A 53366-nucleotide genomic window follows, 5' to 3' on the forward strand; every position below is an offset into this window, starting at 1 on the left:
TGGCCGACCCCCTGATCTACATGCTGGGCCTGGGCTACGGCCTGGGCAGCATGCTGCCGGAGGTGGCCGGCACCTCCTACGTGGCCTTCCTGGCCGCCGGCACGGTGTGCGCCAGCACCATGAACGCCGCCACCTTCGAAGCCCTCTATTCGGCCTTCTCCCGCATGCACGTGCAGAAGACCTGGGAGGCCATGCTCAACGCCCCCCTGGAGCTGGAGGACGTGATGCTGGGCGAGCTGATCTGGGCCGCCACCAAGAGCCTCCTTTCCGGCTGCGCCATCCTCACGGTGATCTTCGTCCTCGGTCTCTCCCATTCGCCCCTGGCCCTGGGAGTGCTGCCGGTGATCCTGCTCACCGGCCTGGCCTTTGCCGCCCTGGGCCTGATCGTCAATGCCCTGGCACCCTCCTACGATTTCTTCATGTACTACTTCACCCTCTTCATCACCCCCACCATGCTGCTTTCCGGCGTCTTCTTCCCCCGGGAACAGCTGCCGGTCCTGGTCCAGGGGCTGACCGAGGCACTGCCCCTGACCCACGCCGTGCAACTGGTGCGGCCCCTGCTGCAGGGCCAGGTGCCGGCCAATGCCCTGCTGCACGTGGCGGTGCTGCTGGCCATCACCGCCGTCGCCTTCCTCGTCGCCCTGGTGCTGACCCGGCGCCGCCTGCTGCGCTGAGATGGCGGCAGGCGCAGGCAGATCAAAACGCGAAACGCCGCTCTCGGCTAAGATGGCCCCATGACCACCTCCAAAAAAGCCAACCCGGTACTGCTGGTGCAGACCAATTGCCCGGACGGCGAAACCGCCGCCCGCCTCGCCGCCGCCCTGGTGGATGCCCGTCTGGCGGCCTGCGCCAACGTGCTGGCGCCCTGCGCCTCCATCTACCACTGGCAGGGCAAGGTGGAGATGGCCACCGAGACGCCCCTGCAGCTGAAGACCGCCGCCGACCGCTTCCCCGAACTGCGGGCCCGCCTGCTGGAACTGCATCCCTACGACGTGCCGGAGATCGTTGCCTGGCCCGTGGCCGAAGGGCTGCCCGATTACCTCAACTGGGTCGTGACCGAGACCCGCCCCGAGTGACGCCGTGATTGCTTCCCTGATTTCCCCGTTGTGGCGCCGGCTGCTGCCGTGCCTGATCCTGCTGGGCCTGGCCCTGCCCGTGGCCGCCCAGGAATTCCTCGATCCCCTGGTGGCCTTCAAGCCCGAAGCCCGGGCCCTGGACGACAAGACCGTGGAGGTGCGCTACAGCATCGCCAAGGGCTATTACCTGTACCGGGACAAGTTCAGGTTCGCCGCCGAGGGCGCCACCCTGGGCACCCCCGTGTTCCCCGCCGGCAAGCAGAAGCACGATGACAACTTCGGCGACGTGGAGGTCTATTACAAGAGCGTGGCCATCCGCCTGCCGCTGAGCGCCAACCAGTCCGGCCCCATCACCCTCAAGGTGACGGCCCAGGGCTGCGCCGATGCCGGGGTCTGCTACCCGCCCCAGGAACAAAAGCTCAGCGTCACCCTGCCGGCCCCGGGCAGCGCCCCGGCCGCAGTGCCCGACGCCGCCGGCGACGAGAGCGGCCATATCGCCGGCCTGCTGCAGAACGCCGGCTTCTGGCTGGCCGTCTCCACCTTCTTCGGCTTCGGCCTGCTGCTGGCCCTGACGCCCTGCGTCTTCCCCATGATCCCCATCCTCTCCGGCATCATCGTCGGCCAGGGGCATCACGTTTCCCGCAGCAAGAGTTTCCTTCTCTCCCTGGCCTACGTGCTGGGCATGGCGGTGACCTATGCCGCCCTGGGGGTGGCCGCCGGCCTCACCGGCACCCTGCTCTCCGCCGCCCTGCAGAATCCCTGGGTGCTGGGCGCCTTCGCCGCCGTCTTCGTGGTGCTGTCCTTCTCCATGTTCGGCTTCTACGAGCTGCAGTTGCCCAGCTTCCTGCAGAGCAAGCTGTCGGAAGAGGCCAGCCACCTGCACGGCGGCCACCTGGCGGCGGTGTTCGCCATGGGGGCCCTGTCGGCGGTGATCGTCGGCCCCTGCGTCGCCGCCCCCCTGGCCGGAGCCCTGCTTTACATCGGCCAGAGCGGCGATGCGGTGCTGGGCGGCGCCGCCCTTTTCGCCATGGCCCTGGGCATGGGCGTGCCCCTGCTGCTGGTGGGCCTCTCCGCCACCACCCTGCTGCCCCGGTCCGGCCCCTGGATGGAAGCGGTGAAGAAGGCCTTCGGCGTCATCCTCCTCGGCACCGCCCTGTGGCTGGTGTCGCCGGTGCTGCCGGCGGCCCTGGTGATGGCCGGCTGGGCCCTGCTGCTGATCGTGCCGGCCGTCTTCATGCACGCCCTGGACCCCCTGCCGGCCACGGCCAAGGGCTGGCAGCGCTTCTGGAAGGGCATCGGCATCGTCATGCTGCTGGCCGGCGCCGCCCTGGTGGTGGGCCTGGCGGCCGGCTCCCGGGACCCCCTGCAGCCCCTCAAGGGCGTGGTGGCGGCCAATGCGGCGGCGGGCGGCGGGGCCGAGGCTCCCGCCCTGCCCTTCGTCCGGGTAAAATCCGTGGCCGACCTGGAAGCCCGGGTCAAGGCGGCGGGCAAGCCGGTGATGCTGGATTTCTATGCGGACTGGTGCGTCTCCTGCAAGGAAATGGAGCGCTTCACCTTCGCCGACCCCAAGGTCCGGGCCAAGCTGGCCGGCTTCACCCTGCTGCAGGCCGACGTCACCGCCAACAGCGAGGACGACAAGGCCCTGCTGCAGCGCTTCAAGCTGTTCGGCCCGCCCGGCATCATCTTCTTCGATGCCGCCGGCCAGGAAATCGCCGGCCTGCGGGTGGTGGGCTTCCAGGAGGCCACCCCGTTCCTCCAGGTCCTGCAGCGGGTGGCCCCGGGCGCCTGATTGGTGAACCGGGTTGATCTTTTCGCCCGATATTTTTCGCTTTTGGCCCGGCCCCGTCTGGCCTAATATGGCATGACCCCATGGGGAGTTGCCTACCGCCGCGGTGGGCCTGCCCAGAGAACAGCTCAATAAAATTCAACTTATAACAACATGACTTCCACCCCTTCCCTGCCGGCCGTGGCCCTGGTGGCCAGCTGCGAACTGCCCACGCCCTGGGCCGTCTTCCGCCTGCACGGCTTCCAGGAAACCGCTTCCAGCAAGGAACATCTGGCCCTGACCCTGGGCCAGGTGGGCGACGGCGTGCCGGCCCTGACCCGGCTCCATTCCGAATGCCTCACCGGCGACGGCCTCTTTTCCCTGCGCTGCGACTGCGGCCCCCAACTGGAGGCGGCCCTGGCGGCCATCGCCAAGGAAGGCCGGGGCGTGCTGCTGTACCTGCGCCAGGAAGGCCGGGGCATCGGCCTGCTGGACAAGCTGCGGGCCTACGCCCTGCAGGACCAGGGCCTGGACACGGTGGACGCCAACCGGGCCCTGGGCCTGCCCGACGACGCCCGGGACTACGGCGTCGCCGCCGCCATGCTCAACACCCTGGGGGTGCCGGCGGTGCGCCTGATGACCAACAATCCGGCCAAGGTATCGGCCCTCACCGCCCGGGGCGTCAATGTGACCGAGCGGGTGCCCCATGTGGCCGGCCGCGGCCCGCGCAACCAGGACTACCTGGAAACGAAGGCGGCCCGCATGGGCCACCTGCTGCCCTGGCTGGAACAGGACTAGGTTCCACTTGCCGGCGGCCGTGGCCGCCGTCCCCCCCAGGGGCGGTCCCCATCCGGAGCCCCCCGGTGCGGCGTGATAAAATCCCCTTCCCCAACCCCAAAATTCCGAGATAAATCCATGTTTTCCGGTATCGTCGCGGCCGTCGGTCGCATCACCCATCTGACCGCCCGTGAGGCCGGCTTCCGGCTGACCGTGGAGCCCGGCGGCCTGGACATGACGGACGTGGCCCTGGGCGATTCCATCGCCCACAACGGCGTCTGCCTCACCGTGGTGGAAAAGACCCCCAGCCACTACTGCGTGGACGTTTCCCCCGAGACCCTCTCCTGCACCGTGGGCCTGGCCGAGCCCGGCCCGGTGAACCTGGAGAAGGCCCTCTGCCTGGCGGACCGCCTCGGCGGCCACCTGGTCTCCGGCCATGTGGACGGGGTCGGCACCGTGACCCGCTTCGACCTCATCGGCGAAGGCAAGGAAGCCAACCGCCTGCTGCAGATCGAGGCGCCGGCCGAGCTGGCCAAGTACATCGCGCGCAAGGGCTCCATGACCGTGGACGGCGTCAGCCTCACCACCAACACGGTCAGCGGCAGCACCTTCAGCATCAACCTCATCGCCCACACCCTGGAAGTCACCACCCTGAACCGCCTGCACGTGGGCGCCAAGGTGAACCTGGAAGTGGACCTCATCGCCCGCTACGTCGAGCGCATGCTCAATCCGGAAGCCTGAACGCCATGAATGCCGCTACTGCCAGTGCCATCTCCCCGATCCAGGACATCATCGCCGACATCCGCGCCGGCAAGATGGTCATCCTGGTGGACGAGGAGGACCGGGAAAACGAAGGCGACGTCATCATCGCCTCCGACTTCATCACCCCCGAAGCCATCAACTTCATGGTCACCCACTGCCGTGGCCTGGTCTGCCTCACCATCACCGAGGAACGCTCCCGCCAGCTGGGCCTGACCCAGATGGCCCGGGACAACAAGACCCCCTACGGCACCGCCTTCACCGTTTCCATCGAAGCCGCCGAAGGCGTCACCACCGGCATTTCGGCCCACGACCGGGCCCGCACCGTGCAGGCCGCCGTGGCCAAGAACGCCGGTCCCGACGACATCGTCCAGCCCGGCCACATCTTCCCCATCACCGCCAAGCCCGGCGGCGTGCTGGTGCGCGCCGGCCACACCGAGGCCGGCTGCGACCTGGGCGCCCTGGCCGGCCTGGAGCCGTCCTCCGTCATCTGCGAGATCCTCAAGGAAGACGGCACCATGGCCCGCCTGCCGGACCTGATCGAATTTGCCAAGCTGCACGGCCTCAAGATCGGCACCATCGCCGACCTGATCCACTACCGCAGCGAACACGAAACCCTGGTGGAGCCCCTGCGCGTCAAGACCGTGCAGACCCCCCACGGCGAGTTCCAGCTGCACGCCTTCCACGACCGGGTAGCCGACGAGGTGCACCTGGCCCTGGTCAAGGGCGAGATCAAGGCCGATCAGGAAACCCTGGTGCGGGTCCATGAGCCCGTCTCCGTGCTCGACTTCCTCGACCCTGCCGGCGGCGTGCATACCGTCTCCATCGACCAGGCCCAGCAGGCCCTGGCCAAGCACGGCAGCGGCGTCATCGTGCTGCTGCACCGGCCCCAGAGCGGCAGCGACCTGCGCGCCGCCCTGTGCCCGGAAAAGGCCGCCGCCCCGGCGCCGAAGAAGTGGGATCCGCGCATCTACGGCATCGGCGCCCAGATCCTGCGCCAGCTGGGCGTGCGCAAGATGAAGCTGCTCTCCAGCCCGCGCCGCATGCCTTCCATGACCGGCTTCGGCCTCGAAGTCACCGGTTTCGTCACCGACATTGAAAAGCCCTGAGACCATGGCCCGCTACGACAACATCCCCGAACACGACATCAACCTCAACGGCGCCGGCCTCAAGGTCGGCATCGTCATGGCCCGCTTCACCCTGGACGTCTGCGAAGGCCTGCTCTCCGCCTGCACCGCCGAGCTGCAGCGCCTGGGCGTGGCTGCCGGCGACATCACCATCGCCACCGTGCCCGGCGCCCTGGAGATTCCCCTGGTGCTGCAGACCATGGCCCAGACCGGCAAGTACGACGCCCTGGTGGCCCTGGGGGCGGTGATCCGCGGCGAGACCTACCACTTCGAGGTGGTCTCCAACGATTCCTGCCGCGGCGTCCTGGAAGTGCAGCTGAAGACCGGGGTGCCCATCGCCAACGGCATCCTCACCACCGAAAATGACGATCAGGCCCTGGTCCGCATGCAGGTCAAGGGCGCCGACTGCGCCCAGGCCGCCGTGGAAATGGCGAACCTGCTCAAAGCCGTCGGCAAGTAATTTATCCGCCGGGAGCGCCCCACCGGGGCCGCCCGGCCAACCTGAAGTGAAGGCAACACCATGACCGAAGCCAAGAAACCCGCCGGCAAGCCCGCCGCCGCCAAATCCCCCCGCCGCCGTTCCCGGGAATTCGCCCTGCAGGGCCTGTACCAGTGGCGCATCGGCGGTCAGGACGAGGCGGCGATCGAGGCCCACATGGCCGACGTCTCCGGCTTCGACAAGGCCGACCGGGAATTTTTCGTCGGCCTGGTGCGCGGCGCCCTGGCCCAGCGGGAAGCCCTGGTGGCCGAACTGACGCCCTTCCTCGACCGGGGCTTCGACGAGATGTCCCCCATCGAGGCCTGCATCCTGCTGCTGGGCGCCCTGGAGCTGACCCATCATCCGGAAACGCCCTACAAGGTCATCATCAACGAGTGCATCGAGCTGGCCAAGGGCTACGGTGGCACCGACGGCCACAAGTACGTGAACGGCGTCCTCGACAAGCTGGCCGGCAAGCTGCGGGCGGCCGAGGTCGAAGCCAAGCGCAGGCAGCAGCGCGGCTGATCCGGCACTCCCGGCGGGGCACAGCGGCCACGGAGACTTCTCTGTGATCCCTGTGCCCTTTCTCTTGCCTCCGTTTTTCCCCGACTGTCCGCCCCCGAGCAAAGCCGCCCATGCCTTCCGAGTTTGAACTGATCGCCCGCCACTTCGCCGGCCCGACCCCGGGGGCCGTGCTCGGTCCCGGCGACGACTGCGCCCTGCTGCAGCCCTCCCCCGGCATGGAGCTGGCGGTGACCACCGACATGCTGGTGGCCGGCGTGCACTTCCTGCCCGACACCGATCCCGAAGGCCTGGGCTGGAAGACCCTGGCCGTCAATCTTTCCGACCTCGCCGCCATGGGCGCCAAGCCCCGCTGGGTGCTGCTGGCCGGCAGCCTGCCCGAGGCCGACGAGGCCTGGCTGGCCGCCTTCGCCAAGGGCTTCTTCACCCTGGCCAGGGCCAGCCAGGTGGACGTGGTGGGCGGCGATACCACCCGGGGCCCGCTCAACCTGTGCGTCACCGCCCTGGGCGAAGTGGCACCGGGCCAGGCCCTGCGCCGGGACGGCGCCAAGGCCGGCGACGACCTGTGGGTTTCCGGCCAGCCCGGCCTGGCGGCCCTGGGCCTGGCCCAGCTGCAGGGCAAGATTGAACTGCCCGAGGCCCTGGTGCAGCGCTGCCTCACCGCCCTGCAGCGGCCCCGGCCCCGCATTGCCCTGGGCCTGGCCCTGGTGCAGCGGCAGCTGGCCACGGCGGCCATCGACATTTCCGACGGTCTGCTGGCCGACGTGGGCCACATCGCCGAACGCTCCGGGGTGGAGCTGCGCCTCAATGTGGGCCAGCTGCCCCTGCTGCCCAGGGGCGTGGACCCGCTGCTGGCCCAGCGCTGCCAGCTGGCCGGCGGCGACGACTACGAACTGGCCTTCACCGCGCCGGCGGAAAAACGCATGGCCCTGGCGGCCCTGGCCGCCGACCTGGAACTGCCCCTGTGGCGCATCGGCTACGCGGCCGAAGGTGCCGGGGTGAGCCTGTATGATGGCGACGGGGCGCCGTTGCCCCCCGAATTCATGGATCAATTCAAGGGATATGACCACTTCCGTGCGACCTGACCTGCGCTTCCTCTTCTCCCATCCGGCCCACTTCGTCGCCTGCGGCCTGGGCAGCGGCCTCTCCCGCTTCGCCCCGGGCACGGCCGGCACCCTTTTCTCCTGGGCCGTCTATTCCCTGATCCGGCCCAATTTCGACGAAATCGGCTTCCTCGTCTTCCTCCTGGTGTGCTTCGTCGGCGGCGTGCTGGCCTGCCACCGCACCGGCCGGGACCTGGGGGTGGTGGACCACGGCTCCATCGTCTGGGACGAGATCGTGCCCTTCTGGCTGGTGCTGTTCTTCTGCCCGGTGGGCCAGTTCTGGTGGCAGACGGCCCTGTGGCAGACCGCCGCCTTCCTGCTGTTCCGCATCTACGACATCTTCAAGCCCTATCCGGCCAACTATTTCGACGAGCAGGTGAAGAACGGCTTCGGCGTCATGATGGACGACGTCTTTGCCGGCCTCTACACCATCCTCTCCCTGGCCGTGCTGCACTTCGTCCTGGGGCGCCTGCTGTGAGCGGTGGACCCGCCCAGGCCGAACTGGAGGCCCTGGCCGCCGCCGTCGGCGAAGCCCTGCTGCAGCGGGGCGAGCGCCTGGCCACCGCCGAGTCCTGCACCGGCGGCTGGATCGGCCAGTGCTGCACCGCCATCGCCGGCAGCTCCAACTGGTTCGACCGGGGCTTCATCACCTACAGCAACGAGGCCAAGCAGGACATGCTCGGTGTGCCGCGCCAGACCTTGCGCAGCGAAGGGGCTGTGTCGGAAGCCACAGCAGGCGCCATGGTCCAGGGTGCCATTGCCAGGAGCCGCGCCCAGTGGGCGTTGGCGGTCAGCGGTATCGCCGGCCCCAGCGGCGGCACTCTGGCCAAGCCGGTGGGCACGGTGTGCTTCGCCTGGGCCGGCCCCGAGGACTGGGTGGCGCTGGAAACCTGCCATTTCGCCGGCGACCGGGAGGCGGTGCGGGCCCAGACCGTGGCCCATGCCCTGGCCGTGCTGCGGCAGCGGCTGCAGGCGCCGGTGCTGGCCTAAGCCCCAGGCCTGGATTACCATCAGCCCATTCCCCCTTTTTCCGCGGAGCGCGCCATGAAAGGCAACACTGAAGTCATCAAGCTGCTGAACGAACTCCTGGCCGGCGAACTGATGGCCCGGGACCAGTACTTCATCCACGCCCGCATGTACGAGAACTGGGGCCTGAAGAAGCTCAACGAGCGCATCTGGCACGAGATGCAGGACGAAACCGAGCATGCCGACTGGCTCATCAAGCGCATCCTGTTCCTGGAAGGCACTCCGGGCATGACCCCGGCCAAGTCCATGAAGATCGGCAAGACCGTGCCGGAGATGCTGAAGAGCGACCTGGCCGTGGAAATCTCCGTGGTCAAGGAACTGCGTGCCGCCATGGCCCGCTGCGAGGCCCACAAGGACTACGTGACCCGGGACATGCTGCTGAAGATGCTGGACGACACGGAAGAGGACCACACCCACTGGCTGGAACAGCAGCTGAAACTGATCGAACTGGTGGGCCTGGAAAACTACCTGCAGTCCCAGATGGGCGACGCCGCCTGAGCCGCTGCAGCCCTGCCAGTCAAAAGGCCGCCCGTGGGCGGCCTTTTGCGTTGGCCGGCGCCCTTCAGCTGCGCCGCCGGGGCGGCCACAGGTCCGGCGATTCCTGCAGTTCGGAGAGGTCCTGGCTGATGCTGACGAAGTGGGTGATGCGGCCGTTGGCGTCGCGGATGGGGGCGATGGCCTGCAGGCAGACGTAGATGCTGCCGTCCCGCCGCCTGTTGAGCAGGCGTCCGCGCCAGGTCTTGCCGGCGTTGATGGTGCGCCACAGGTCGGCATAGGTGCCGACCTCGTTGAGCCCGGACTTGAGCAGCCGCGGCGTCTGTTCCAGGATGTCTTCCAGGGCGTAGCCGGTGACTTCCGAGAAGGCCTGGTTGCAGTATTCGAAGCGGCCCTGGGCGTCGGTGATGAAGACCACCGAGGGATTCTGTTCCACCGCCATGGAGAGCTTCTCCAGTTCCGCCTCCACCTGCTTGCGCTCGTGGATATCGCGGAAGGTGCCGGCCAGGTGCCGGGCCTGGCCGTCGGCGCTGTCCACCACCTGGCCCTCGCCGCGGAACCAGCGCCAGTGGCCGTGCCGGGTGTGGGTGCGGTACTCGCAGCGGAAGCGGGGGCTGCGTCCATCGCGGCAGTCCAGCAGGGCCTGCATGGCCCGGGCCCGGTCCTCCGGGTGCAGGCTGGCCTCCCATTCGGCCAGGCCGACGCTGCGCTCGGCCAGACGGTAGCCGTTGCCATCGGCCACGGCCAGGACGAACTGCAGGTTGCCGCTGTCCACCGCCCAGTCCCACACCCCCACCTCCGAGGCACCCAGGGCGCGGCGCAGGCGCTCCTCGCTGGCGGCAAGGCGGTCCATGGCCCGGTGCAGGGAGGTGACGTCCTGGGTGATGCCGTGGATGCGCACCACCCGCTCCGCCACCACCACCGGATGGCTGCGGACCCGCAGCCAGCGCACCTCGCCGTCGCGGATGATGCGGAATTCCTGGTCGGCGGCTTCCCCCGCGAACTGCCGTTCGAAGGCGGCCAGGGTGGCTTCCCGGTCCGCCGGATGCAGGTCGTCGGCCCAGCGCATGGCGTTCGCATACAGCTCGGCGGCGGAATGACCGCTGAGGCGCTGGGTGGCGCCGCTGACGAAGGAGAAACGCCGTTCCTCCGCCTCCAGGGTCCAGATGACGTCGTCGAGGGAGTCCAGCACCTGTTCCAGGCGCTCCTCCGCCCGGTTGCGGTCCTCCTCGGCGCTGCGGCGCTGCCGGTTGGCGGCGGCCAGGGCCAGGGTCACGGCGGTGAGGGAGGCGATCAGCACCTGCAGCTTCACCTGCACCAGCTGGGGCTCGATATTGGCGAAGGGGCCGGTGCCCAGGGCGGCGAAGACGGCGGTCGTCAGGGCCGTGGTGGCCAGGGCCAGGGTCACCAGGCGCAACTCGCAGCTGAAGGCGATCCAGATCAGGGTCAGCAGGAGCAGCAGGCCGGCGTAGGCGAAGGATTCGGGGGGCCGTTCGGAGAAGAACCACAGGCTGCTGAGGGCGGCGGCGACCACCGCCGCCACCGCCAGATGGCGCCAGCGGCCCTGGTCCAGGCCTTCCCGGGGCTGCAGCCAGGCCAGTAGCAGGGGGGCCAGCAGCTGGGTGCCGGCCAGGTCGCCCACCCACCAGCCGCGCCAGGCGGGCAGCAGCTGGGCCGGCTCCAGGCTGCCGCCCAGGCTCAGGGCACCGACGCCCAGGCTGGCGCTGATGGCGCCGCCCAGCACGGGGGCGCTGAAACACAGGTGCAGCACGTCCTGGGGGCGGCCCAAGCGTGGATCGAACTGCAGGGGACCCCGCAGCAGACGGTAGCCGGCCCAGGCGCCAAGGGCGTTGCCGGCGCCCATGAGCAGGCCGGTGAGGGGAGCAAAGCCGCTGATGAGGGCGCTGCCCAGGGTGGCCAGCAGCACTGCCGGCCACAGCCGGCCGCCGCCTAGGACGAGGGCGGCCAGGGCAATGCCGGCGGGGGGCCAGAAGGGTACGAAGAGGCCGTGGCCGGCAGTGCCGATGGCCATGGTCAGCTGGGCCACCGCCAGATAGGCGGCAAACACCAGCAGCAGCCCCGGGAGTAGGGGCAGGCGGGCAGCGGGGAGAGGAGCGGCGGCCGGGGGCGCCAATAATCGCTTTAGCATAATTTGCGCCATTTTCCCTGCTTTGCCGCGGTGTTCCAAGGCCTTTGATGCTGGGGATAACACGTAGTCCGGGTAACTTGGCGTAGGCCGGAGGGTTTGTGCCATAATCAGCCGCTTGATTTTGGGGAATTCAGTCATGGACGACAACAAGGCCAAAGCACTAACCGCCGCACTGGCGCAGATCGAAAAGCAGTTCGGCAAGGGCGCCATCATGAAGATGGGCGAGACCGAAGTGGACAAGGGCGTGGACGTGGTGTCCACCGGCTCCCTGGGCCTGGACGTGGCCCTCGGCGTGGGCGGCCTGCCCCGGGGCCGGGTGGTGGAAATATACGGTCCGGAATCTTCCGGCAAGACCACCCTGACCCTGCAGGTCGTCGCCGAGATGCAGAAGCTGGGCGGCACCGCCGCCTTCATCGACGCGGAACACGCCCTCGATCCCCAGTACGCCCAGAAGCTGGGCGTGAACATCGGCGAGCTGCTCATCTCCCAGCCGGACAACGGCGAACAGGCCCTGGAAATCGCCGACATGCTGGTGCGTTCCGGCGGTGTGGACGTGATCGTGGTGGACTCTGTCGCCGCCCTCACCCCCAAGGCCGAAATCGAAGGCGAGATGGGCGATTCCATGATGGGCCTGCACGCCCGCCTGATGAGCCAGGCCCTGCGCAAGCTCACCGCCAACATCAAGAAGACCAACACCCTGGTCATCTTCATCAACCAGATCCGCATGAAGATCGGGGTGATGTTCGGTTCCCCGGAAACCACCACCGGCGGCAACGCGCTCAAGTTCTACGCCTCCGTGCGCCTGGATATCCGCCGTATCGGCGGCATCAAGAAGGGTGACGAGGTGATCGGCAACGAAACCCGCGTCAAGGTGGTGAAGAACAAGGTCTCCCCGCCCTTCCGCGAAGCCCTGTTCGACATCCTCTACGGCGAAGGCATCTCCCGCGAGGGCGAGATCATCGAACTGGGGGTGGCCAACAAGCTGATCGAGAAGTCCGGCGCCTGGTACTCCTACAAGGGCGAGAAAATCGGCCAGGGCAAGGACAACTCCCGGGAATTCCTCAAGGCCAACCCGGCCATTGCCCAGGAAATCGAAGGCAAGATCCGGGAAGCCCTGGGCGTGGCCAACCCCGCCCCGGCGGCCGCTGCCGGGGAATGACCCCGAGCCTGCGCCAGCGGGCCCTGGGGCTGCTGGCGCGGCGGGAGTACAGCCGGGCCGAACTGGCCCGCAAGCTGGCGCCCCACGCAGAATCCGAGGCTGAGCTGCAGACCCTGCTGGACGACCTGGCGGCCCGCCGCCAGCTTTCCGATGCCCGCTATGCCAGTGAAAGGGTCGCCATCCGCGCCCGCCGCTACGGCGATGCCCGGCTGGCTCAGGAACTGCGGCAGAAGGGCGTGGCCGAGGAAACCGTCGCCGCGGCCCTGGCCCAGGGCGGCAGCGAGCTGGAACGGGCGCGCCAGGTGTGGCAGAAGAAATTCGCCGCCCTGCCCGCCGATCTGGCCGAGCGGGCCAAACAGACCCGCTTTCTCCTCAGCCGCGGCTTTGCCGCCGCCACCGTCCGCCAGGTGCTGCAGGGCGGCTGGGACGACGAGTCCGGCAGCGACTGGTAGAACCCCCGGGCGACACCTCTGGCACAATGCCTTTACGCCCCCGCATTCATAGAATCCGATAGCCCATGTCCGAGCAGAACCCCGACCTCATCGCCAAGCTTTCCGCCAACAACCTGAAAAAGCGCTACAAGTCCCGCACCGTGGTGCATGACGTGTCCTTCGAGGTGGGCAGCGGTGAGGTGGTGGGCCTGCTGGGCCCCAACGGTGCCGGCAAGACCACCTGTTTCTACATGATCGTCGGGCTGGTGCCCTCCGACGGCGGCTCCATCCAGCTGCAGAATCAGGAAGTGACCCACTTTCCCATCCACAAGCGGGCCCATCTGGGCATTTCCTACCTGCCCCAGGAGGCCTCCGTCTTCCGCAAGCTCAACGTGGAGGAGAACATCCGTGCCGTGCTGGAACTGCAGAAGCTGCCCAAGCACGAGATCGACCTGCGCCTGGAGGAACTGCTGGAAGAGCTGCACATCGGCCACATCCGCGCTTCCAATGCCGCCGCCCTGTCCGGTGGCGAGCGCCGCCGGGTGGAAATCGCCCGGGCCCTGGCTACCTCTCCCCGTTTCATCCTGCTGGATGAGCCCTTCGCCGGCGTGGACCCCATCGCCGTGCTGGAAATCCAGAAGATCATCCGTTTCCTCAAGGACCGCAGCATCGGCGTGCTCATCACCGACCACAACGTGCGTGAGACCCTGGGCATCTGCGACCGGGCCTACATCATCAATGAGGGCCGGGTGCTGGCGTCTGGCCGCCCGGATGAGATCGTTTATAATGAAGACGTCCGAAAAGTATATCTGGGCGAGAGCTTCCGTCTCTGACGAGCCCAGTCTCCGAGTCTTTCCCTCAACCCGCTCATTGCCGCCGGCCCCTTCGGCCCCGGGTCCATGAAACCAACCCTCCAACTCAAACTCTCGCAGCACCTGGCCCTGACGCCACAGCTGCAGCAGTCCATCCGGCTGCTGCAACTGTCGACGCTCGAGCTGGAGCAGGAGTTGGAGAAGTATCTGCTGGAAAACCCCCTGCTGGAGCGCGAGGACGAGAACTACGAGCCCTCCTACAGCGGGAGCGAAGGCGAATACGCCGGCAGCACGGCCGAGGCCGCTGCTGAGAGCCCGGGGGATGGCGGCGAGTCCAGCGAGGGGGCCGACAGCCACGGTCCCGAGGAAGTGCGGGAAGAGCCCCGGGACAGCCTGGGCGAAGGCGAGGACTGGTTTGCCGAAGGCAGCTACCCTTCCGCCTCCCGCGACGAGGACGAGGATTCCGACTTCCAGGAAGTGCAGGCCGCCAACACCTCCCTGCGCGACCACCTCAACTGGCAGCTGGGCCTGATGCAGCTCTCCGAGCGGGACCGGCAGCTGGTCAGCTTCCTGATCGAGGCGCTGGACGAGGACGGCTACCTGACCCAGCCCCTGGAGGAGCTGCAGGAAGCCCTGCCGGAAGAGCTGGAAATCGACCTGGACGACCTGCAGATCGCCCTGCGCCACCTGCAGCACCTGGACCCGACCGGTGTCGGCGCCCGCACTCCGGGCGAATGCCTGGCCCTGCAGCTGGAAGCCCTGCCGGCCGACGAGGTGCGGGACCAGGCCCTGAAGCTGGTGCGCCATCACCTGGAACTGCTGGCCGGCCGGGACTTCACCAAGCTGAAGAAGCTGCTGGGCTGCGACGACGAGCGCCTGCGCGCCGTCACCAACCTGGTAAAGAGCCTCAACCCCCGGCCCGGCGCCCAGTACGCGCCCCTGGATGCCCGCTACATCACCCCGGACGTGGTGGTGAAGAAGGTGCGCAACCAGTGGACCGCCAGCATCAATCCGGACGCCTACCCGCGCCTGCGCATCAACCGGCTCTACGCCGAGATCCTCTCCAAGCAGCGCGGCTCCAGCCTCTCCGGCCAGCTGCAGGAGGCCCGCTGGCTGATCAAGAACGTGCAGCAGCGTTTCGACACCATCCTGCGCGTGTCCCAGGCCATCCTGGACCGCCAGCGCCAGTTCTTCGAACACGGCGAGGTGGCCATGCGTCCCCTGGTACTGCGGGAAATCGCCGAAACCCTGGGCCTGCACGAATCCACCGTCTCCCGGGTGACCACCCAGAAATACATGGCCACCCCCCGGGGCATTTTCGAACTCAAGTATTTCTTCGGCAGCCACGTGGCCACGGATACGGGGGGCGCCTGTTCGGCCACCGCCATCCGGGCCCTGATCAAGCAGCTGGTGGCGGCCGAAGACCCCAAAAAACCCCTTTCGGACAGTCAAATATCCGAAATTCTTGGCCAACAAGGCATTGTTGTGGCGCGTCGAACCATTGCAAAATACAGAGAAGCGCTCAACATTTCGCCGGCCAACCTACGCAAGTCCATCTAAAAAAGGAGCGAGCCATGAACCTGCACATCACCGGACATCACCTGGAAGTCACCCCGGCGATCCGCGACTACGTCACTGCCAAGCTGGAGCGGGTTACGCGTCACTTCGACAGCGTCATCGACGTCAACGTCATCCTCACCGTGGAAAAGCTGAAGCAGAAGGCTGAAGTCACCGTGCGCGTGCCCGGCAAGGACATCCACGTGGATGCCGAGGATGCCGACCTGTATGCCGCCGTGGACACCCTGATCGACAAGCTGGACCGCCAGGTGCAGAAGTACAAGCAGAAGGCCCAGGATCACCACCGCGACACCATCAAGAATCACATCGAAGAGTGATCTGATTCCCTCTCCGGGACTGGGACGAAAGGCATAGGCGGCGGGGTCGTTTTCCGTTATGATCCCGCCACTTTTCGCCTGGTATCCTGCCTGAATCCCAGTCTCCAACCGGCCCTGCCGCCGCCATCCCGCTGTTCGGGGAAGGTTCCCGCCCCATGGATCTGATCGCCAAACTCCTCCCTCCCGCCCACATCCTGCTGGACCTCGAAGCCAGCAGCAAGAAGCGGGCATTCGAGCAGGCCGGACTGCTGTTCGAGAACAACCTGGGCATCGCCCGGGCCACGGTTTTCGACAGCCTCTTCGCCCGGGAAAAACTGGGTTCCACCGGCCTCGGCCAGGGGGTTGCCATTCCCCACGGCCGCATCAAGGGGCTCAAGGATGCCGCCGGCGCCTTCATGCGCCTGTCCGTCCCGGTGCCTTTCGATTCCCCCGACGGCAAGCCCGTCGGCCTGATGTTCGTGCTGCTGGTGCCGGAACAGGCTACCGAGCAGCATCTGCAGATTCTTTCCGAGCTGGCCCAGCGTTTCTCCGACCGGGCCTTCCGCGAGGCCCTGGGCGCCTGCGACAACACCGACGACGCCCACCGCCTGTTCACCGACTGGGGGAACCATGCGGCAAATCTCCATCAGCCAGCTGTTTGAGGACCACCAGGACAAGCTGTCCCTGACCTGGGTCGCGGCCCAGGGTGCCGAACGCTCCATCGAGATCCGGGAGCGGGGCAACTACGGCGCCGACGTGGTCGGCCACCTCAACCTGATCCACCCGGAACGCCTGCAGGTCATCGGTGCCGCCGAGTACCAGTGGCTGAGCCGGGTCAATCCGGAGCGCCTCAAGGCGCAGATGAACGAAATCTTCGCCGCCCAGCCCCCCGCCGTCATCGTCGCCGAGGGCCTGGAAGTGCTGCCGGCGGTGCTGGAGGGCTGCGAGAGCACTGGTACCCCCCTGTTCACCACCGCCAAACCCTGCTCGGCCGTGATCGACCTGCTGCGCATCTACCTGTCCCGCCGCCTGGCGGACACGGTGTCGGTGCACGGCGTCTTCATGGACGTGCTGGGCATGGGCGTCCTCATTACTGGCGATTCCGGCGTCGGCAAGTCCGAACTGGCCCTGGAGCTGATTTCTCGGGGCCACGGCCTGGTCGCCGACGACGTGGTGGAACTGGCCCGCATCGCCCCCGCCACCATCGAGGGCCGCTGCCCGGGCATGCTGCGGGACTTCCTCGAAGTGCGGGGCCTGGGCCTGCTCAACATCCGCACCATCTTCGGCGAGACCGCCTCCCGGCGGAAAATGAAGCTCAAGCTGATCGTGCACCTGCAGAAGCCGGTAGCCGGGGTGGATGCGCCGCGCCTGCCCCTGGATGCCCAGACCCAGGAGATCCTCGGCGTGGCCGTGCGCAAGGTGGTCATTCCGGTGGCCGCCGGGCGCAACCTGGCGGTGCTGCTGGAGGCGGCGGTGCGCAACAGCATCCTGCAGCTGCGCGGCATCGACAACATGCAGGAATTCATCACCCGGCAGCAGAAGCTGCTGCTTGACGACGATATTTGACGAACGCATAGTGGTAAGCCCTGCCTGACCACTGACGGAGACACCATGAAAAAGATGCTGCTAGCCCTGTGTTCCCTGGCCTGTATCGGCCTGGCTCCCGTTGCCGGCGCCGCCGACGCGGCCAAAGCGCCGACGCCCCAGCAGGAGCGCATGAAAAACTGCAACAAGGAAGCCGGCGAGAAGGGCCTCAAAGGTGACGAGCGCAAGGGCTTTATGAAGACCTGCCTCTCCGGCAAGACCGCCGACGCTCCCGCCGCCAATGCGGAGTGCCAGTCCAAGGCCGCGGAGAAGAAGCTGGCCGGTGCCGCCAAGGCCTCCTTCATCAAGAAGTGCGAAGCCGACAGCCAGGCTGCCAAGTAAGCCCGGGGCGGACTTCCCGCAAAAATGCCAGCCGATTGAAGGCTGGCATTTTTTTTGACAGAATGGCCTGCCCCATTCCACCTGCCCCGGCGTTGATGCCGGGGACTTTCCCTGGAGCCCCGAGATGAAGCCTGCCCCCCTGCGTGCCGCTTCCCGCCTGCTCTGCTGCGGCCTGCTGCTGGCGGCAACCGGCGGCGCCCGGGCCTTCAGTTTTGCCGAGGACGAGAAGCAGGGTGCTGCCGAGGAGGAGGGCCGCCGCGGCCGCATCGCCCAGCATCTGGCCGTTCCCTGCAAGGCGGCATTGCGCAACCAGGGCATCCTGGTGGCCCTGGCCGACCAGACGGCCGACGGCTACCAGCTGCAGGGCAGCAAATACGGCCGCCATGCCGCCGTGATCAACCAAAAGCTGAAGGCCCTGGGCCTGAAGACCTACACCGCCGAGGAGCAGCGGGCCCGCATCGCCCAGGCCGAGATGGAGGCCTATTTCCGCAACGACCCGGATGCGGCCCTGGCCGCTTCCAGCAAGCTGGGCGCCGCCTTCGTGCTCAAGGGCGGGGTTTCCACCCGCACCGCCTACAACCCGGTGGTGCGCCTGCCCGAGGTCTATGTGACCATGCATTTCACCCTGGCGGCGGCGGACGGCCGCACCATTTCCACCGCCACGGCCAAGGCCGAGTCCTATTCCGGCAGCGACACCGCCGGCATGGCCCTGGAGCTGGTCCATGAGCAGGCCGAGGAGGTCGTGGCCAAGCTCTACAACGATTACTGCCGGGCTGCCGGCAAACCAAAAAAATAAACCTACGGAGTCTTCCATGCGTCAGTACATCGCCCCCATTGCCCTGGCCCTGGCCTGCGCCGGTTCGGCCCATGCCCAGCCGGTTTTCGACAGCCCGTCGCCCACCGCCGGCAGCGACACCTCCAAGCAGGCCAACGAAATGGCCGACAAGGCCATGTACAAGCCGGTGGAGTACGCCAATGCGGCGAAGAAGGGTCCGGCCCTGGTGGTCATCCCGGGCGAAGTGAAGTCCAACAACGCCTCCTTCACCCAGAAGTACGGCCCCAACAACATCGCCGACTACGCCGAACTGGAACTGGGCAAGGCCAACTTCAAGATCCTCGAACGTTCCGACATGGGCCCCCTGCTCAACGAGTTCACCCTGGCCTACACCATGGGCGACCCCAGCGCCGCCCGCAAGCTGCTGCAGAAGGGCAAGTTCAAGACCACCAAGTACGTGGTCAAGTTCGACATCCTCAAGGCCGAGCAGGTGGCCCAGGCCCAGCAGGGCTTCGACGGCCGTGCCGTGGGCAAGCTGCTGGGCGTCTTCGGCGCCTTCTCCGGCTCCATGGGCGGGGCCCAGGCCGGGGCCGTCGGCGAGACGGTGGTCGGTTCGGTGCAGACCCAGGAAAACACCGGGGTGTGGATCATCGGCATGCGCTACAAGATCATCGACGCCAACACCACCGAACAGGTGGCCACCGGCTATACCGAAGAGAAAATGGAACTGGGAGCCAAGGGCTCGTCGGTGATGGGCGTTTCCTCCGGCGCCTCCGGCGGCCTCACCCTGGACAGCATGGTGCAGCGCCTGGTGCAGAAGAACGTCTGGGAAATCGACAGCAAGTACAAGTAACGCTGCCCTAGGGGCGCCGGCCCAAGGCCGGCCTATACGTACATAAAAACAGGGAGTCTTCCATGAGTGTGCAGCGCCTGCTTCTTCTTTCCTCTTTTGGCCTGGTTCTGGCCGCCTGCCAGACCAATCCGTCGAAGTGCGATCCCGACAACCCGTCGGCGACCTGCGGCAGTTCGACTTCCGATCAGGCCAATGCCATGGCCGACAAGGCAATGTACAAGCCGGTGGAATACGTCAATGCGGCGAAGAAGGGGCCCCAGATCGTTGTGATCCCCGGCGAAATCAAGAGCAACAATGCCAGCTTCACCCAGAAGTTCGGCCCCAACAACATCGCCGACTACGCCGAACTGGAACTGGGCAAGGCCAATTTCAAGGTGCTGGAGCGGGCCGACCTAGGTCCCCTGCTCAACGAGTTCACCCTGGCCTACACCATGGGTGATCCATCCAAGGCCCGGAAGATGCTGCAGAAGGGCAAATTCAAGACCACCAAATGGATTCTCAAGTTCGACATCCTCAAGGCGGAGCCGGTGGCCCAGGCCCAGCAGGGCTTTGACGGCCGGGCCATTGGTAACGTGGTGGCCATTGCCTCCAACAGCCGGGGCGGCGCCGTGGCCGGGGAGGTGGTGGGTTCCGTGAAAACCCAGGAAGCGACCGGGGTGTGGATTGTCGGCATGCGCTACAAGCTGATCAACGCCAACACCACCGAGCAGGTGGCAACCGGCTACACCGAGGAGAAAATGGAGCTGGGCTCCAAGGGCACTTCCGTCATGGGTTTTTCTTCCGGCCAGTCTGGCGGCCTGACCCTGGATTCCCTGGTGCAGCGCCTGGTGCAGAAGAACGTGTACGAGATCGACAGCAAGTACAAGAAGTAACCATCAAGGAGCTGCCATGGCTGAAGCAATGCCACAAAGGCTGGGCAAGTACGAGGTCCGCCGGGAGTTGGGGCGGGGGGCCATGGGGGTGGTCTATGAGGGCTTCGACCCGGGCATTGCCCGGCGGGTGGCCCTCAAGACCGTGCGCCGGGACCAGCTGGAGAAGGACGAGGCCCAGGAGCTGCTGAGCCGCTTCCAGCGCGAGGCCCAGGCCGCTGGGCGGCTCAACCATCCCAACATCGTCGCCATCTACGAGTACGGCGAGGACGGGGGCACCGCCTTCATCGCCATGGAGTATGTGGAAGGGCGGGAGCTGAAGGACTATTTCGACAAGTCCGAACGCTTTTCCCTCACCGAGATCGCCCGCCTCATGGGCGAGCTGCTCTCCGCCCTGGACCACGCCCACGGCAACGGCATCGTGCACCGGGACATCAAGCCGGCCAACATTTTCATCCTGCACAACGGCCAGGCCAAGGTGGGGGATTTCGGCATCGCCCGCATCGAATCCTCCAACCTGACCCAGGCCGGCTCCGTCCTTGGCACCCCGGCCTACATGTCGCCGGAGCAGTTCATGGGGCAGACGGTGGATGGCCGTTCCGACCTGTTCTCGGCCGGCGTTTTGCTCTACCAGTTTCTCACCGGGGAAAAGCCCTTCACCGGCCAGCTCACCACCATCATGCACAAGGTGTTGAAGGAGGACCCCATCGCCCCTTCCGAGCTCAACGTGCAGGTGCCGCGGCGTTTCGATGCGGTGGTGCGCAAGGCCCTGGCGAAGCGGCCGGAGCAGCGTTTCCAGAGCGCCCGGGAATTTGCCGCCGCCCTGCAGCAGGCCATGGCCGGCGGCCCCGAGGAGGAGGCGACCCTGGTGGCCGATGAGGTCACCCTGCTCTCTGCCGAGGCGGAGCGGACCCTGGTCTCCGGAGCGGCGGTGCCCGCCGCAGCCAGCGAGGCCACCCGGGTGGTGCCATCGCCAGCAGCCAGCAAGGACGCGCCTTCCAGCCATGGCATGGCCGGGACGTCCGTCCCGCCTGCCTCCCAGGCCGTTGCCAAATCCCGTCTGCCCTATGCCCTGGCGGCGGGGGCGGCGATCCTGGTGGCGGCCGGTGCCGGCTACCTGTACCTGGGCCGTGGCGGCGACGGATCGGGTTCCCCGGCAGCGTTGCCGGCGGCCTCGGTAGCGGCGGCCGACAACGGCACCATCGTCATTTCTGCCGTGGGCGTGGCCGATCCCAGCGATTCCCGCCTGGCCGGCGATCCGGCCCTGCTGCAGGCCGCCCTGCGGGAGGATGCCCGCCGCCAGTTGGTGGAAAAGGCGGTGGCCCTCAACGTGCAGCCGGCCTCCCTCTCCCGCTACTACGATCTGCTGTCTGCCCGCCTGCTTTCCCGCAGCGGCGACTTCATCGAATCGGTGCTGCAGGAAGAGGCGCCACAGCAGGAGGCCGGCGGTCTGGCCACCCTGGGCACCCGGGCCGTGGTGCGGGTGCGGGAGGTGCAGAAATCCCTCAACCAGATGTCCGCCGAGGAGCGGGTGGATTTCATCCGCAACAACGGCGACCCGAAAATCTCCGTCACCATCAACACCCGGGGTGAAGCCGGCGATGCCGTGCGTTCCCCCATCGCCGAGAACATCCTCAAGGAGCGGGTCCAGTCCTTCGGCTTCCGCACCTGGGGCGATGCCGCCAAGGGGCAGCCGGGGGCCGATTTCGCCATCGTCGGCGAGGCCCGCTTCAAGAAGCTTTCCGCCACCCTGCAGGCTTCCGGCCTGACCATCGAAAAGTACGTCATCACTTCGTGGACGGTGAAGTGCATCGACCAGGCCAGCGGCGAGGAAATCTACTTCAACACCACCCTGCCCCAGAACGGCAGTTGGGCCACGGAAGAGGCGGCCCTGAAGGATGTGGGCCGGCTGGTGGGCGAGGAGTTCTCCAAGAGCTTCTTCCTGCAGCACTTCCGTTTCGCCGGCCAGAAGGTCCGCTTCCGCTTCGGCGCCCTGCCCGACAAGGCCCTGCTGCCCAGGTTGCAGCAGGAAATGAACGGCCTGCGGGCGGTGCTGGGCACCCGTCTCGACGGCGAGGTGGTGGAGGCGGAGCTGTCCGGCAGCCTGCCGGCCACGGCGGAGCTGGCCCAGGCCGCCGTCCTTGCGCCCCTCAACCGCAAGCTGGGCCAGCCCTGCTTCAGCGTGGTATCCACCGCCGGCAGCGAGGTGACGGTGGGCCTGGACAGCCGTTGCAGCAGCGCTGCCGGCCTGGCCCGCCTCAACGAGGCGCCGCCGGCCGCCCTCTACGAAGCCACGCCCGGGCGCCGGGCCGAAGTGGTGAAAAACCCGGCCCTGCTGAAGAAGCTGGAAATCTGAAGACTGTCTTGGGGACAGGCCCAAAAGAAACGGCCGGCAGGCATGACGCCTCCGGCCGTTGGTTTTGGTTGGGGCCCGCTTACAGGTATTCGAACTGGGCCACTTCCATTTCGGTGCTGCCGCTGGCGGCGGTGTGGCCGAAGGCCACCAGGCCCTTGTTGCGCAGGACGATCTCCTCGCGCCGCAGGAACACTTCGGCCTCGCCTTCGAAGGCGACGAAGGTGCCGTTGGTGCTCTGGTCGATCAGCACGTACTTGTCGCGCCGGCGTTCGATCTTGGCGTGGCTGCGGGAGGCCTTGCGGTCCTCGATGACCACGTCGTTCTCGCCGCCGCGGCCGAAGGTCAGGGTGGAGGTCTTGTCATCCAGCAGATAGGCCTTGCCGTGGTGCCGCACGCAGAGGCGGGTCACGGTGCGCAGGGGCTGGGTGGGGTCGATGCTGGGAGCCTTCATGGTCAGCTCCTCGGTCTCCTGCCACAGCACCTCGACGATCTGCATTTCCTCGGCCTTGCCCTTCACCGGCAGCCGGTCCACATCCCGGGTCGAGGCCCGCAGCAGCGGCGAGACGGTAGCCAGGCTCTGGGCGTTGGTGATGATCTGGCCGGCCTTGGCCAGACCGGCCATGCGGGCGGCGGTGTTCACCGTGTCGCCGAAGAGGTCGTTGTTCTCCTCGATGGTGGGGCCGAAATGGAAACCCACCCGGATGTTGAGCTTGACCCCGGAAACCGGCGGCAGGTCCAGGACCCGCTGCTGCATGTCCATGGCCGCCTGGAAGGCGGCGTCGGCGGTGGGGAAGGCCACCATCAGTTCGTCGCCGATGGTCTTGATGATGCGCCCCTGGTAACCCTCGACGGCCCGCTCCATGCGCTTGATGCAGCGATCGACGGCGTGCAGGGCTTCCGTGTCCCCCAGCTTCTCATAGAGCCGGGTGCTGCCGGAAATGTCGGCAAACAGTACCGCCAGTTCGGATTCGGTACTACTCATGCCATTACCCCCCTGAATGACTGCGACAGCATGACTCCAACTACCTGAACTGCACGTATTATCTTCGTCATATTATTGATTTATGTTGATTTTCCCTGAACCGGCATCATAGCAAAGGGCTCAGGCCCCAGCCACTACGGGCAGCGGAAAATCGTCCCCGTCCAGGGGCCCCCGGGGCGCCAGCATGGGGGGCAGCTCCGGCGGATCGAACAGGGTGTCGCCCTCGGCCGCCGGGGTCAGGCCGGCCTTGAGGCCCTTGAAGTCGAATAGCTTGGTGTCCGCCAGGTGGGAGGGCACCACGTTCTGCAGGGCGCTGAAGACGGCCTCGGTGCGGCCGGGGAATTTCTGGTCCCACTCCTGCATCATCTCCCGGATTTTCTGCCGCTGCAGGTTGTCCTGGGAGCCGCACAGGTTGCAGGGGATGATGGGGAATTCCATGCCCCGGGAGTAGCGGGCGATGTCGCTCTCGGCGCAGTAGGCCAGGGGACGGATGACCACGTGGGCGCCGTCGTCGGTGACCAGCTTGGGCGGCATGGCCTTCAGCTTGCCGCCGAAAATCAGGTTGAGGAACAGGGTATGCACCATGTCGTCCCGGTGGTGGCCGAGGGCGATCTTGTTGGCGCCCAGCTCCTTGGCGGTGCGGTAGATGATGCCGCGGCGCAGGCGGGAACAGAGGGAACAGGTGGTCTTGCCCTCGGGAATCTTCTCCTTCACCACCGAGTAGGTGTCGGCCTCGATGATGCGGAAATCGACGCCGGTCTTCTCGAAGTAGGCCGGCAGCACCTCGGCCGGGAAACCGGGCTGCTTCTGGTCCAGGTTCATGGCGATGAGGCGGAAGTTGATCGGCGCCTTGGCCTGGAGGATGCGCAGCAGGTGCAGCAGGGTATGGGAATCCTTGCCGCCGGAAACGCAGACCAGCACCGTGTCGCCTTCCTCAATCATGTTGTAGTCGGCGATGGCCTTGCCGGTTTCGCGCAGGAGCCATTTTTCAATGCGTTGCAGGGTGTTGGAGCGTTCCACGGGAGATTCCTGGTTACTTGATTACAGATGGGCCGTGCGGCCCCCGTCTACGTTGATCACCTGGCCGGTGATGTAAGGGCTGTCCACCAGCAGGAAGTGCACGGCCCGGGCGATGTCGGCCGGGCTGCCTTCCCGGCCCAGCAGGGTGTCGGCGACGATGGCCTGGCGGGCGGCGCTGTCGAAGTCGCTGCCCTCCGGCCACAGGATGGGACCCGGCGCCACCGCATTGACCCGCACCACCGGTGCCAGCTCCGCCGCCAGGGCCCGGGTCAGGGTGAGCAGGGCGCCCTTGGCGGCGCAATACAGGGGATAGCCCACCAGGGGCCGCTCGGCATGGACGTCGGTGATGTTCACCACGGCGCCGCCGCTGGCCCGGAGATGGGGCGCCGCCGCCTGGGTGAGGAACAGGGGGGCCTTGAAGTTGCTGCCCACCAGGTCGTCCCAGGCCGCCTCGTCGATGCTGCCCAGGGGCGTGCGGAAAAAGCTGGAAGCGTTATTGACCAGGCCGTCCAGACGGCCGAATGCCGTCACCGACTGCTCCACCAGCCCGGGCAGGGCCGAGGTCTGCAGCAGGTCGGCCTGGATGCAGACGGCGGAACCGTCCCGCTGGGCGTTCAGCTCGGCCGCCAGGCTGCGGGCCTCGGCCGCCGCCGAGCGGTAATGCAGCACCAGACTGGCGCCGGCGGCATGCAGGCGCCGGGCGATGGCCGCACCGACCCGCTTGGCGCCGCCGGTCACCAGAATCGCCTTGCCCTGCAAGTTGCCGTTGCTGTCCATGGACTGCCCTGAACGGATTTGGAAGTTTGCGAATTTTAGCGGATTGGCCCATCATCCCGCCCTCTTTTCGCCCCTTTTTCTTCTTCTTTCATGGCCTTGCCCCTGCCCGACGCCGATGCTCTGGCCCACAGCCAGCGACTGACCGATGCCCTCGCCGCCGAAATCGCCGGTCGGGACGGCTGGATCGACTTCGCCCGGTTCATGGAACTGGCGCTCTACGCGCCGGGGCTGGGCTATTACACGGCCGGGGCGCGCAAGTTCGGTGCCGACGGGGACTTCGTCACCGCCCCCGAACTGTCGCCCCTCTTCGCCCGCAGCCTGGCGCCCCAGGCGGCCCAGATCATGGCGGCCAGCGGTCCCCGCATCATCGAGGCCGGGGCCGGTACCGGCCGCCTGGCGGCCGACCTGCTGCTGGCCCTGGAGGCCCTGGGCAGCCTGCCGGAAAGCTATGCCATCCTGGACCTGTCGCCTGACCTGCGCCAGCGCCAGGCGGCGACCCTGGAGCAGCGGGCGCCCCATCTGCTGGACCGGGTGCAATGGCTGGATCACCTGCCGCAGCGCTTCTCCGGCCTGGTGCTGGGCAACGAGGTGCTCGACGCCATGCCCGTGCATGCGGTGGCCTGGCGCGAGAGCGGCATTTTCGAGCGGGGCGTCGGCATCGGCCCCGCAGGCTTTGCCTGGGTCGAACGTCCCGCCACCGGCGAACTGCTGGTCAGGGCCCAGGCCCTGGCGGCCGAATGCACCATTCCGCCGGCCGGCTACATGAGCGAGATCGGCCTCGCGGCGCCAGCCTGGGTGGCCTCCTGGGGGCCGATCCTGGAGCAAGGTGCCCTGCTGCTGCTGGACTACGGTTTTCCCCGGCAGGAGTTCTACCATCCCCAACGGGGCGGCGGCACCCTGATGTGCCACTACCGCCACCATGCCCACCCGGACCCCTTTCATCTGCTGGGCCTGACCGACATCACCGCCCACGTGGATTTCACGGCAGCGGCCGAAGCCGGTTTCGCCGCGGGCCTGGAGGTGCTGGGCTATACCGCCCAGGGCCAGTTCCTCATGAATGCGGGTCTGCTGGACTGCCTGGCCAGCCTGGCCCCCGGCAGCAGCGAGTACTTCAAGGCCGCGGCCATGGTGCAGAAACTGGTGCAGCCCCATGAAATGGGCGAGCTGTTCAAGGTCATCGCCCTGGGCAAGGGCCTGGCCGAGCCCCTGCTCGGCTTCCAGCGCGGCGACCGCAGCCACACCCTGTAAGCGGCAGCGTTCCGGCCCTTCATATTCCTGCAACGCGGAGGGTGTTTACTGACGGCCCCTAGATGTTTTCGGGAATGCCGTCATGCCCCTTGCCTTGCTCCCCGTCGCTGCCAGTCGTGCCCTCTTCCTGGGGCTACTGTTTCTCTTTGCCCTGCTGCTTTCCGGTGCCGTCCAGGCTGCCGGGGCCAGCGACCTGGTGGCCGTGGGCCAGCTGCGGCTGCAGTCCCAGCGCGTGGCCAAGCTCTACCTGCAGGCCGGCCTGCAGATCCAGGCGGACAGCGCCCGCAATCAGTTGCAGAAAGCCACCCAGCAACTGGAGACGGCCCTTGCCGAACTGGCCCCCTACAGCCGCCAGAGCCGCATGGCGCCGACCCTGCAGCGCACCCAGGCCCTCTGGGTGGAGCTGCGGCAGGCCCTGAAATCCCCCTACACCACGCCGGCCCTGCAGCGGGTGCTGACGGTCAGCGACGACCTGATGCTGGCCAGCGGCAAGCTGAGCCTGCTGATCGAGGAGCAGAGCGAAGGCAATATGGGGCGCCTGCTGGATCTATCCCAGCGGCAGAACATGCTGGCCCAGCGGCTGGCACGGCTGTATCTGATGGGCTTCGCCGGCGACCGCAGCCAGGGGCGCCAGGTGGACGCGGAACAGGCCCGCCGTGAATTCAACACCGCCCTGGGCGAGCTGGCCGGGGCCCGGGAAAACACCGCCGCCGTGCGCAATGCCCTGGAACTGGCGCGTACCCAATGGCTGTTCTTCGACCAGGCCCTGGTCGGCGGCGGCAGCGGCGCCGGTACGGACAGGCAGAGCCAGGCCCGCAATGTGGCCACTACCAGCGAGCGCATCGCCGAAGTGCTGGAGGAGGTCAGCCGCCAGTACGCCCAGGCCTATAACAGCACCCAGGTGGCGGTGGCGCCGGGGGGCGCCCGCCGCAACTGAGGTGATCTGGGCAAGTGCCTATTCCTGGGCGGCGTAGAAGGCGTTGAGATAGAGGGCGGGGTCGATACCCGGTTGCCGTGCCGGTGCCGCCACCAGTTGCAGCTGGGGCTCCAGCCGGGGCGGCTCGGTCCAGTTGGCGTTCAGCACGTCTTCGTCGTAATGGGCGGTGAGGTCGTCGCTGCAGCGGCCCGTGCTCATGTCCATGATGGTCAGCATGTTGCTCTCCTTCACCGTGAGGGGGCGCCCGTCGCCCCCTGTAAGAGGTGTAACGGAGCGCGGTGGGAAAAGGTTGAGCCGTTCCGGGATTTTTTTGCTCCGGTATCAAGAAAGCCGGATTTTGGTCGTAGAATGAAATAGTAATTCCACGAGGAGAACGCCATGGACGTCAATGGCATCGCCAGTCTGGCCACCAGTTTTTCGGAAACCCAGACCAGCAACCAGATTCAAACCGCAGTCCTGAAGAAGGCCCTGGATGCCCAGGCTTCCAGTGCGGCCCAGTTGATCCAGGCCCTGCCCCAGTCCACCGTCAATCTGCCCGACCATCTGGGCAAGAACGTGAACACCACGGCCTGAGCTGCCCGGCCCTGCCGTCGCAGATACCGAAACGCCCCGGCTTGCCGGGGCGTTTGTTTTGGGTGCCGCGGTTCAGAAACCCTGGCCTTGGAGCCAGGCCAGGAGCGACCTGGCCACCTTTTCCCAATCCTGTTCCAGCATCAGCCCGTGGCCCATGCCGGGGAAGATTTCCGGGGTGATGCCGTAGGTGTCCCCGGTCATCTTCACCTGGGCCGCCGGCACCAGGGCATCCAGTTCGGCGCCGATGATCTGCAGGGGCGGCAGCCGCATGCGCAGCAGCTGGGGCAGGTTGAACAGGGACATGTCCCAGATGGCCCGCTGGGACTCCTTCTGCATGTGGCCGTAGTAGCGCAGCAGGCGCTCCGGCTCCACGTCCTGAGCAAAGAGGGCCTGCTCCAGCACGTGGCTGGCCACCTGGCCGCCCCCCAGCAGGTGGTTGAGGTCCCCCAGCAGGTCCGGGCGGGAGAAGACCATCTGCAGGGAAGCCCCCACCAGGCCCTGGGGCGGCACCGAGCACATCAGGACGGCGCCCGGCACCTGGGCCTGCTCGAGGTACTTCTGCACCACGAAGCCGCCCATGGAGTGGCCGATCAGCACCGGCGCCTGTTCCAGTTCCGCCACCGCCCGGCGCACGTCCTCGACGTAATCCTGGATGCTCCACCAGTCGATGCTGTTGTGACCCCAGCTGCCGCCGTGGCCGCGCAGGGAAACGGCATGGGCGTCGTAGCCGGCGGCGGAGAAGAAGGGCAGGAAGTGCTCGTCCCAGCACCAGGCGCCGGCGAAGGCGCCATGGACGAAGAGCAGGGGCGTGGGCCGGGCCTTGGCCTTGCCTTGGGCCGGGCGGGAAATGACTTCAAGGACCTGGTCCTGGGCGCGGGTGTCCATCAGGCGGGCACCTCCATGCCGCGCCGCACGGCGGGCCGCTCGCCCACCAGGGCGGCCCAGCGGGCCACCTGGGGATAGTCCGCCAGGTCGATGCCCTGCCATTCGTGGCGGCTGACCCAGGGGTAGATGGCCATGTCGGCGATGGAATAATCGCCGGCGACGTAGGTCTGGCGTTGCAGCTGGCCCTCGAGGACGCCGTAGAGGCGGGCCGTTTCCGTGCGGAAGCGCTCGATGGCGTAGGGCACCGGAGCCGGGGCGAAGCGCAGGAAGTGGTGGGTCTGGCCGAAGATGGGGCCGATGCCGCCCATCTGGAACATCAGCCATTGCAGCACGGCATAGCGCTCCGGCCCGGCAACGGGCAGGAAGCGGCCGCATTTTTCCGCCAGGTAGATGAGGATGGCGCCGGATTCGAACAGGCTCAGGGGCTGGCCGCCGGGGCCCTCCTGGTCCACGATGGCGGGAATCTTGTTGTTGGGGTTGATGGCCAGGAAGTCCGGGGCAAACTGCTGCTCCCGGGTGATATCCACCGGCTGCACGGCGTAAGGCAGGCCGCACTCTTCGAGCATGATGGAGACCTTGCGGCCGTTGGGGGTGCCCCAGGTGTAGAGGGTGATCATGGCTTTCCTTGGTTCTGTGTCGCGGGGCCGGCTTCCCGTGGTTAAATCGGGGCCGCCGGATGTGGGCGCCAACCTTTCCTGTCTAGGTCTGCACAATGTTGAAATGGCTTCTGACCCTGAGCCTGGGGGTGATACTCCTGGGCCTGTTCCTGCCCCGCCAGCCGGGGCGGCGGCGGGGCCTGCCCGGGGATGTCAATCTGCGCCTGCGCGGCCGGGACTATTTCTTTCCCTTCGGCTCCACCCTGGTCTTTTCCGCCCTGCTGGCCCTGCTCAGCCGTTTTCTCTGAGGGCCGCCGCGACGGCGCCGGCCCGGGCCTGGTGGATGGCGTCGGGGATGCGGGAACGGTCGCCGGCGGCCTTGGCCACGGCCCCCGCATCGACGCTGCGGGCCGCCGCCAGGGCGGTGCGCAGGCGCGCCGGGCTGGCGTAGGGGCGCTCCTCCCAGTCCTTGCGGCCGTTGTAGTCGCAGGCGCAGGCGGCGAGCAGTTGCTCGAAACGCTCGGGGCGGCGGAAGGCGTCGGTCTTTTCCAATAGGGTGACCAGGGTCGCCGGCCGCATTTCCAGGCATTTGTGGATGTCGCCGTGGTAGCGGGCGGTGAGCAGGGCCAGGTCCCGGCATTCCACCGGCACCTTGAGGCGGGCGCACAGCGCCTCGCCCAGCTCCACGCTGCGGTGCTCGTGGCCGATGTGCCGGGGCAGGATGTCGGCCGGCGTGGTGCCCTTGCCCAGGTCGTGCAGCAGGGCGGCGAAGCGCACCGGCAGCGGCTCGCCGCGGCTGGCGGCGACGTCGATGACGCGCATGACGTGGTCGAAGGTGTCGATTTCCGGATGGTAGTCGGCCCGCTGGGGCACCCCGTCGAGCTTCTCCAGTTCGGGCAGGAGGCGGGCCAGGGCGCCGCAGTCCTTGAGCACGGCGAACATGCGCGAGGGCCGGGCCTCCATCAGGCCCTTGGCCAGTTCCTGCCACACCCGTTCCGGCACCAGGGCGTCCACCTCGCCGTTGGCCACCATTTCCCGCATCAGGGCCAGGGTTTCCGGGGCCACGGAAAAATCAGTGAAGCGGGCGGAGAAGCGGGCCAGGCGCAGGATGCGCACCGGGTCTTCGACAAAGGCCGGGCCCACATGGCGCAGCACCCGGGCGGCAATGTCCCGGACCCCGCCGTAGGGGTCGGTGAGGCTGCCGTCCTCGCCTTCGGCGATGGCATTGATGGTCAGGTCCCGCCGCGCCAGGTCCTGTTCCAGGGTCACGTCTGGCGCCGCGTGGAAGGCGAAGCCGGCGTAGCCCCGGCCGGTCTTCCTTTCGGTGCGGGCCAGGGCGTATTCCTCATGGGTCTGGGGATGCAGGAAGACGGGGAAATCCTTGCCCACCGGCTTGAAGCCCTGGGCCAGCATGGTCTGGGGATCGGCGCCCACCACCACGTAGTCCCGGTCCTGCACCGGCAGGCCGAGCAGGCGGTCGCGCACGGCGCCGCCGACGACGTAGATCTGCATGGGCGGGGTCAGGCGCCCACCTCGGCCCGGGCGCCGGCAGCCCATTCCTGCATGGCCGGCAGGGCCAGCAGGGTGTCCCGGTAGGCGGCAGCCAGGGGCGGCAGTTCGACGCCGTAGGTGTGGAAGCGGAAGGCCACCGGAGCGTACATGGCATCGGCCACGGAAAAGTCGCCGAAGAGGAAGGGGCCGGCCGCGGCGAAGCGCTCCCGGCAGGAAGTCCAGAGGGCGGCGATGCGGGCGATGTCGGCCAGGACCTCCGGCGTCTGGCCTTCACCGGGGCGGCTGGCAGCCACCTCCATGCTCATGTGTTGGCGCAGGGCGGCAAAGCCGGAGTGCATCTCGGCGCTGACGCTGCGCGCCTCGGCCCGGGCCTTGGGGTCGGCGGGCCACAGGTCCACATGGTTCAGGGAGGCCTTCTCGGCCAGGTATTCGCAGATGGCGAGGGAATCCCACACCGTCAGGTCGCCATCGATCAATGCCGGCACCTTGCCGGAGGGCGAGTGGGCCAGGATCTGGGCCTTGGTGTCCGCCTGGCGCAGGCGCACGGGGATTTCCCGGAAGGGCAGCCCGGCCTGCTTCAGCAGCAGCCAGGGCCGCAGGGACCAGGAGGAGAAGTTCTTGTTGCCGATGACCAGTTGCAGCATGGATTCTCCTCCCGGGCGGGGGGCAGGCGTTCAGCGGCCGGCCTGGCCCCGGAACGTGTTGAACTTGGCGTTGGGATCGGCGGCCAGGTAGGTGGGGGCCACGGATTCCAGGGAGGCGGGGCACCAGCGGGCCGGAGTCTTGGCGCCGGGGGTGGCCACATTGTCCACCTGCATGGAACGCAGGTTGTCCGGGGACATCAGGGGCTTGGGCGCCAGCCACAGCAGGCCGGCCTGCAGGTAGGCCCAGCCTTCGGAGAGCTTGAACAGGGGCCGTTCCTTGCCGATCACCTTGCCGGTGTACTGGATCAGTTCGCGCAGGCTGTAGACGCCGGGGCCGCACAGTTCATAGGTCTGGCCGAAGGTGTCGCTGTCTTCCAGGCTGTCCACGAAGGCCTGGCCCACGTCGTCGATGCAAACCGGCTGGAAGCGGGCGTCGGGGAAGCCGATGGGGAACACCGGGGCCAGCTTGAGCAGCTTGGCGAAGGTGTTGAGGAAGGAATCGCCGGCGCCGAAGATGACGGAGGGACGGAACACGGTCACGTCCAGCGGGCCCTGGGCGGCCTGCACGATGGCTTCGCCGTCGCCCTTGGAGCGCAGGTATTCGGAGGGGCCCTTGGCGTCGGCCTTGAGGGCGCTCATGTGCACCAGGCGCTTGACGCCGGCCTGCTGCATGGCAGCGACGACTTTCCGCGGCAGTTCCACATGGGCCTGGGCGAACTTGCGGCCGTAGGGCATTTCGCTGTCGCCGTGGAGGATGCCCACCAGATTGATCACTGCGTCCTGGCCGCGCATCAGGGCGAGCAGGTCTTCTTCCTTGTTGATGTTGGCTTCCACCACATCGACCCCGGGCAGGGGCAGCAGGTGCTTGGCCCGTTCCCGACGACGGGAGGGCACGGTGATGCGGATGCCTTCGCGGGCAGACAGCAGGTTGGCAATGTGGCTGCCGACAAAGCCGCTACCGCCCAGCAACAGAATGTTTTTGATCGCCATGATTATCTCTGGAGTGTCGCTTTATAGTCTTTGCGCCGCGCCGTTGCCGACGCGATGCTCCCCTCACCTCCCGGCAACGCTGGCGCCGCCGGGAAACCCCGGATTTTACGGCAAATCTTCCGGTTTTGGCTGGTTCTCGCCACCGCTGCCCTTGGGCAGCACCACCCCCAGCCGGCTTTTCAGGGACTGGGGCCGGCCGTTGTTGAAGAGGGAGGCGTAGTAGACCGAGTTGCTCATCACCTTTTTCACGTAATCCCGGGTCTCGCTGAAGGGGATGGTCTCGGCGTAGATGGCCCCCTCGATGGGCTTGGCGGCCCGCCATTTCTGGGCCCGGCCGGGACCCGCATTGTAGGCGGCGGAGGCCAGCACCGGGTGGTTGTCCAGGCTTTCCATGACCATGCGCATGTAGGAGGTGCCGAGCAGCACGTTGGTGTCCGTATTGGTCACCTGGCCGTGGTCGTAGTCCTTGAGGCCGATCTTCTTCGCCACCCAGCGGGCCGTGGCCGGCATCAGCTGCATCAGACCCGAGGCGCCGACGGAGGAGCGGGCGTTGGTGACGAAGCGGCTTTCCTGACGCATCAGGCCGTATACCCAGGCATCGTCCAGCTGCTGCTGGCGCGCCACGGGGCGCACCTGCTCGTCGAAGGGGGAGAGGTAGCGCAGGCTGTAGTCGTGTTCGTTCTTGGTGCGGTCGGCGGCGGCGATGGCCCGGTCGTAGATGTTGTTGCGGCGGGCGATTTCGGCGGCGGCCAGCAGTTCCCGGTCGTCCATGCCGCGCAGGGCCCAACTCCATTCCTTGGTGCCTTCGAAGCGCAGGTTGGCGCGGAACAGGGCCAGGGCCCGGCGCAGGGCCAGGTTGTCGCCGACCCGGGCCAGTTCCTCCCGGCTCAGGGGGCGGGCCTGGGGCGGCAGCTTGATGGGGCGGCCCAGCTCGTCGTCCGCCAGGTTGCCGTAGAAATTGGGCTGGCCGGCGATGCGCTCGAACAGGGGCTGGGCCAGGTCGTTGCGGCCGGCGGCCTTGTAGGCCCGGCCCAGCCAGTAGGTCCAGCTGGGGTCGGCGGCCTGGGTCGGGCTCATGCCTTCGATGGCGTGGCGCACCAGGTGCCAGTCCTGGGCGCGCAGGGCGGCGCGCACCTTCCAGGCCTGGGCTTCGTCGGAGAGGGGCGTCAGGTCGCTGCCGCGGCGGTACCAGTCCAGGGCTTCCGGATAGTGGCGCTGGGCGCCCTGCCAGCCGATCTGGCCCCAGGCCCAGGCCCGGTCGGCCGGCGGCAACTGGCTTTCCAGGGCATCCAGGCGCTGGGCGGCCATGGCCGGGTCGTTGCGGGCCACCCGCTGCAGCGCCAGCAGGGCCAGTTCCCTCTGCAGGCGCTGGCTGGTGCCGGAGAGCTTGACCAGGAAGGGCAGGGGCTTGTCCGTCACCTGGTCCCACAGCTTGCGCTCCGGGGTCTGGGCCACGGGCAGGTACTGGGCCGTGTTCCAGGCGGCGCCGAGTTTGTTGATTTCGAACTGGCGGCGGATGCGGGCCCAGACGTCGTCGGAATTGACCTTCTGGGCCGCCACCACGGCGTCCAGCACCGGGTTGCAGGGCTCGGGCACTTCCAGCAGGGTGCGGAACAGGGGCAGGGCGTCGTCCAGGGCCTTCGGGTCCTTGCGTGCCAGGCGGCTCTGCAGGCTGAGGCAGGCCAGGTCCTGGTCGGCCTGGGAAATCTTCGGGTACTCGGCCTCGAACTCGCTCCAGCGCTGCTGCTTGCCGAGCAGGCGCAGCCAGTCGCCGCGCAGCTTCTCGGCGATGTAGGTCTTGTCCTGGCGGGCGAGGAAATCGTTGAGGGCGGCGACGGTGTTGGCGTCGGCCTTTTCCAGCTGGGCGCGGATCTGGAAGTACTCCACGTAGGGCGCCAGTTCGTGGTCCCGCAGCTCGGCGGCGAGGCGGTCGAGACGGTTCAGGTCGCCGGCGCGGAAGGCGTCCCGGGCGGCGACGAACTGTTCGTCGCTACCGGCGCGGGCCGGGGCGTTGAGGCCGAGACAGAGGCCGAGCAGGGCGGAGCACAGGGTGAGGCGAAGGGCGAAGCGGGGGCGGGCTGGGGAAGGCGACATCGTGGTGTGATAATCTGGTTCGGCGTCTGCAGGGCAGGCGCTTGAGGCAAGGGGCTGGCGGGAAAAAATGCCGTCACGGCAGAGCCACTGGCAGCCCTTTGAGCATAGCACAGGCCGGGGCCCTGCCCGGCCTCCGCAGCGAGCCAATTTCATCTTTCCCCATGACCGCCATTCCCTTCACCCCGCCGCCCGCCCCCGAGAACCGCAACGTCCTGCGCCAGCGCCTCATTGCCGCCCGCCGCGGGCTTTCCGCCGAGGCCGTGGCCCTGCTTTCCGAGGCCATCTGCGGCCACCTGATGGCCGGCTTTCCCGAACTGGAGGGCCAGGTGGTGGGTTTCTGCTGGCCGGTGCAGAACGAGCCGGACCTGCGTCCCCTACTGCTGGAGTGGCAGTCCCGGGGCGGCCGCTCGGCCCTGCCGGTGGTGACGGTGCCCAATGCGCCCCTGGCCTTCCGCGAGTGGCGGGAGGCGACGCCCCTGGCGCCGGACCGCTACGGCATCCCGACGCCCACCGAGGGTCCCTGGCTGGTGCCCCAGGTGCTGCTGCTGCCGGTGAACGGGGTGGACCGGCTGGGCTACCGCCTGGGCTACGGCGGTGGCTTTTTCGACCGCACCCTGGCCAGCCTGGACCCCCGACCCTTGGCCATCGGCGTCGGCTACGAACTGGCCAGGGTGGCCGACATCGGCCCGGAGCCCCACGACGAGCCTCTGGATGCCCTGGTGACGGAAGCCGGCATCACCCGCTTCCGGCCCTGAGCGGCCTGCACCGGTCCCTGCCGAGAGGCAGGCGGGATGGGCGTCTTGAGATGGTGTGGCCGGTGAGCGGCTTGCAATCTGCCTCCCCCGGCAAGTGGTCGGGAGAATGCCGTCTTGCCTGCCTGCCCGGGCAGGCGTAAAGGAGCGCTGCCTGCCGCCCTAGGCTAGGCTTTGGCGCAGGGCCGCCAGGTAGCGCAGGCCGGCGATGGCCCGGCTGCCGTACCAGGAAATCATTTCCCCATCCACCGTCAGCACCGGGGTGCCGCCCGTGGCCGGGTCGGCGGCCAGTTCAAGGGCGTCCTTGTCGCGGAAGGGATAGGGCTCGCTCGGCAGCAGGATGCGCCCGGCCTGGCGGGCCAGGGCCAGGTCCACTTCCGGATAGCGTTCGGCGCCGTCGGCGGGCAGGCTGTCCCAGCCGGCGGCGGCCAGCATGCGGGAGATGTAGGTGTCCCGGCTGATGCTCATCCAGGGCTTTTTCCAGATCAGGTAGAGCACCGTCTCCCGGGGCAGGCCGGCCACGGCGTCCGCCAGTTCGGCCCGGGCCGCGGCGTAGTCGGCGCAGAGCTGCTCCGCCTCCGCTTCCTTGCCGAAGAGATGGCCCAGCAGGCGGTACAGGGCCGGATTGTCGTCCGGGCCCAGGGGATGGGTGACGACGATGTGGGGCACGAAGGACTCCAGGGCCGCCACTTCCTCGCGCCGGTTTTCATCCACATTGACGATGACGTGGGTGGGGGCCAGGGCGCGGATCTTCTCCACGGAGAAACCCTTGGTGCCGCCCACCTTGGGCACGGCCTGCAGGGCCTGCCGCGGATGCACGCAGAAGCCGGTGCGCCCCACCAGCTGGGGGCCCAGGCCCAGGTCCCACAGCAGCTCGGTGATGGAGGGCACCAGGGACACCAGGCGCAGTTCGCCCCGGGCGGCGGACCAGGCGGGGTGCGGCTTGCCGAGGGCGTCGGGCCATTGCATCATCGGGCATCCATGAACGTGAAGGAGCAGCGATGCTAGCGCAAAAAATTGCCGTGGTGACGGGTGCCGCCCGGGGCTTGGGTCTGGCCGTGGCCGGCCTGTTGGCCGAGCAGGGTTGCCGGGTGGTGCTGGTGGGGCGGCGTGAGGGGCCGCTGCAGGCGGCCTGTGCCGAACTGGCGGGACGCGGCCTGGAGGTGGCGGCCCAGGTGGCTGATGTCACCCGGGGCGAGGACGTGGCCCGGCTGGCCGCCTTCCTGGAACGGGAATACGGCGGCGTGGACATCCTGGTGAATAACGCCGGGGTCTTCCTCGAACCCCACGATTTTGCCGACCCGGCCAGCGGCAGCCTGCTGCGGGTCGATCCGGCGCTGGTGGCGGCGACCCTGGAGGCCAACACCCTGGCGCCCCTGCGCCTGATGCAGGCCCTGGTGCCCCTGATGCGGCGGCGGGGCTGGGGGCGCATCGTCAATGTCTCCTCCGGCATGGGCCAGCTGTCCACCATGGGCGGCGCCTGGCCCGGCTACCGGGCCTCGAAGACGGCCCTCAACGCCCTCACCCGCATCCTGGCGGCGGAACTGGCCGCGGAAGGGGCGGCGATCAAGGTCAATGCGGTGTGTCCCGGCTGGTGCCGCACCGAGATGGGCGGCAGCGACGCCCAGCGTAGCGCCGAGGAGGGCGCCCGCAGCATCCTGTGGGCCGCCACCCTGCCCGACGACGGGCCCAGCGGCGGCTTCTTCCGGGACGGCCAGCCCCTGGACTGGTAAGGCTCAGCGCCGGGGCGGGGCGCCCGCCGGGGCTTGCTGCTCCCGGGGCGTCGGCTCGGGCGTGGCGTCCAGCTGGGCCTTGATGCGCGCCGTGATCTCGGCGGCGGGCATGGCGTAGGGGAACTTGGCGACAAAGCCGCTATCCGGCCCCAGCAGGTACATGCCGGCGGAGTGGTCCATCCAGTATTGGTCCGAGCCCGGCTCCTGGACCTTCTCGTAGCGCGCCTTGAAGTTGTCGGCGACGCCCCGCACCAGGGCTGGCGATCCGGTGAGGCCGAGGATGCGCGGGTTGAAGAAGGCGACGTAGTTGCCCAGGACCTTGGGCGTGTCCCGCTGCGGGTCCACGCTGATGAAAATGGGCTGCACCCGCTTGCCCGCCTCTCCCAGCTGTTCCAGGATGGCCGCCATTTCCGCCAGGGTGGTGGGGCAGACGTCGGGGCAGGAGGTGTAGCCGAAGGTAATCAGCTGGAACTGGCCGCCGAAGTCCTGGTTGGTGACCACGTTGCCGTACTGGGTCTGCAGCAGGTAGCGGGGTTGCACGCCGACGGCGATGTCGTCGCCGCTGGCGGCCAGATGGCGGGCCGGGTTGAGGGGCTTGGCCGGGGCCTGGGCGGCGGCCGGCAGGGCAAGGGCGGCGCCCAGGGCCAGCAGGGCGAGCTTGAGACGGGCGTACTTCATGGTCAGCGGGCCACGGCGTCGGCAGAGGCAGGCGGCAATTGCTCGGCCAGGGCTTCGGCCTTGCGGGCCAGTTCCGGGGCGGCGGGGCAGGTGCCTCCCTGGCGCGAGCGCTCCAGGAAAGCGTTCTGGGTGGCCCCTTCGAAAGCCTCGCCGTACTGGCGGGTCTTGGGGGCGCGCTGGATCACCAGCCCCTTGATCCGTGCCACCACCTCTTTCTGGCCGCAGGCCAGGGCGGTGCCGTTGAGGCGGCCCAGTTCGGTGAGGGCCTGCAGTACCGATTCGGGCGACAAATCCGCCGCCCGGGCGGGTTGGGCGGCCAACAGCGAGAGGGGCAGCAGGAGCAGGGCAATACGGCGCATAGGGTCCTCGGAAGCAGGGAGAATGGGCGGATGATAGCCCGGCCCGGGGCCGCCTGATTTGATATAGGCCGGATTTGTCGCCGCCCCGGACCCCGCGGCGGCGGCGGGGCCTGTGGGATAATCCGCCCCATGTCTGCTCCCAACCTGCCCGCCGGCGCCCCCGAACTGGTCGCCGCCATCGAGGCGGCCCTGGCCGCCCGTCCCGAGGAACGCATCCTGCGCCTCAGCCACGAGGGCCAGTCCCTGGTGGTGAAGCGCGCCTCCGACCAGACCCGGGCCCCCTGGGTCACTTGGATCGCCGCCCGTATCGCCGGCAGCCTTTCGCCCCAGCCCCTGCCGCGGCAGTCCCTGGCCCTGTCGGACCAGGGCGGCCTGATCCGCATCGAAGCCCGCCGCCTGCGCAGCCTCCACGCCGCCGGGGTGAAAGTGCCCCGGGTGCTGGCGGAAGGGGCCGGCTGGCTGGCCCTGGAGGCGGTAGGCGATACCCTGGAACACGCCCGTACGGACCGTCCGCGGCAGGAATGGGACGACCTGCTGCTGCGGGCCATGGACGACCTGGCGGCCTTCCACCGAGCCGGCCACTGGCACGGCGGCAGCCAGGTGAAGAACCTGATGCTGTGGCAGGGCGAGATTTACCGCATCGATTTCGAGGAAGACATCGGCGAGCACCTGCCCCTGGCCGTGGCCCAGACCCTGGACCTGGTGCTGCTGGTCAATTCCTGCCTGCTCCTCGACGACCGGGGCGAGGCCGCCTGGCAGGCCATGGGCGAGGCCCTGCTGGAGCGCTACTTCGCCGCCCACCCGGCGGCCGACATCCGCCGCTGCCTGCAGCGGGCCATGCTGTGGCTGCGCGCCATCACCTTCCTGGCCCGGCCCTGGCGCCACAAACGGGGCCGCAGTCTGCGCCGGGTATTCCTGCTGCGCCGTTGCCTGGAGCGGGTGCTGGCCTAGTCCAGCAGGCCCCGGGGCTTGCGCGGGGCCTGGGTGAACAGGCGGTCGTAGAGCCAGTTGGGCAGGAGCCGCAGGACCTTCGCCACCACCCCCATCTGCCAGGGAATGACCGTGTAGCTGGTGCCCTTTGCCACCGCCCGGGCGAAGCGCCGCGCCGCTTCCGCTGCCGGCAGCAGGAAGGGCATGGGATAGGGGTTGATGGCGGTCATGGGGGTTTCGATATAGCCCGGGGCGATGGTCACCACCTTGATGCCCTTGGGCGCCATTTCCAGGCGCAGGGATTCCAGATAGGCGATGGCGGCGGCCTTGGAGGCCGAATAGGCTTCGGCCCCCGGCAGGCCCCGGATGCCGGCGACGGAGGCGATGCCCACCAGGCGCCTGTCGCCGCCGGCGGCGGCCATGGGGCCGATGAAGGGGGCGAAGGTGGCGGCCATGCCGTAGACGTTGGTGTCCATCACCTTGCGGAAGGCCGCCAGGTCTTCCGGGCATTCGCTGAGGGTGCCCACCGAGACCCCGGCGTTGGCGATGACGATGTCCGGGGCGCCGTGGCGAGCCGTGAAGTCGGCCGCGGCGGCGGCCAGGGCCGGGGCGTCGCTCACATCCAGGGCATAGGCGGCGTGGCGCCCGGGCAGGTCGGCCAGGAGGTCCGTCAGTGCTTGTTGCCGGCGGGCCGCCAGACCAAGGGTGGCGCCCTGTTCGGCGTAGTGACGGGCCAGGGCGGCGCCGATGCCGCTGGAGGCGCCGGTGATGAAGACCTTGAGGGATGCCATGAATGTTCCGCAGGTGGATGTGAAATCGCCCGGAGGGCGGGGCCGTCCGGGCGATGGCGTGGGTCTGCCGGCGGGGCTTACTTCTTCTTGCCGGCCCGCTCGGCGCGGATTTTCTCGATCAGCAGGTCGGCGTTGCGCAGCACGTCCTTGAAGGCTTCGCCCTTGACCACGTAGCGGCCGTCCACCACCACCATGGGCACGCCGTCCACCTTGTAGGCCCGGGCGATCTGCTCGGCCCGGCTCATCTTGCTGTTCACGCCGAAGGAGCTGAAAGCCTCGGCGAACTTCTTGCCGTCGGCGCCCTGCTTGCCCACCCATTCCTCGGCGGTGCGGGGGTCGAACAGATTGACGCGCTGTTCGTGGATGGCCTTGAACACGGCTTCGTCCAGCTTGGCCAGGTCGCCGGTGGTTTCCAGGGCGTAGTACAGCTTGGCCACGTTGGTCCAGGCGGGGCGGCCGAAGGTGATGGGCACCTTCTTGAAGGCCACGTCCGGGCCCAGGCGGGAGGCCCAGGCGTGGATCAGGGGGTTGAAGTCGGCGCAGTGGGGGCAGCCGTAGGAGAAGAACTCGATCACTTCGATCTTGCTGCCGCTGTCGGTGGCGATGGGCGGGTTGATCGCCTGGAACTGGGGCTGCTGCTGGGCAACGGCCGGCTGCAGGGCGGCGGCGGCCAGCAGGGCCAGGGGCGCCAGCCAGCGGCGCAGGCGGGAATACAGGGAAGCGGAGGTCTGGGTCATGGGGGTTTCCTTCAGTCCTTGTTCTTGACGATATTGGCTTCGACGCCGGCCTTGGCCAGCTCGGCGCGCACCTTGTTCACTTCATCGATCTTGGTGTACGGCCCCAGGCGCACCCGGTACCACACCTTGTCGCCCACCATCACTTGCTGCACGGTGGCTTCCACCCCCAACATGGCCAGACTGGCCTTCTGATTGTCCGCGTCGCCCGGCTTCTGGAAGGAGCCGGCCTGGAGGAACACGGGTTCCTTGGCGGCGGCGCCGTCCTTGGCGTCCTTGGCCTCCTTCCCGTCCTTGCCATCCTTGGCCGTCTTGGCGTCGGGCTTGGCTTCCGGGGCGGGAACGGCGTCGGCGTTGCCGGGCAGAATCTTGTAGAAGTCGAAACGGGGCTTTTCCGGCACCGGGTCGCCGGGCTTGCCGGGCAGGGCCGCCGGGGCGGGGGGCTGGGCCGGGGCGGCCTTGTCCGCCGCCTTCTCACCCGGCTTGGGCAGGGCCTCCGGCGGCATGGGGGCGCCGTTCTGGGTCTTGTTCACAAAGGGCATCGGCGCCTTGTTGATGTACCAGGCGACGCCCAGGGCCGCCACCACCCCCAGGATGAGGCCGATAAAGATGCCGATCAGGGTGCCACCGCCGGACTTTTTCCTGGCGGGGGCCTTGCGGGGTTTCATGTCACGACTCATGGTTCTCTGCTCAACGTATGGGGGCGGGGTTGGCTTACATGGAGGCCGGGCAGGAAACACCCAGCAGGGCCATGCCGTTACGGATCACCTGGCGCACGGCGGCGGCCAGGGCGACGCGGGAACGGGCCAGGGCGGCGTCGTCCACCAGCATGCGTTCGGCATTGTAATAACTGTGGAAGTCGGCGGCCAGGTCCTTCAGGTAGAAGGCCACCTGGTGCGGCGCCAGGTCTGCGGCGGCATTGGCGACGACTTCGGGGAAGGCGGCCAGGCGGGCGGCCACGGCCAGTTCCCGCGGGTGGGTCAGCAGGCCCAGGTCGGCACCGGCCAGTTCGGCCTCGTTGCCGCCGGCATCGCCCCACTGCTTGACTACGGAACAGACCCGGGCGTGGGCGTACTGGATGTAATAGACCGGGTTTTCGTTGGTCTGGCTCTTGGCCAGGTCCAGGTCGAAGTCCAGGTGCTGGTCGGACTTGCGCAGCACGTAGAAGAAGCGGCAGGCGTCGTTGCCCACTTCGCCGCGCAGCTGGCGCAGGGTGACGAACTCGCCGGAGCGGGTGGACATGGCGGCCTTCTCGCCGTTGCGGTAGAGCACGGCGAACTGTACCAGGGCCACGTGCAGCTTGGCTTCGTCCTGGTCCAGGGCCTGGAGGGCGCCCTTCACCCGGGGAATGTAGCCGTGGTGGTCGGCGCCCCAGATGTTGATGACCTTGTCGAAGCCCCGGTCGAACTTGTTGAGGTGGTAGGCGATGTCGGAGGCGAAGTAGGTGAACAGGCCGTTCTCCCGCTGCACCACCCGGTCCTTCTCGTCGCCGAAGGCGGTGGAACGGAACCACTTGGCGCCGTTCTGCACGTATAGGTGGCCGGCGGCTTCCAGCTTCTCCACGCACTTGGCCACCAGGCCGGTATCGAAGAGGGACTTCTCGGAGAACCAGACGTCGAAGTGCACGCCGAACTCTTCCAGGTCGTCCTTGCCGTCCGCCAGCTGCTCGGACAGGGCGTGCTGGTGGATGTAGCTCCAGTCCGGGCCGAGCAGGTTCTTGGCGTTGGCGATGAGGGCGTCCAGGTGGCCCTCCTTGTCCGCTTCCACGTCGGGAGCGCCGGCCAGGATGTCCGCCGCCGGGCGCAGGTACTTGTTGCCGTGGGCGTCCTTGATCTGGCGGGCCATGTCGCGCACGTAGTCGCCCTGGTAGCCGTTGGGCGGGAAGGGGACGTTGATGTCGTAGAGAGCGAGGTAACGCAGCCAGGTGGAGAGACCGAGGATGTCCATCTGCCGGCCGGCGTCATTGACGTAGTACTCCCGGGTCACATCCCAGCCGACGAAGGCCAGCAGGCTGGAGAGGGAGGCGCCATAGGCGGCGCCGCGGCCATGACCGACGTGGAGGGGGCCGGTGGGGTTGGCGGAGACGAATTCCACCTGCACCTTCTGCTTGCCGCCGGCGTTGCTGCGGCCGTATTCCCCGGCCTTGGCCAGCACGGCCTGGACCACGGCGGTCTTGGCGGCGGCCTTGAGGGTGAAGTTGATGAAGCCGGCGCCGGCGATGTCCACCTTTTCCACCCAGGCGGAGGGCGGCAGCTCATTGACCAGCTGCTGGGCGATTTCCCGCGGGTTCTTTTTCAGTTCCCGGGCCAGCTGCATCGCCACGTTGGCGGCGAAGTCGCCGTGGGACTCCTGTTTCGGGCGTTCCAGGGCGATGGGCGTGGCGGCGTGATCGGGGGCCACGCTCTTCAGGGCGGTCTGCAGCAGGTCGGCCAGGTGGGCCTTGATATCTTGACTCATAGGGAAATCGGGCGGTGCCAAAAGCTTGAAAGGGCCGATTATACCTGCCCGGCGCCGCGGGCCGGTCTGGATTCTGGTATTCTCGGCGGCTCCCTCCCCCGCCTCTTCCCGACTGACCATGCGCCTGCTGCGCCTCGCCAAGATCGCCACCGTCGCCATCCGTTACGGCCTCGACCAGATGGTGCTGGAACACGAGCCCACCGGCCGTGCCCGGGGCCTCTCCCGGCTTTCCCGCGCCCTCTTCTTCTGGCGCGACCTGGACCGCCGCTCCGAGGCCGAGCGCCTGCGCCTGGCCCTGGAAGCCCTGGGCCCCATCTTCGTCAAGTTCGGCCAGGTGCTGTCCACCCGCCGCGACCTGTTGCCGCCGGACCTGGCGGAGGAACTGGCCAAGCTGCAGGACCAGGTGCCGCCCTTCCCCTCGGAGCAGGCCATTGCCCAGGTGGAAGCGGCCTACGGCAAGCCCCTGGCAGAAATCTTCGCCGAGTTCGACCCGACCCCGGTGGCCTCCGCCTCCGTCGCCCAGGTCCATTTCGCCCGCCTGCACGATGGCCGCGAAGTGGCGGTGAAGGTGCTGCGCCCCGGCATGAAGCCGGTTATCGGCCACGACCTGGCCCTCATGGACACCCTGGCCGGCCTTACCGAAAAACTGTGGGCCGACGGCAAGCGCCTGAAGCCCCGGGAGGTGGTGGCCGAGTTCGCCAAGCACCTCTACGACGAGCTGGACCTGATGCGGGAAGCGGCCAACTGCTCCCAGCTGCGCCGCAATTTCGAGAATTCCCCCCTGCTGCTGGTGCCCGAGGTGCATTGGGACTACTGCACCCCCTCGGTGATGGCCATGGAGCGCATGCACGGCATCCCCATCAGCCAGACCCAGCGCCTGCAGGCCCAGGGCACCGATTTGAAGGCCCTGTCCCGGGCCGGGGTGGAGATTTTCTTCACCCAGGTCTTCCGCGACGGCTTCTTCCACGCCGACATGCACCCGGGCAACATCTTCGTCCATGCCGACGGCCGCTACATCGCCCTGGATTTCGGCATCGTCGCCACCCTCAACGACAACGACAAGAACTACCTGGCCCAGAACTTCCTGGCCTTCTTCCGCCGCGACTACAAGCGGGTGGCCGAGGCCCACATCGAATCCGGCTGGGCCCCCGCCGACACCCGGGTGGACGAGCTGGAAGCGGCCATCCGCGCCGTCTGCGAGCCCATCTTCGACCGCCCCCTGAAGGACATCTCCTTCGGCAAGCTGCTCTTGCGCCTGTTCCAGACCAGCCGCCGCTTCAATGTGGAAATCCAGCCCCAGCTGGTGATGCTGCAGAAGACCCTGCTCAACATCGAGGGCCTGGGCCGCCAGCTGGACCCGGACCTGGACCTGTGGAAGACCGCCAAGCCCTTCCTCGAGAAGTGGATGGAAAGCCAGATGGGCTGGCGCGGTTTCGTGCGCAACCTGAAGAACGAGGCGCCCTACTGGGCCCGCAGCCTGCCCCAGATTCCCCGCCTGGCCCAGCAGGCCCTGGCCGCCCAGGCCCGGGCGCCGGAAACCGGCGTCGCCACCCAGGCGGCCCTGGCCGCCATCCAGGCCACCCAGGCCCGCCACGAGCGCTGGCTGCGCCTGGCCCTGCTGCTGGCCGCCGGCATCTTCGCCCTGGAAATCTTCCGCAGCCTGGGCTGAGTCCGGGCCCGCCGCCTGCGCCGCCATGCACCGCACCCTCCGCCTCATCGGTGCCGCCAGCGGCGTCGGCGCCCAGGACCCGGGCTGCCACGCCGGCCCCACCGCCCTGCACCGGGCCCACGCCTTCGATGACCTGCACCGCCGCCCCGATCTCAGCTGGGGCGAAACCCTCTTTCCGCGCCAGGCCCTGGGCGGCCGCGTGGCCGAGGTGGCCGACCTCTGCCAGCGCCTGGCCGAGGCAGTGCGCCAGGCCCGGGAGCGGGGCGAGACCCCGGTGGTGCTGGGCGGCGACCATTCCTGCGCCATCGGTACCTGGAGCGGCGTCCGCGCCGCCAGCCCGGCACCGGTCGGCCTGCTCTGGCTCGACGCCCATCTGGACAGCCACACCCCCGAAAGCACCCATTCCGGCGCCCTCCACGGCATGCCCCTGGCCTGCCTGCTGGGCCAGGGCGACCGGCGCCTGGTGACCGTGGGCGGCCCCGGGCCCAAGCTGCTGCCCGGGCATGTGGCCCTCATCGGGGTGCGCAGCTACGAGCCGGAGGAGCGGGAGTTCCTCGACCGCCTCGGGGTGCGCGTGTTCGCCATTGACGAGGTGCGGCAGCGGGGCCTGCCGGCGGTCTTCGGCGAAGCCCTGGCCCGGGTGCGACAGGCGCCCGGCGGCTACGGCGTCAGCCTGGACCTGGACGTCTTCGATCCCCGGGAAGCGCCGGGGGTGGGCAGCCCGGAACCGGCGGGCCTGTCCCAGACCGAACTGATGCCGGCCCTGGCCGGCCTGGCCGGGGACCCGGCCCTGCTGGCCCTGGAGGTGATGGAGTTCAACCCGGACCGGGATGCGGGCGGGCGCACGGCAGCCCTGCTGGCCCGGCTCATCGGTGCTGTCTTCCCCCGCCGGCACGGGGCCTGAGAGGCCCGCCGGACGGGCGTTCCAGCCCGGCTGCAGGGCACTGGGGGCGGCCTTTCCCGGGTCTTGATCGGCGGCGGCCCAAAATGGTGCGCCAAGGCACTGATTTGCTTGCCCTAAATCCTGCCGGCGTGGGGCGGAAATGCGGCTATACTTGCGCGTTTTTCAATTTTTCCGCCTCGTCATCGTCCCGGGATTTCCGCCACCATGACCACGCTCCTGGCCTTCGTCATCCTCTATCTCCTGGTCTCCATCGGCATCGGCCTGTTCGCTGCCACCCGGGTCCATAGCGCCAAGGATTTCGCCGTCGCCGGCCGCAGCCTGCCCCTGCCGGTGGTCACCGCCACGGTCTTCGCCACCTGGTTCGGCGCCGAGGCCGTGCTCGGGGTCTCCGCCACCTTCGTCAAGGAAGGCCTGGGCGGCTTCGTCGCCGACCCCTTCGGCGCCTCCCTCTGCCTCATCCTGGCCGGCCTCTTCTTCGCCAGCAAGCTGTACCGGATGAACCTGCTGACCATCGGCGACTACTACCGGCTGCGCTACAACCGCACCGTCGAGGTGCTCACCACCCTCTGCGTCGTGGTCTCCTACCTGGGCTGGGTCTCGGCCCAGATCAAGGCCCTGGGCCTGGTCTTCTTCGTCGTTACCGGCGGCGCCGTGTCCCAGGAGGCGGGCATGATTCTGGGCGCCCTCATCGTGCTGACCTACACCACTTTCGGCGGCATGTTCTCCGTGGCCATCCTGGACTTCGTGCAGATCACCGTGATCATGGGCGGCATGCTCTACATCGGCTACGTCATCTCCGGCCTCACCGGCGGCGTCGGCGCCGTGGTCGGCCACGCGGCGGCGGCGGGCAAGCTGGACTTCTTCCCCAAGGGTGGGCTCGAGGTGTGGGTGCCCTTCATCGGCGCCTGGATGACCATGATGCTGGGCTCCATTCCGCAGCAGGACGTGTTCCAGCGCATCACCTCGGCCAAGAACGAGAAGACCGCCATCCGCGGCTCGGTGCTGGGCGGCAGCCTCTACTTTGCCTTCGCCTTCGTGCCCATGTTCCTGGCCTACGCCGCCACCCTGATCGACCCGGCCATGTTCGGCGACCTGCTGGAACAGGATTCCCAGCTGGTGCTGCCCACCCTGATCCTGCAGCACACGCCGGTGTTCGCCCAGGTGGTGTTCTTCGGCGCCCTGCTCTCGGCCATCATGAGCTGCTCCTCGGCCACCCTGCTGGCGCCCTCCGTGGCCTTCTCCGAGAACATCCTGCGCGGCTTCTTCCCGCGCATGCCGGACCGCACCTTCCTCCTGGCCATGCGCACGGTGATCGTCTGCTTCGCCGGCACCGTGCTGCTGTTCGCCCTCAATTCCAACGAGAGCATATTCCACATGGTGGAGAATGCCTACAAGATCACCCTGGTCACCGCCTTCATCCCCCTCTTCGCCGGCCTCTACTGGAAGAAGGCCAACACCCAGGGCGCCCTGTTCGCCATCTTCTCCGGCTTCTTCACCTGGATCCTCATGGAAGTGCTGGGGCCGGAAGACGCCACCTGGCCGCCCCAGGTGCTGGGCTTCCTTGTCGCCGGCGTGGCCATGGTGGCCGGTTCCCTGCTGCCCCGCGTGGTGGGCCAGCCGACTCCGGTGCCCTTCGGCCACGAGCATCATGCTGCCGGCCTGACCCATCACCTGGGCGAACACCCCCACCATCACGACGGCCGCTGACGGCCGACTGCGGCATGGCACGGTTGCCATGCCTAATGGGTCACACCGGCCGGGCTGAAATAGGCGCACAATGTTCCTTCGCCCGCCGGGCCAAGGAGGTTGGCCCGGCGCCCCGATTCCAGCCCATGACCCGGAGAATAAATACATGGTGACAAAGGTCAGCAAGCCCGCAACCCGCAAGTCCGCCGCCCTCGGCAACACCGCCCCCAAGGCCGCCACCAAGGTGGTGGCCAAGCCCCGCCCCAGCCGCGCCCGCCCGGTGAAGAGCGGCGACGTGGCCCCGGCCCACAGCCCTGCCGGCGTAGAGAGTTTCGAAGTCGGCCAGGCCGTGGCCGCCGCCCAGAATTCCAAGGTCGTCGCCATGCGCGACATCCTCAGCCGTACCCAGGGCACCGACCTCAAGTCCGTGGCCAAGACCCTGGAAGCCATTGTCGCCGGCGCTTCCCCCGACGACGTGAAGATGCTGCGGGACACCCTGTTCAAGGACGAGGTGCCGGCGGACAAGCTGCCGGTGAGCCCGGACGACCAGCTCTCCGACGAGTGGCGCACCGGCGGTTATCCCTACAAGAACCTGATGACCCGCAAGAACTACGAGAAGCAGAAGTACCGCCTGCAGGTGGAACTGCTGAAGCTCCAGGCCTGGGTCAAGGAAACCGGGCAGCGGGTGGTGATCCTCTTCGAAGGCCGGGACGCGGCCGGCAAGGGGGGCGCCATCAAGCGTTTCACCGAGCACCTGAATCCCCGGGGTGCCCGGGTGGTGGCCCTGGAAAAGCCCTCGGAAGTGGAGCGGGGCCAGTGGTATTTCCAGCGCTACATCCAGCACCTGCCCACTGCCGGCGAGATCGTCATGTTCGACCGCTCCTGGTACAACCGGGCAGGGGTGGAACGGGTCATGGGCTTTTGCGACCAGGACGAGTACGCCGAGTTCATGCGCCAGTGCCCCGAGTTCGAGCGCAACCTGGCCCGCAGTGGCATCCACCTGATCAAGTTCTGGTTCTCCGTCAGCCGGGCCGAACAGCGCCGCCGTTTCAAGGAGCGGGAAACCCATCCCCTGAAGCAGTGGAAGCTCTCCCCCATCGACCTGGCCTCCCTGGACAAATGGGAGGACTACACCAAGGCCAAGGAGGCCATGTTCTTCTACACCGACACGGCCGACTCCCCGTGGACCGTGGTCAAGTCCGACTGCAAGAAGCGGGCGCGGCTCAACGCCATGCGCTACATCCTGCACAAGCTGCCCTACAAGAATAAGGACGTGGAGCGCATCGGCCCCCTGGACCCCCTGCTGGTGGGCCGGGCCAACGTGGTGTACGAACGGGGCGAACACGAAGGCACGGCGATTCTGTAAGCGCCGGCTTCCGCCAAAGAAAAAGCCCGCTCATTTGAGCGGGCTTTTTTACGTCCGGCAGTCGCTCCGGCGCGAGGTTCAGACGCCCTTGGCGAAAATGGCCTCGGCCGCGGCGATGGTGGCGGCGATGTCGGCTTCCGTGTGGGCAGCGGAGACGAAGCCGGCCTCGAAGGCGGAAGGGGCCAGGTAGTGGCCGGCCTCCAGCATGGCGTGGAAGAAGCGGTTGAAGGCTTCCTTGTCGCACTGCATCACTTCGGCGAAGGAGGTGGGCGGGGTGGCGCTGAAGTACAGGCCGAACATGCCGCCCACGCTCTGGGCGCAGAAGGTGACGCCTTGCTTCTTGGCGGCGGCGGTGAGGCCGTCGGTGAGCTGCTTGGTACGGGCGGCCAGGCTATCGTAGAAGCCGGGGGCCCGGGTGGCCTTCAGGGTCACCAGGCCGGCGGCCACTGCCACCGGGTTGCCGGAGAGGGTGCCGGCCTGATACACCGGGCCCAGGGGGGCGATCTTTTCCATGATCTCCCGCTTGCCGCCGAAGGCCGCCACCGGCATGCCGCCGCCGATGACCTTGCCCAGAGTGGTGAGGTCCGGGGTGATGCCGAAGAGGCCCTGGGCGCACTGGGGGCCGACGCGGAAGCCGGTCATGACCTCGTCGAAGATGAGCACGGCGCCGTGCTTGCTGCACAGCTCGCGCATGGCCTGCATGAACTCGGGCTTGGGCGCGATCAGGTTCATGTTGCCGGCCACCGGCTCGACGATGACGGCGGCGATTTCGCTGCCCTGCTTGGCAAAGGCTTCGGCCAGTTGTTCGGCATTGTTGTATTCGAGCACCAGGGTGTGCTTGGCCACGTCGGCGGGGACGCCGCCGGAGGAGGGATTGCCGAAGGTCAGCAGGCCGGAACCGGCCTTCACCAGCAGGCTGTCGGAATGGCCGTGGTAGCAGCCCTCGAACTTCACCAGCAGGTCCCGGCCGGTATGGCCCCGGGCCAGGCGGATGGCGCTCATGGTGGCTTCGGTGCCGGAGGAGACCAGGCGCACCATGTCCAGGGAGGGCAGGATGTCGCAGAGCAGGTCGGCGATCTCGATCTCGGCCTCGGTGGGGGCGCCGAAGGACAGGCCCAGAGCGGCGGCCTCCTGCACGGCCTTGACCGTGGGGGCGTGGGCGTGGCCCAGGATCAGGGGGCCCCAGGAACCGACGTAATCCAGGTAGCTCCGGCCGTCCGCATCCCACACCCGGGGGCCTTCGCCGCGGGTGAAGAAGCGGGGGGCACCGCCGACGGAGCGGAAGGCCCGCACGGGGGAATTCACGCCGCCGGGAATGTGGCGTTGGGCGGCATCGAAGAGTTGCTGGTTACGAGAGCTCATGGGCAGCACTTTCTGCAAAAAGACGTTGATAGGCAGCGGCCCGGACAGCGACATCCGGGGCCTCGAACAAATCGGTGATGACGGCGATGAACTGGGCGCCGGCGGCGATGACCGGGGCGGAGTTGTCCAGGGTGATGCCGCCGATGGCGGCGACCTGTACGCCAGGCAGCTCCTGGCGGGCCCGGGTGACCAGGTTGAAAGGTGCCCGGGGCGCCTGGGGCTTGGTCGGGGAGGTGTACATGGCGCCGAAGGCGACGTAGTTGGCGCCGGCTGCGGCGGCGGCCTGGGCCCGGGCGAAATCGGCGTAGCAGGAGGTGCCGATGAGCTTGTCAGGGCCCAGCAGGGCGCGGGCGGCGGCCAGGTCCCCGTCCTCGCCGCCGAGATGGACGCCGTCGGCATCCACTTCCCGGGCCAGGGCCACGTCGTCGTTGATGATAAGGCGGGTGCCGTAACGGCGGCACAGGGCCAGCAGGGCGGTGGCCTGTTCCCGGCGGCGGGCGGCGTCGCCGCTCTTGTCCCGGTACTGCAGCAGGGGAATGCCGGCAGCCAGGGCTGCTTCGGCCAGCATCAGCAGACGCGGCGTCTCCAGGCCGTCGGGAGTGATGGCGTAGAGGCCGGGGCGGGGGCGCTTAAGCATCGCCCTCCCTGCCCTCTTCCGGCGCCCGGGCCCAGAAGAAGCGGTCCGGGATGTACTGGCCCATGCCGGGGCGGAAGCCGGCGGCCAGGGCCTGCCAGGTGTACTCCTGGGCGTCCCGCACCGCGTCGCCCAGTTCCAGGCCGTTGGCCAGGTTGGCGGCGATGGCGGAGGCCAGGGTGCAGCCGGAGCCGTGGTAGCTGCCGGGCAGCCGCTCCCAGCGGTCGGCCCGCACCATGCCGTGCTCGTTGTAGAGGGTGTTGATGACCTGGCCGGTGTTTTCGTGGGTGCCCGTGAGCAGCACGTATTCACAGCCGTAGCTGACCAGGCGGCGGGCGCACTCCTCCAGTTCCGGCTCCTCCTCGTCCTCCTCGGCCAGGCGGCGGGCCTCCAGACTGTTGGGGGTGAGGATGGTGGTCTGGGGCAGCAGCAGTTCCTTCATGGCGGCGATGAGGTCCTCCGTCGCCAGCTCGTCGCCCCGGCCGGAGGCCAGCACCGGGTCCAGGATCAGGGGAATGTGGGGATAGTCGGAGACGATCTCGGCAATGGCCGCCACGTTTTCCACGCTGCCGATGAGGCCGATCTTGAAGGCGGCCACCGGCATGTCCTCCAGCAGGGAGCGGGCCTGGTCCTCGACCCAGTCCGGCTCCATGGGCAGGACCGCATCCACCCCGGCGGTGTCCTGGACGGTGATGGCGGTGATCACCGAGAGGGGGTGGCAGCCCATGCTGGCCAGGGTCAGGATGTCCGCCTGGACGCCGGCGCCGCCGGTGGGGTCGGAGGCGGCAAAGGTGAGGACAATGGGGGGCGACAGCTGGGGGGAGGGGTTTTGTGGCATTGCAGCACGCTTTCTGCCTTTCGGCGGCGCAGCGCTTTGGGTAAGATCAAGGGCCCCGATTCTAGCCTAAAACCCCCTTCCGAGCTTTGATATGACCCAGCCTGAATCCACCCCGCCAGGAGGTCCTTACCGGACCTGGATGTGCCAGATTTGCGGTTTCATCTACGACGAGGCCGCCGGACTGCCGGAAGAGGGCATCGCCCCCGGTACCCGTTGGCAAGACATTCCCATGAACTGGGGCTGTCCCGAGTGCGATGCGCGCAAGGAAGACTTCGAAATGGTGGAAATCTAGGAAAATCCCGGGCGAAGGTTTAGTATTGCTGCATAAAATCCAGAAGCCCCGGCTGGTTCCGGGGTAATCGAGAGATCTTGGGAGGTTGATTTGCCGGATGCCACTGCCCAGCGCGGCGTGAAAGTGATGGTGATTGACGATAGCAATACCATCCGTCGCAGCGCTGAAATCTTCCTGGTGCAGGCAGGATGCCAGGTGGTGCTGGCCGAGGACGGGTTCGATGCCCTGGCCAAGATCGCCGACCACCAACCAGACATCGTCTTCTGCGACATCATGATGCCCCGTCTGGACGGTTACCAGACCTGCGCCCTGATCAAGAAAAACGCCCGTTTCCGCAACACCCCGGTGATCATGCTGTCCTCCAAGGACGGCCTTTTTGACCGGGCCCGGGGGCGTATGGTCGGTTCCGACCAGTACCTCACCAAGCCCTTTACCAAAGACAGTTTGCTGCAGGCTGTGGCCACCTACGGGCCCCAGCAGGTTCAATAAGCGTTAGCCGAGAGAGTCCCTATGCCCGTCAAGAAAATCCTCGTGGTGGACGATTCCCCCACCGAACGTCACTTCATGGTCGAAATCCTCACCAAGAACGGTTACCAGGTGGTTACCGCCGAAAACGGTGAGGACGGCATCGCCAAGGCCAAGGCCGAAAAGCCCGACCTGGTGCTGATGGATGTGGTGATGCCCGGCCTCAACGGCTACCAGGCTACCCGTACCCTGACCCGGGACGACGACACCAAGGACATTCCGGTCATCGTCTGCACCTCCAAGGGCCAGGAAACGGACAAGATCTGGGGGCTGCGCCAGGGTGCCCAGGACTACCTGGTGAAACCGGTCAACGCCGAAGAGCTGCTCGCCAAGATCGCCGCACTCTAGGAGGCTGGGGCGGCATGGCCAGAAAAATCAGCCTGCGGCAGTTCCAGGAACACCTGGCGGCACGCCTGTCCAGCGCCGCCCGCGGGCAGGCCGCGGCCGGCCTGCTCGGGGTCCAGGCGGGGAGCCGCCTGTGGCTGCTCAACCTGTCCGATTCGGGGGAAATCATTCCCTCCCCCCATCTGGCTCCCGTGCCCCTGACCAAGCCCTGGTTCGCCGGTATCGCCAACATCCGCGGCAGCCTCTATTCGGTGGCCGACCTTTCCGCCTTCCTTGGCGGCGATCCCACCCCCTACAACGCCAACGTCCGCCTGTTGCTGGTGGGCACCCGCTACGGCTCCAACGCCGCCCTGCTGGTGAATCGTTCCCTGGGGCTGAAGAACCTGGAAACCCTGACGCCTGCCGAGCCGGATGCCTCCCTCCCTGTCTGGGGCCGCGAGTGCTACACGGATGGCGACGGACGGACCTGGCACAAGCTGAACCTGAAGGAACTCCTGGCCGACCCCGATTTCATGCAGATCGGCGCCTGATCACGGATTTTCCCAACCAACAATAAACGAACCGCTCCGCAACACTAGGTTGCAAAAGCACTGAGAACTGGAGAACACCATGGCGTTCAAACTTAAGCTACCCGCCTTTTCTTTCGGCAAGGGTCAGAAAAAGTCCGCCGCACCTGTGGGCGAGGAAACCCTCGCCGCCCCCACCCGGGTAATGGAAGTTC

61 protein-coding genes (2 of these 61 running past the window's edge) are annotated in these 53366 nt (G+C 67.8%); 40 read left to right on the plus strand and 21 right to left on the minus strand.

What is annotated here, in order from left to right; genetic code table 11:
• From ACLSSQ_RS00825 to bfr, 12 genes are all read left to right on the plus strand, one after another.
• A protein-coding gene (locus ACLSSQ_RS00825) for an ABC transporter permease (RefSeq protein WP_416243521.1) crosses the window boundary here: on the plus strand, window positions 1-674 show its 3' portion. Its footprint begins 127 nt before the window's first position; the window shows 674 of its 801 coding nt (coding positions 128-801); the start codon falls outside the window, past its left edge; it ends in the stop codon at window positions 672-674.
• Between the two features lie 60 nt (window positions 675-734).
• The gene (cutA, locus tag ACLSSQ_RS00830) at window positions 735-1076 is read left to right on the plus strand and encodes a divalent-cation tolerance protein CutA (RefSeq protein WP_416243522.1); all 342 of its coding nucleotides are present in this window, start codon (window positions 735-737) and stop codon (window positions 1074-1076) included.
• 4 nt (window positions 1077-1080) lie between these two features.
• Entirely contained in the window at window positions 1081-2865 is a 1785-nt protein-coding gene (locus ACLSSQ_RS00835) for a protein-disulfide reductase DsbD (RefSeq protein ID WP_416243523.1), read from the plus strand.
• 150 nt (window positions 2866-3015) lie between these two features.
• Window positions 3016-3639, plus strand: a complete 624-nt coding sequence (gene ribA / locus ACLSSQ_RS00840; RefSeq protein WP_416243524.1) for a GTP cyclohydrolase II — start codon at window positions 3016-3018, stop codon at window positions 3637-3639.
• Window positions 3640-3756: 117 nt separating this feature from the next.
• Window positions 3757-4359, plus strand: coding sequence for a riboflavin synthase (locus tag ACLSSQ_RS00845; RefSeq protein WP_014235826.1), 603 nt, complete (start codon window positions 3757-3759; stop codon window positions 4357-4359).
• A gap of 5 nt (window positions 4360-4364) precedes the next feature.
• Window positions 4365-5486: a bifunctional 3,4-dihydroxy-2-butanone-4-phosphate synthase/GTP cyclohydrolase II gene (gene ribBA, locus ACLSSQ_RS00850; protein WP_014235825.1), complete on the plus strand. Its 1122-nt coding sequence runs from the start codon at window positions 4365-4367 to the stop codon at window positions 5484-5486.
• 4 nt (window positions 5487-5490) lie between these two features.
• Window positions 5491-5964: a 6,7-dimethyl-8-ribityllumazine synthase gene (ribH, locus tag ACLSSQ_RS00855; protein WP_014235824.1), complete on the plus strand. Its 474-nt coding sequence runs from the start codon at window positions 5491-5493 to the stop codon at window positions 5962-5964.
• Between the two features lie 60 nt (window positions 5965-6024).
• On the plus strand, window positions 6025-6507 hold the full coding sequence (nusB, locus tag ACLSSQ_RS00860; RefSeq protein WP_014235823.1) for a transcription antitermination factor NusB: 483 nt from the start codon (window positions 6025-6027) through the stop codon (window positions 6505-6507).
• Between the two features lie 110 nt (window positions 6508-6617).
• Complete coding sequence (gene thiL, locus ACLSSQ_RS00865; RefSeq protein WP_416243525.1) at window positions 6618-7589, plus strand: thiamine-phosphate kinase; 972 nt, start codon at window positions 6618-6620, stop codon at window positions 7587-7589.
• The gene (locus ACLSSQ_RS00870) at window positions 7579-8085 is read left to right on the plus strand and encodes a phosphatidylglycerophosphatase A (RefSeq protein WP_130459693.1); all 507 of its coding nucleotides are present in this window, start codon (window positions 7579-7581) and stop codon (window positions 8083-8085) included. Before thiL ends, ACLSSQ_RS00870 begins: the two co-directional genes overlap by 11 nt.
• Window positions 8082-8597 (plus strand): CinA family protein, encoded by a 516-nt coding sequence (locus tag ACLSSQ_RS00875; RefSeq protein ID WP_416243526.1) that lies wholly within the window; start codon window positions 8082-8084, stop codon window positions 8595-8597. Before ACLSSQ_RS00870 ends, ACLSSQ_RS00875 begins: the two co-directional genes overlap by 4 nt.
• Window positions 8598-8651: 54 nt before the next feature.
• Complete coding sequence (bfr, locus tag ACLSSQ_RS00880; protein ID WP_014235819.1) at window positions 8652-9131, plus strand: bacterioferritin; 480 nt, start codon at window positions 8652-8654, stop codon at window positions 9129-9131.
• 64 nt (window positions 9132-9195) lie between these two features.
• On the opposite strand, the gene ACLSSQ_RS00885 is transcribed toward bfr, so the two are convergent.
• Complete coding sequence (locus ACLSSQ_RS00885; protein ID WP_416243527.1) at window positions 9196-11277, minus strand: PAS domain S-box protein; 2082 nt, start codon at window positions 11275-11277, stop codon at window positions 9196-9198.
• Between the two features lie 136 nt (window positions 11278-11413).
• On the opposite strand from ACLSSQ_RS00885, the gene recA reads away from it, so the two are divergent.
• From recA to ACLSSQ_RS00945, 12 genes are all read left to right on the plus strand, one after another.
• Window positions 11414-12436, plus strand: a complete 1023-nt coding sequence (gene recA / locus ACLSSQ_RS00890; RefSeq protein WP_014235817.1) for a recombinase RecA — start codon at window positions 11414-11416, stop codon at window positions 12434-12436.
• Window positions 12433-12888, plus strand: coding sequence for a recombination regulator RecX (gene recX / locus ACLSSQ_RS00895; protein ID WP_416243528.1), 456 nt, complete (start codon window positions 12433-12435; stop codon window positions 12886-12888). Before recA ends, recX begins: the two co-directional genes overlap by 4 nt.
• Window positions 12889-12953: 65 nt before the next feature.
• A complete protein-coding gene (lptB, locus tag ACLSSQ_RS00900) occupies window positions 12954-13700 on the plus strand; it encodes an LPS export ABC transporter ATP-binding protein (RefSeq protein WP_014235815.1) in 747 nt (248 codons plus the stop codon).
• Between the two features lie 66 nt (window positions 13701-13766).
• The gene (locus tag ACLSSQ_RS00905; RefSeq protein WP_416243529.1) at window positions 13767-15239 is read left to right on the plus strand and encodes an RNA polymerase factor sigma-54; all 1473 of its coding nucleotides are present in this window, start codon (window positions 13767-13769) and stop codon (window positions 15237-15239) included.
• 14 nt (window positions 15240-15253) lie between these two features.
• On the plus strand, window positions 15254-15574 hold the full coding sequence (gene hpf, locus ACLSSQ_RS00910; RefSeq protein ID WP_014235813.1) for a ribosome hibernation-promoting factor, HPF/YfiA family: 321 nt from the start codon (window positions 15254-15256) through the stop codon (window positions 15572-15574).
• 155 nt (window positions 15575-15729) lie between these two features.
• Window positions 15730-16215, plus strand: coding sequence for a PTS IIA-like nitrogen regulatory protein PtsN (gene ptsN, locus ACLSSQ_RS00915; protein WP_416243530.1), 486 nt, complete (start codon window positions 15730-15732; stop codon window positions 16213-16215).
• A complete protein-coding gene (hprK, locus tag ACLSSQ_RS00920) occupies window positions 16184-17119 on the plus strand; it encodes an HPr(Ser) kinase/phosphatase (RefSeq protein WP_014235811.1) in 936 nt (311 codons plus the stop codon). The genes ptsN and hprK overlap by 32 nt, the downstream gene beginning before the upstream one ends.
• A 45-nt stretch (window positions 17120-17164) precedes the next feature.
• Window positions 17165-17479, plus strand: a complete 315-nt coding sequence (locus ACLSSQ_RS00925) for a PsiF family protein (RefSeq protein WP_130459698.1) — start codon at window positions 17165-17167, stop codon at window positions 17477-17479.
• 124 nt (window positions 17480-17603) lie between these two features.
• Window positions 17604-18275: a hypothetical protein gene (locus ACLSSQ_RS00930; protein WP_130459699.1), complete on the plus strand. Its 672-nt coding sequence runs from the start codon at window positions 17604-17606 to the stop codon at window positions 18273-18275.
• Window positions 18276-18291: 16 nt separating this feature from the next.
• Window positions 18292-19107, plus strand: coding sequence for a hypothetical protein (locus ACLSSQ_RS00935; protein WP_130459700.1), 816 nt, complete (start codon window positions 18292-18294; stop codon window positions 19105-19107).
• A 62-nt stretch (window positions 19108-19169) separates the two neighbouring features.
• Window positions 19170-19979 carry a hypothetical protein gene (locus tag ACLSSQ_RS00940; RefSeq protein ID WP_416243531.1) on the plus strand — a complete coding sequence of 270 codons (810 nt, stop codon included), beginning with the start codon at window positions 19170-19172 and terminating at the stop codon, window positions 19977-19979.
• Between the two features lie 16 nt (window positions 19980-19995).
• Entirely contained in the window at window positions 19996-22332 is a 2337-nt protein-coding gene (locus tag ACLSSQ_RS00945) for a serine/threonine-protein kinase (protein ID WP_416243532.1), read from the plus strand.
• Between the two features lie 79 nt (window positions 22333-22411).
• Here the strand turns inward: ACLSSQ_RS00945 and ACLSSQ_RS00950 are convergent, their stop codons facing one another.
• The 3 genes from ACLSSQ_RS00950 to ACLSSQ_RS00960 form a co-directional block, all read right to left on the minus strand.
• On the minus strand, window positions 22412-23314 hold the full coding sequence (locus tag ACLSSQ_RS00950) for an adenylate/guanylate cyclase domain-containing protein (protein WP_014235806.1): 903 nt from the start codon (window positions 23312-23314) through the stop codon (window positions 22412-22414).
• Window positions 23315-23434: 120 nt separating this feature from the next.
• Entirely contained in the window at window positions 23435-24334 is a 900-nt protein-coding gene (gene ttcA, locus ACLSSQ_RS00955; protein WP_014235805.1) for a tRNA 2-thiocytidine(32) synthetase TtcA, read from the minus strand.
• Window positions 24335-24355: 21 nt separating this feature from the next.
• Window positions 24356-25111 carry a pteridine reductase gene (locus tag ACLSSQ_RS00960; RefSeq protein ID WP_014235804.1) on the minus strand — a complete coding sequence of 252 codons (756 nt, stop codon included), beginning with the start codon at window positions 25109-25111 and terminating at the stop codon, window positions 24356-24358.
• A 90-nt stretch (window positions 25112-25201) separates the two neighbouring features.
• Between ACLSSQ_RS00960 and ACLSSQ_RS00965 the strand changes: the two genes are divergently transcribed.
• Together ACLSSQ_RS00965 and ACLSSQ_RS00970 are read left to right on the plus strand one after the other, a co-directional pair.
• Window positions 25202-26359 carry a class I SAM-dependent methyltransferase gene (locus ACLSSQ_RS00965; RefSeq protein ID WP_416243533.1) on the plus strand — a complete coding sequence of 386 codons (1158 nt, stop codon included), beginning with the start codon at window positions 25202-25204 and terminating at the stop codon, window positions 26357-26359.
• Window positions 26360-26441: 82 nt separating this feature from the next.
• Window positions 26442-27296: a type IV pili methyl-accepting chemotaxis transducer N-terminal domain-containing protein gene (locus tag ACLSSQ_RS00970; protein ID WP_416243534.1), complete on the plus strand. Its 855-nt coding sequence runs from the start codon at window positions 26442-26444 to the stop codon at window positions 27294-27296.
• Window positions 27297-27314: 18 nt separating this feature from the next.
• On the opposite strand, the gene ACLSSQ_RS00975 is transcribed toward ACLSSQ_RS00970, so the two are convergent.
• The gene (locus ACLSSQ_RS00975) at window positions 27315-27512 is read right to left on the minus strand and encodes a hypothetical protein (RefSeq protein ID WP_416243535.1); all 198 of its coding nucleotides are present in this window, start codon (window positions 27510-27512) and stop codon (window positions 27315-27317) included.
• Between the two features lie 162 nt (window positions 27513-27674).
• Here ACLSSQ_RS00975 and ACLSSQ_RS00980 point away from each other — a divergent pair, with 162 nt between their 5' ends.
• Window positions 27675-27869 carry a YjfB family protein gene (locus tag ACLSSQ_RS00980; protein ID WP_014235800.1) on the plus strand — a complete coding sequence of 65 codons (195 nt, stop codon included), beginning with the start codon at window positions 27675-27677 and terminating at the stop codon, window positions 27867-27869.
• Between the two features lie 72 nt (window positions 27870-27941).
• Here ACLSSQ_RS00980 and ACLSSQ_RS00985 read toward each other — a convergent pair whose 3' ends face one another.
• Window positions 27942-28754, minus strand: a complete 813-nt coding sequence (locus ACLSSQ_RS00985; protein ID WP_014235799.1) for an alpha/beta hydrolase — start codon at window positions 28752-28754, stop codon at window positions 27942-27944.
• On the minus strand, window positions 28754-29371 hold the full coding sequence (locus ACLSSQ_RS00990; protein ID WP_416243536.1) for a glutathione S-transferase family protein: 618 nt from the start codon (window positions 29369-29371) through the stop codon (window positions 28754-28756). The genes ACLSSQ_RS00985 and ACLSSQ_RS00990 overlap by 1 nt, the downstream gene beginning before the upstream one ends.
• A gap of 95 nt (window positions 29372-29466) precedes the next feature.
• On the opposite strand from ACLSSQ_RS00990, the gene ACLSSQ_RS00995 reads away from it, so the two are divergent.
• Window positions 29467-29658 (plus strand): DUF2905 domain-containing protein, encoded by a 192-nt coding sequence (locus ACLSSQ_RS00995; protein WP_130459707.1) that lies wholly within the window; start codon window positions 29467-29469, stop codon window positions 29656-29658.
• Here the strand turns inward: ACLSSQ_RS00995 and ACLSSQ_RS01000 are convergent.
• From ACLSSQ_RS01000 to ACLSSQ_RS01015, 4 genes are all read right to left on the minus strand, one after another.
• Window positions 29642-30862: a multifunctional CCA addition/repair protein gene (locus ACLSSQ_RS01000; RefSeq protein ID WP_130459708.1), complete on the minus strand. Its 1221-nt coding sequence runs from the start codon at window positions 30860-30862 to the stop codon at window positions 29642-29644. The two genes, ACLSSQ_RS00995 and ACLSSQ_RS01000, sit on opposite strands and share 17 nt — an antisense overlap.
• 8 nt (window positions 30863-30870) lie before the next feature.
• Complete coding sequence (locus tag ACLSSQ_RS01005; RefSeq protein WP_416244272.1) at window positions 30871-31503, minus strand: glutathione S-transferase family protein; 633 nt, start codon at window positions 31501-31503, stop codon at window positions 30871-30873.
• 33 nt (window positions 31504-31536) lie between these two features.
• On the minus strand, window positions 31537-32496 hold the full coding sequence (locus ACLSSQ_RS01010; RefSeq protein ID WP_416243537.1) for a complex I NDUFA9 subunit family protein: 960 nt from the start codon (window positions 32494-32496) through the stop codon (window positions 31537-31539).
• A 105-nt stretch (window positions 32497-32601) separates the two neighbouring features.
• On the minus strand, window positions 32602-34590 hold the full coding sequence (locus ACLSSQ_RS01015) for a transglycosylase SLT domain-containing protein (protein ID WP_416243538.1): 1989 nt from the start codon (window positions 34588-34590) through the stop codon (window positions 32602-32604).
• A 161-nt stretch (window positions 34591-34751) separates the two neighbouring features.
• On the opposite strand from ACLSSQ_RS01015, the gene ACLSSQ_RS01020 reads away from it, so the two are divergent.
• On the plus strand, window positions 34752-35345 hold the full coding sequence (locus ACLSSQ_RS01020; protein ID WP_416243539.1) for a 5-formyltetrahydrofolate cyclo-ligase: 594 nt from the start codon (window positions 34752-34754) through the stop codon (window positions 35343-35345).
• 159 nt (window positions 35346-35504) lie between these two features.
• Here the strand turns inward: ACLSSQ_RS01020 and ACLSSQ_RS01025 are convergent, their stop codons facing one another.
• Window positions 35505-36314 (minus strand): helical backbone metal receptor, encoded by an 810-nt coding sequence (locus ACLSSQ_RS01025; RefSeq protein WP_416243540.1) that lies wholly within the window; start codon window positions 36312-36314, stop codon window positions 35505-35507.
• Between the two features lie 29 nt (window positions 36315-36343).
• Between ACLSSQ_RS01025 and ACLSSQ_RS01030 the strand changes: the two genes are divergently transcribed.
• On the plus strand, window positions 36344-37075 hold the full coding sequence (locus tag ACLSSQ_RS01030) for an SDR family NAD(P)-dependent oxidoreductase (RefSeq protein WP_416243541.1): 732 nt from the start codon (window positions 36344-36346) through the stop codon (window positions 37073-37075).
• 3 nt (window positions 37076-37078) lie between these two features.
• On the opposite strand, the gene ACLSSQ_RS01035 is transcribed toward ACLSSQ_RS01030, so the two are convergent.
• A complete protein-coding gene (locus ACLSSQ_RS01035) occupies window positions 37079-37753 on the minus strand; it encodes an SCO family protein (protein WP_014235789.1) in 675 nt (224 codons plus the stop codon).
• Window positions 37754-37755: 2 nt separating this feature from the next.
• The gene (locus ACLSSQ_RS01040; protein ID WP_416243542.1) at window positions 37756-38112 is read right to left on the minus strand and encodes a hypothetical protein; all 357 of its coding nucleotides are present in this window, start codon (window positions 38110-38112) and stop codon (window positions 37756-37758) included.
• A 129-nt stretch (window positions 38113-38241) separates the two neighbouring features.
• Here ACLSSQ_RS01040 and ACLSSQ_RS01045 point away from each other — a divergent pair, with 129 nt between their 5' ends.
• Window positions 38242-39063, plus strand: coding sequence for a hypothetical protein (locus ACLSSQ_RS01045; RefSeq protein WP_416243543.1), 822 nt, complete (start codon window positions 38242-38244; stop codon window positions 39061-39063).
• Here ACLSSQ_RS01045 and ACLSSQ_RS01050 read toward each other — a convergent pair.
• From ACLSSQ_RS01050 to argS, 4 genes are all read right to left on the minus strand, one after another.
• Window positions 39060-39833 (minus strand): SDR family oxidoreductase, encoded by a 774-nt coding sequence (locus tag ACLSSQ_RS01050; protein ID WP_416243544.1) that lies wholly within the window; start codon window positions 39831-39833, stop codon window positions 39060-39062. The two genes, ACLSSQ_RS01045 and ACLSSQ_RS01050, sit on opposite strands and share 4 nt — an antisense overlap.
• A gap of 77 nt (window positions 39834-39910) precedes the next feature.
• A complete protein-coding gene (locus ACLSSQ_RS01055; protein ID WP_416243545.1) occupies window positions 39911-40570 on the minus strand; it encodes a thiol:disulfide interchange protein DsbA/DsbL in 660 nt (219 codons plus the stop codon).
• 11 nt (window positions 40571-40581) lie between these two features.
• Entirely contained in the window at window positions 40582-41235 is a 654-nt protein-coding gene (locus tag ACLSSQ_RS01060; RefSeq protein WP_232058790.1) for an SPOR domain-containing protein, read from the minus strand.
• Window positions 41236-41281: 46 nt separating this feature from the next.
• Complete coding sequence (gene argS / locus ACLSSQ_RS01065) at window positions 41282-43024, minus strand: arginine--tRNA ligase (protein ID WP_416243546.1); 1743 nt, start codon at window positions 43022-43024, stop codon at window positions 41282-41284.
• A gap of 118 nt (window positions 43025-43142) precedes the next feature.
• Between argS and ubiB the strand changes: the two genes are divergently transcribed.
• The 4 genes from ubiB to ppk2 all read left to right on the plus strand — a co-directional run bounded on the left by ubiB (window position 43143) and on the right by ppk2 (window position 48649).
• Window positions 43143-44693: a ubiquinone biosynthesis regulatory protein kinase UbiB gene (ubiB, locus tag ACLSSQ_RS01070; RefSeq protein WP_416243547.1), complete on the plus strand. Its 1551-nt coding sequence runs from the start codon at window positions 43143-43145 to the stop codon at window positions 44691-44693.
• A 25-nt stretch (window positions 44694-44718) separates the two neighbouring features.
• On the plus strand, window positions 44719-45597 hold the full coding sequence (locus ACLSSQ_RS01075) for an arginase (protein ID WP_416243548.1): 879 nt from the start codon (window positions 44719-44721) through the stop codon (window positions 45595-45597).
• Between the two features lie 204 nt (window positions 45598-45801).
• Window positions 45802-47304: a sodium:solute symporter family protein gene (locus ACLSSQ_RS01080; RefSeq protein WP_416243549.1), complete on the plus strand. Its 1503-nt coding sequence runs from the start codon at window positions 45802-45804 to the stop codon at window positions 47302-47304.
• 145 nt (window positions 47305-47449) lie between these two features.
• A complete protein-coding gene (gene ppk2, locus ACLSSQ_RS01085) occupies window positions 47450-48649 on the plus strand; it encodes a polyphosphate kinase 2 (RefSeq protein WP_014235776.1) in 1200 nt (399 codons plus the stop codon).
• A gap of 78 nt (window positions 48650-48727) precedes the next feature.
• Here the strand turns inward: ppk2 and hemL are convergent, their stop codons facing one another.
• Genes hemL through thiD form a run of 3 tightly spaced genes read right to left on the minus strand, consistent with a single transcriptional unit; the run spans window position 48728 to window position 51483 of the window.
• Window positions 48728-50011 carry a glutamate-1-semialdehyde 2,1-aminomutase gene (gene hemL / locus ACLSSQ_RS01090; protein WP_416243550.1) on the minus strand — a complete coding sequence of 428 codons (1284 nt, stop codon included), beginning with the start codon at window positions 50009-50011 and terminating at the stop codon, window positions 48728-48730.
• Window positions 49998-50648, minus strand: a complete 651-nt coding sequence (gene thiE / locus ACLSSQ_RS01095) for a thiamine phosphate synthase (protein ID WP_416243551.1) — start codon at window positions 50646-50648, stop codon at window positions 49998-50000. The genes hemL and thiE overlap by 14 nt, the downstream gene beginning before the upstream one ends.
• Window positions 50641-51483, minus strand: a complete 843-nt coding sequence (gene thiD, locus ACLSSQ_RS01100; RefSeq protein ID WP_014235773.1) for a bifunctional hydroxymethylpyrimidine kinase/phosphomethylpyrimidine kinase — start codon at window positions 51481-51483, stop codon at window positions 50641-50643. Before thiD ends, thiE begins: the two co-directional genes overlap by 8 nt.
• Before the next feature lie 139 nt (window positions 51484-51622).
• On the opposite strand from thiD, the gene ACLSSQ_RS01105 reads away from it, so the two are divergent.
• The 5 genes from ACLSSQ_RS01105 to ACLSSQ_RS01125 all read left to right on the plus strand — a co-directional run.
• Window positions 51623-51775 (plus strand): rubredoxin, encoded by a 153-nt coding sequence (locus ACLSSQ_RS01105; RefSeq protein ID WP_416244273.1) that lies wholly within the window; start codon window positions 51623-51625, stop codon window positions 51773-51775.
• A 126-nt stretch (window positions 51776-51901) separates the two neighbouring features.
• On the plus strand, window positions 51902-52264 hold the full coding sequence (locus ACLSSQ_RS01110; protein ID WP_172974747.1) for a response regulator: 363 nt from the start codon (window positions 51902-51904) through the stop codon (window positions 52262-52264).
• Between the two features lie 21 nt (window positions 52265-52285).
• Window positions 52286-52648 (plus strand): response regulator transcription factor, encoded by a 363-nt coding sequence (locus ACLSSQ_RS01115; protein WP_014235770.1) that lies wholly within the window; start codon window positions 52286-52288, stop codon window positions 52646-52648.
• Window positions 52649-52662: 14 nt separating this feature from the next.
• Complete coding sequence (locus ACLSSQ_RS01120) at window positions 52663-53175, plus strand: chemotaxis protein CheW (RefSeq protein WP_014235769.1); 513 nt, start codon at window positions 52663-52665, stop codon at window positions 53173-53175.
• 79 nt (window positions 53176-53254) lie between these two features.
• Window positions 53255-53366, plus strand: the start of a protein-coding gene (locus ACLSSQ_RS01125) for a methyl-accepting chemotaxis protein (RefSeq protein ID WP_014235768.1). The gene runs 2087 nt beyond the window's last position; only the first 112 of its 2199 coding nucleotides appear in the window; it begins with the start codon at window positions 53255-53257; its stop codon lies beyond the right edge, outside the window.

This window comes from Azospira sp. APE16, from assembly GCF_047901315.1.
Classification (GTDB): Bacteria; Pseudomonadota; Gammaproteobacteria; order Burkholderiales; family Rhodocyclaceae; genus Azospira; species Azospira oryzae.

Bases quoted from the DNA above. Each gene is read 5' to 3' on its own strand.
- argS (WP_416243546.1), bottom strand. From the start codon at position 43,024: ATGAGTCAAGATATCAAGGCCCACCTGGCCGACCTGCTGCAGACCGCC.
- bfr (WP_014235819.1), top strand. From the start codon at position 8,652: ATGAAAGGCAACACTGAAGTCATCAAGCTGCTGAACGAACTCCTGGCC.
- hemL (WP_416243550.1), bottom strand. From the start codon at position 50,011: ATGAGCTCTCGTAACCAGCAACTCTTCGATGCCGCCCAACGCCACATT.
- recA (WP_014235817.1), top strand. From the start codon at position 11,414: ATGGACGACAACAAGGCCAAAGCACTAACCGCCGCACTGGCGCAGATC.
- hprK (WP_014235811.1), top strand. From the start codon at position 16,184: ATGCGGCAAATCTCCATCAGCCAGCTGTTTGAGGACCACCAGGACAAG.
- cutA (WP_416243522.1), top strand. From the start codon at position 735: ATGACCACCTCCAAAAAAGCCAACCCGGTACTGCTGGTGCAGACCAAT.
- ACLSSQ_RS00980 (WP_014235800.1), top strand. From the start codon at position 27,675: ATGGACGTCAATGGCATCGCCAGTCTGGCCACCAGTTTTTCGGAAACC.
- ACLSSQ_RS00905 (WP_416243529.1), top strand. From the start codon at position 13,767: ATGAAACCAACCCTCCAACTCAAACTCTCGCAGCACCTGGCCCTGACG.
- recX (WP_416243528.1), top strand. From the start codon at position 12,433: ATGACCCCGAGCCTGCGCCAGCGGGCCCTGGGGCTGCTGGCGCGGCGG.
- thiL (WP_416243525.1), top strand. From the start codon at position 6,618: ATGCCTTCCGAGTTTGAACTGATCGCCCGCCACTTCGCCGGCCCGACC.
- ACLSSQ_RS01030 (WP_416243541.1), top strand. From the start codon at position 36,344: ATGCTAGCGCAAAAAATTGCCGTGGTGACGGGTGCCGCCCGGGGCTTG.
- ACLSSQ_RS00990 (WP_416243536.1), bottom strand. From the start codon at position 29,371: ATGATCACCCTCTACACCTGGGGCACCCCCAACGGCCGCAAGGTCTCC.
- ACLSSQ_RS01050 (WP_416243544.1), bottom strand. From the start codon at position 39,833: ATGGCATCCCTCAAGGTCTTCATCACCGGCGCCTCCAGCGGCATCGGC.
- ACLSSQ_RS00975 (WP_416243535.1), bottom strand. From the start codon at position 27,512: ATGCTGACCATCATGGACATGAGCACGGGCCGCTGCAGCGACGACCTC.
- ACLSSQ_RS01120 (WP_014235769.1), top strand. From the start codon at position 52,663: ATGGCCAGAAAAATCAGCCTGCGGCAGTTCCAGGAACACCTGGCGGCA.
- ACLSSQ_RS00985 (WP_014235799.1), bottom strand. From the start codon at position 28,754: ATGGACACCCGCGCCCAGGACCAGGTCCTTGAAGTCATTTCCCGCCCG.
- ACLSSQ_RS01025 (WP_416243540.1), bottom strand. From the start codon at position 36,314: ATGATGCAATGGCCCGACGCCCTCGGCAAGCCGCACCCCGCCTGGTCC.
- ACLSSQ_RS01020 (WP_416243539.1), top strand. From the start codon at position 34,752: ATGACCGCCATTCCCTTCACCCCGCCGCCCGCCCCCGAGAACCGCAAC.
- ACLSSQ_RS00845 (WP_014235826.1), top strand. From the start codon at position 3,757: ATGTTTTCCGGTATCGTCGCGGCCGTCGGTCGCATCACCCATCTGACC.
- ACLSSQ_RS00885 (WP_416243527.1), bottom strand. From the start codon at position 11,277: ATGCTAAAGCGATTATTGGCGCCCCCGGCCGCCGCTCCTCTCCCCGCT.
- ACLSSQ_RS00970 (WP_416243534.1), top strand. From the start codon at position 26,442: ATGCCCCTTGCCTTGCTCCCCGTCGCTGCCAGTCGTGCCCTCTTCCTG.
- ACLSSQ_RS00995 (WP_130459707.1), top strand. From the start codon at position 29,467: ATGTTGAAATGGCTTCTGACCCTGAGCCTGGGGGTGATACTCCTGGGC.
- ribBA (WP_014235825.1), top strand. From the start codon at position 4,365: ATGAATGCCGCTACTGCCAGTGCCATCTCCCCGATCCAGGACATCATC.
- ACLSSQ_RS01010 (WP_416243537.1), bottom strand. From the start codon at position 32,496: ATGGCGATCAAAAACATTCTGTTGCTGGGCGGTAGCGGCTTTGTCGGC.
- ACLSSQ_RS01080 (WP_416243549.1), top strand. From the start codon at position 45,802: ATGACCACGCTCCTGGCCTTCGTCATCCTCTATCTCCTGGTCTCCATC.
- ptsN (WP_416243530.1), top strand. From the start codon at position 15,730: ATGGATCTGATCGCCAAACTCCTCCCTCCCGCCCACATCCTGCTGGAC.
- ACLSSQ_RS00945 (WP_416243532.1), top strand. From the start codon at position 19,996: ATGGCTGAAGCAATGCCACAAAGGCTGGGCAAGTACGAGGTCCGCCGG.
- ACLSSQ_RS01105 (WP_416244273.1), top strand. From the start codon at position 51,623: ATGTGCCAGATTTGCGGTTTCATCTACGACGAGGCCGCCGGACTGCCG.
- ACLSSQ_RS00965 (WP_416243533.1), top strand. From the start codon at position 25,202: ATGGCCTTGCCCCTGCCCGACGCCGATGCTCTGGCCCACAGCCAGCGA.
- ACLSSQ_RS01060 (WP_232058790.1), bottom strand. From the start codon at position 41,235: ATGAAACCCCGCAAGGCCCCCGCCAGGAAAAAGTCCGGCGGTGGCACC.
- ACLSSQ_RS00925 (WP_130459698.1), top strand. From the start codon at position 17,165: ATGAAAAAGATGCTGCTAGCCCTGTGTTCCCTGGCCTGTATCGGCCTG.
- ACLSSQ_RS00935 (WP_130459700.1), top strand. From the start codon at position 18,292: ATGCGTCAGTACATCGCCCCCATTGCCCTGGCCCTGGCCTGCGCCGGT.
- ppk2 (WP_014235776.1), top strand. From the start codon at position 47,450: ATGGTGACAAAGGTCAGCAAGCCCGCAACCCGCAAGTCCGCCGCCCTC.
- ACLSSQ_RS01035 (WP_014235789.1), bottom strand. From the start codon at position 37,753: ATGAAGTACGCCCGTCTCAAGCTCGCCCTGCTGGCCCTGGGCGCCGCC.
- ACLSSQ_RS00960 (WP_014235804.1), bottom strand. From the start codon at position 25,111: ATGGACAGCAACGGCAACTTGCAGGGCAAGGCGATTCTGGTGACCGGC.
- ribH (WP_014235824.1), top strand. From the start codon at position 5,491: ATGGCCCGCTACGACAACATCCCCGAACACGACATCAACCTCAACGGC.
- ACLSSQ_RS01000 (WP_130459708.1), bottom strand. From the start codon at position 30,862: ATGCAGATCTACGTCGTCGGCGGCGCCGTGCGCGACCGCCTGCTCGGC.
- ACLSSQ_RS01115 (WP_014235770.1), top strand. From the start codon at position 52,286: ATGCCCGTCAAGAAAATCCTCGTGGTGGACGATTCCCCCACCGAACGT.
- ACLSSQ_RS01040 (WP_416243542.1), bottom strand. From the start codon at position 38,112: ATGCGCCGTATTGCCCTGCTCCTGCTGCCCCTCTCGCTGTTGGCCGCC.
- ACLSSQ_RS01045 (WP_416243543.1), top strand. From the start codon at position 38,242: ATGTCTGCTCCCAACCTGCCCGCCGGCGCCCCCGAACTGGTCGCCGCC.
- thiD (WP_014235773.1), bottom strand. From the start codon at position 51,483: ATGCCACAAAACCCCTCCCCCCAGCTGTCGCCCCCCATTGTCCTCACC.
- ACLSSQ_RS01075 (WP_416243548.1), top strand. From the start codon at position 44,719: ATGCACCGCACCCTCCGCCTCATCGGTGCCGCCAGCGGCGTCGGCGCC.
- ACLSSQ_RS00950 (WP_014235806.1), bottom strand. From the start codon at position 23,314: ATGAGTAGTACCGAATCCGAACTGGCGGTACTGTTTGCCGACATTTCC.
- thiE (WP_416243551.1), bottom strand. From the start codon at position 50,648: ATGCTTAAGCGCCCCCGCCCCGGCCTCTACGCCATCACTCCCGACGGC.
- ACLSSQ_RS01015 (WP_416243538.1), bottom strand. From the start codon at position 34,590: ATGTCGCCTTCCCCAGCCCGCCCCCGCTTCGCCCTTCGCCTCACCCTG.
- lptB (WP_014235815.1), top strand. From the start codon at position 12,954: ATGTCCGAGCAGAACCCCGACCTCATCGCCAAGCTTTCCGCCAACAAC.
- ACLSSQ_RS00940 (WP_416243531.1), top strand. From the start codon at position 19,170: ATGAGTGTGCAGCGCCTGCTTCTTCTTTCCTCTTTTGGCCTGGTTCTG.
- ACLSSQ_RS01110 (WP_172974747.1), top strand. From the start codon at position 51,902: ATGGTGATTGACGATAGCAATACCATCCGTCGCAGCGCTGAAATCTTC.
- nusB (WP_014235823.1), top strand. From the start codon at position 6,025: ATGACCGAAGCCAAGAAACCCGCCGGCAAGCCCGCCGCCGCCAAATCC.
- ACLSSQ_RS00930 (WP_130459699.1), top strand. From the start codon at position 17,604: ATGAAGCCTGCCCCCCTGCGTGCCGCTTCCCGCCTGCTCTGCTGCGGC.
- ACLSSQ_RS01055 (WP_416243545.1), bottom strand. From the start codon at position 40,570: ATGACCCAGACCTCCGCTTCCCTGTATTCCCGCCTGCGCCGCTGGCTG.
- hpf (WP_014235813.1), top strand. From the start codon at position 15,254: ATGAACCTGCACATCACCGGACATCACCTGGAAGTCACCCCGGCGATC.
- ribA (WP_416243524.1), top strand. From the start codon at position 3,016: ATGACTTCCACCCCTTCCCTGCCGGCCGTGGCCCTGGTGGCCAGCTGC.
- ubiB (WP_416243547.1), top strand. From the start codon at position 43,143: ATGCGCCTGCTGCGCCTCGCCAAGATCGCCACCGTCGCCATCCGTTAC.